This window comes from Brevibacillus sp. FSL K6-2834 (assembly GCF_038592925.1).
GTDB lineage: Bacteria > Bacillota > Bacilli > Brevibacillales > Brevibacillaceae > Brevibacillus > Brevibacillus borstelensis.
Window position 1 is genome coordinate 2,847,606 of record NZ_CP151945.1, and the last position, 57,671, is coordinate 2,905,276.

General features: G+C 48.8%; 54 protein-coding genes, 1 pseudogene and 1 riboswitch (2 of these 56 cut by a window edge). Of the genes and pseudogenes, 15 read left to right on the plus strand and 40 right to left on the minus strand.

From position 1 onward, the window contains the following. Positions 1 to 169 carry the 5' portion of an Rrf2 family transcriptional regulator gene (locus NST96_RS14085; protein ID WP_003390388.1) on the minus strand. It extends 227 nt beyond the left edge of the window, so 169 of the gene's 396 nt are visible here — the first part of the coding sequence; it begins with the start codon at positions 167 to 169; the stop codon falls past the left edge of the window. A gap of 774 nt (positions 170 to 943) precedes the next feature. Between NST96_RS14085 and NST96_RS14090 the strand changes: the two genes are divergently transcribed. The 3 genes from NST96_RS14090 to NST96_RS14100 all read left to right on the plus strand — a co-directional run bounded on the left by NST96_RS14090 (position 944) and on the right by NST96_RS14100 (position 4,314). Next, a complete protein-coding gene (locus NST96_RS14090; RefSeq protein ID WP_342404142.1) occupies positions 944 to 1,471 on the plus strand; it encodes a hypothetical protein in 528 nt (175 codons plus the stop codon). 100 nt (positions 1,472 to 1,571) lie between these two features. Then, a complete protein-coding gene (locus tag NST96_RS14095; RefSeq protein ID WP_031933607.1) occupies positions 1,572 to 1,952 on the plus strand; it encodes a hypothetical protein in 381 nt (126 codons plus the stop codon). Between the two features lie 1,747 nt (positions 1,953 to 3,699). Then, positions 3,700 to 4,314, plus strand: coding sequence for a DedA family protein (locus NST96_RS14100; protein WP_327927427.1), 615 nt, complete (start codon positions 3,700 to 3,702; stop codon positions 4,312 to 4,314). 127 nt (positions 4,315 to 4,441) lie between these two features. On the opposite strand, the gene deoD is transcribed toward NST96_RS14100, so the two are convergent. From deoD to NST96_RS14120, 4 genes are all read right to left on the minus strand, one after another. Beyond that, on the minus strand, positions 4,442 to 5,149 hold the full coding sequence (gene deoD, locus NST96_RS14105; RefSeq protein ID WP_003390400.1) for a purine-nucleoside phosphorylase: 708 nt from the start codon (positions 5,147 to 5,149) through the stop codon (positions 4,442 to 4,444). Between the two features lie 242 nt (positions 5,150 to 5,391). Next, positions 5,392 to 6,321: an NAD-dependent epimerase/dehydratase family protein gene (locus NST96_RS14110; protein ID WP_122958837.1), complete on the minus strand. Its 930-nt coding sequence runs from the start codon at positions 6,319 to 6,321 to the stop codon at positions 5,392 to 5,394. Further along, complete coding sequence (locus NST96_RS14115; RefSeq protein WP_031933093.1) at positions 6,321 to 7,304, minus strand: NAD-dependent epimerase/dehydratase family protein; 984 nt, start codon at positions 7,302 to 7,304, stop codon at positions 6,321 to 6,323. Before NST96_RS14115 ends, NST96_RS14110 begins: the two co-directional genes overlap by 1 nt. Positions 7,305 to 7,318: 14 nt before the next feature. Next, positions 7,319 to 8,596: a nucleotide sugar dehydrogenase gene (locus NST96_RS14120; protein ID WP_031933092.1), complete on the minus strand. Its 1,278-nt coding sequence runs from the start codon at positions 8,594 to 8,596 to the stop codon at positions 7,319 to 7,321. 205 nt (positions 8,597 to 8,801) lie between these two features. Here NST96_RS14120 and NST96_RS14125 point away from each other — a divergent pair, with 205 nt between their 5' ends. Beyond that, a complete protein-coding gene (locus NST96_RS14125) occupies positions 8,802 to 10,028 on the plus strand; it encodes a glycosyltransferase family 4 protein (protein ID WP_003390404.1) in 1,227 nt (408 codons plus the stop codon). 843 nt (positions 10,029 to 10,871) lie between these two features. Here the strand turns inward: NST96_RS14125 and NST96_RS14130 are convergent. From NST96_RS14130 to NST96_RS14160, 7 genes are all read right to left on the minus strand, one after another. Continuing rightward, the gene (locus tag NST96_RS14130) at positions 10,872 to 11,801 is read right to left on the minus strand and encodes a glycosyltransferase (RefSeq protein ID WP_003390406.1); all 930 of its coding nucleotides are present in this window, start codon (positions 11,799 to 11,801) and stop codon (positions 10,872 to 10,874) included. After that, the gene (locus NST96_RS14135) at positions 11,782 to 12,612 is read right to left on the minus strand and encodes a glycosyltransferase (RefSeq protein ID WP_003390407.1); all 831 of its coding nucleotides are present in this window, start codon (positions 12,610 to 12,612) and stop codon (positions 11,782 to 11,784) included. The genes NST96_RS14130 and NST96_RS14135 overlap by 20 nt, the downstream gene beginning before the upstream one ends. A 212-nt stretch (positions 12,613 to 12,824) precedes the next feature. Continuing rightward, the gene (locus NST96_RS14140) at positions 12,825 to 14,063 is read right to left on the minus strand and encodes a D-alanyl-D-alanine carboxypeptidase family protein (RefSeq protein WP_003390408.1); all 1,239 of its coding nucleotides are present in this window, start codon (positions 14,061 to 14,063) and stop codon (positions 12,825 to 12,827) included. A gap of 62 nt (positions 14,064 to 14,125) precedes the next feature. Next, the gene (locus NST96_RS14145; protein ID WP_003390409.1) at positions 14,126 to 14,941 is read right to left on the minus strand and encodes a GTP pyrophosphokinase family protein; all 816 of its coding nucleotides are present in this window, start codon (positions 14,939 to 14,941) and stop codon (positions 14,126 to 14,128) included. Between the two features lie 18 nt (positions 14,942 to 14,959). Further along, positions 14,960 to 15,832 carry a M23 family metallopeptidase gene (locus NST96_RS14150; RefSeq protein WP_024984661.1) on the minus strand — a complete coding sequence of 291 codons (873 nt, stop codon included), beginning with the start codon at positions 15,830 to 15,832 and terminating at the stop codon, positions 14,960 to 14,962. An 82-nt stretch (positions 15,833 to 15,914) separates the two neighbouring features. Further along, the gene (locus NST96_RS14155; protein ID WP_172920787.1) at positions 15,915 to 16,181 is read right to left on the minus strand and encodes a hypothetical protein; all 267 of its coding nucleotides are present in this window, start codon (positions 16,179 to 16,181) and stop codon (positions 15,915 to 15,917) included. A 194-nt stretch (positions 16,182 to 16,375) separates the two neighbouring features. Continuing rightward, complete coding sequence (locus NST96_RS14160; RefSeq protein ID WP_003390413.1) at positions 16,376 to 16,582, minus strand: alpha/beta-type small acid-soluble spore protein; 207 nt, start codon at positions 16,580 to 16,582, stop codon at positions 16,376 to 16,378. A 251-nt stretch (positions 16,583 to 16,833) separates the two neighbouring features. Here NST96_RS14160 and NST96_RS14165 point away from each other — a divergent pair, with 251 nt between their 5' ends. Both NST96_RS14165 and NST96_RS14170 read left to right on the plus strand, forming a co-directional pair. Next, positions 16,834 to 17,712 (plus strand): 5'-3' exonuclease H3TH domain-containing protein, encoded by an 879-nt coding sequence (locus NST96_RS14165; protein WP_172920254.1) that lies wholly within the window; start codon positions 16,834 to 16,836, stop codon positions 17,710 to 17,712. A gap of 10 nt (positions 17,713 to 17,722) precedes the next feature. Next, entirely contained in the window at positions 17,723 to 17,923 is a 201-nt protein-coding gene (locus NST96_RS14170) for a hypothetical protein (RefSeq protein WP_311068436.1), read from the plus strand. A 288-nt stretch (positions 17,924 to 18,211) separates the two neighbouring features. Here NST96_RS14170 and NST96_RS14175 read toward each other — a convergent pair whose 3' ends face one another. Beyond that, positions 18,212 to 19,939 (minus strand): hypothetical protein, encoded by a 1,728-nt coding sequence (locus NST96_RS14175; RefSeq protein ID WP_122958840.1) that lies wholly within the window; start codon positions 19,937 to 19,939, stop codon positions 18,212 to 18,214. Between the two features lie 17 nt (positions 19,940 to 19,956). Beyond that, positions 19,957 to 21,258, minus strand: coding sequence for an AAA family ATPase (locus NST96_RS14180; protein WP_024984658.1), 1,302 nt, complete (start codon positions 21,256 to 21,258; stop codon positions 19,957 to 19,959). A gap of 193 nt (positions 21,259 to 21,451) precedes the next feature. Here NST96_RS14180 and NST96_RS14185 point away from each other — a divergent pair, with 193 nt between their 5' ends. From NST96_RS14185 to NST96_RS14195, 3 genes are all read left to right on the plus strand, one after another. Beyond that, positions 21,452 to 21,598, plus strand: coding sequence for a hypothetical protein (locus tag NST96_RS14185; RefSeq protein ID WP_170208400.1), 147 nt, complete (start codon positions 21,452 to 21,454; stop codon positions 21,596 to 21,598). An 88-nt stretch (positions 21,599 to 21,686) separates the two neighbouring features. Continuing rightward, positions 21,687 to 23,084: a hypothetical protein gene (locus tag NST96_RS14190; RefSeq protein ID WP_342404143.1), complete on the plus strand. Its 1,398-nt coding sequence runs from the start codon at positions 21,687 to 21,689 to the stop codon at positions 23,082 to 23,084. Positions 23,085 to 23,225: 141 nt separating this feature from the next. Beyond that, positions 23,226 to 24,266, plus strand: a complete 1,041-nt coding sequence (locus NST96_RS14195; RefSeq protein ID WP_122958842.1) for a hypothetical protein — start codon at positions 23,226 to 23,228, stop codon at positions 24,264 to 24,266. 155 nt (positions 24,267 to 24,421) lie between these two features. On the opposite strand, the gene NST96_RS14200 is transcribed toward NST96_RS14195, so the two are convergent. The 6 genes from NST96_RS14200 to NST96_RS14225 all read right to left on the minus strand — a co-directional run bounded on the left by NST96_RS14200 (position 24,422) and on the right by NST96_RS14225 (position 31,260). Then, entirely contained in the window at positions 24,422 to 25,897 is a 1,476-nt protein-coding gene (locus NST96_RS14200; protein ID WP_311068434.1) for a YdiU family protein, read from the minus strand. A 203-nt stretch (positions 25,898 to 26,100) separates the two neighbouring features. Continuing rightward, positions 26,101 to 27,645: an SMI1/KNR4 family protein gene (locus NST96_RS14205; RefSeq protein ID WP_171506830.1), complete on the minus strand. Its 1,545-nt coding sequence runs from the start codon at positions 27,643 to 27,645 to the stop codon at positions 26,101 to 26,103. Positions 27,646 to 27,899: 254 nt separating this feature from the next. Further along, positions 27,900 to 28,637, minus strand: coding sequence for an MBL fold metallo-hydrolase (locus NST96_RS14210; protein ID WP_024984653.1), 738 nt, complete (start codon positions 28,635 to 28,637; stop codon positions 27,900 to 27,902). A 34-nt stretch (positions 28,638 to 28,671) separates the two neighbouring features. Then, a complete protein-coding gene (locus tag NST96_RS14215; RefSeq protein WP_003390427.1) occupies positions 28,672 to 29,403 on the minus strand; it encodes a class I SAM-dependent methyltransferase in 732 nt (243 codons plus the stop codon). A 161-nt stretch (positions 29,404 to 29,564) separates the two neighbouring features. After that, positions 29,565 to 29,840 (minus strand): CD3324 family protein, encoded by a 276-nt coding sequence (locus tag NST96_RS14220; RefSeq protein WP_024984651.1) that lies wholly within the window; start codon positions 29,838 to 29,840, stop codon positions 29,565 to 29,567. Between the two features lie 259 nt (positions 29,841 to 30,099). Then, on the minus strand, positions 30,100 to 31,260 hold the full coding sequence (locus tag NST96_RS14225; RefSeq protein WP_342406539.1) for an MFS transporter: 1,161 nt from the start codon (positions 31,258 to 31,260) through the stop codon (positions 30,100 to 30,102). Positions 31,261 to 31,559: 299 nt separating this feature from the next. Here NST96_RS14225 and NST96_RS14230 point away from each other — a divergent pair, with 299 nt between their 5' ends. Continuing rightward, positions 31,560 to 32,141: a TetR/AcrR family transcriptional regulator gene (locus NST96_RS14230; protein ID WP_122958845.1), complete on the plus strand. Its 582-nt coding sequence runs from the start codon at positions 31,560 to 31,562 to the stop codon at positions 32,139 to 32,141. A 362-nt stretch (positions 32,142 to 32,503) separates the two neighbouring features. Further along, positions 32,504 to 33,424 carry a DUF4261 domain-containing protein gene (locus NST96_RS14235; protein WP_003390431.1) on the plus strand — a complete coding sequence of 307 codons (921 nt, stop codon included), beginning with the start codon at positions 32,504 to 32,506 and terminating at the stop codon, positions 33,422 to 33,424. A gap of 178 nt (positions 33,425 to 33,602) precedes the next feature. On the opposite strand, the pseudogene NST96_RS14240 reads toward NST96_RS14235, so the two are convergent. From NST96_RS14240 to NST96_RS14265, 6 genes and pseudogenes are all read right to left on the minus strand, one after another. Further along, positions 33,603 to 34,040 (minus strand): annotated as a pseudogene (locus NST96_RS14240) (SRPBCC family protein). A 1,163-nt stretch (positions 34,041 to 35,203) separates the two neighbouring features. Continuing rightward, positions 35,204 to 36,238: an AraC family transcriptional regulator gene (locus tag NST96_RS14245; RefSeq protein ID WP_342404144.1), complete on the minus strand. Its 1,035-nt coding sequence runs from the start codon at positions 36,236 to 36,238 to the stop codon at positions 35,204 to 35,206. 471 nt (positions 36,239 to 36,709) lie between these two features. Next, positions 36,710 to 37,924: an MFS transporter gene (locus tag NST96_RS14250; RefSeq protein WP_172920249.1), complete on the minus strand. Its 1,215-nt coding sequence runs from the start codon at positions 37,922 to 37,924 to the stop codon at positions 36,710 to 36,712. Positions 37,925 to 38,167: 243 nt separating this feature from the next. After that, positions 38,168 to 38,500 (minus strand): metalloregulator ArsR/SmtB family transcription factor, encoded by a 333-nt coding sequence (locus NST96_RS14255; protein WP_003390437.1) that lies wholly within the window; start codon positions 38,498 to 38,500, stop codon positions 38,168 to 38,170. Beyond that, positions 38,500 to 38,934, minus strand: coding sequence for an SRPBCC domain-containing protein (locus NST96_RS14260; RefSeq protein ID WP_003390438.1), 435 nt, complete (start codon positions 38,932 to 38,934; stop codon positions 38,500 to 38,502). The genes NST96_RS14255 and NST96_RS14260 overlap by 1 nt, the downstream gene beginning before the upstream one ends. A 268-nt stretch (positions 38,935 to 39,202) precedes the next feature. After that, positions 39,203 to 39,445: a hypothetical protein gene (locus NST96_RS14265; protein ID WP_003390439.1), complete on the minus strand. Its 243-nt coding sequence runs from the start codon at positions 39,443 to 39,445 to the stop codon at positions 39,203 to 39,205. A 645-nt stretch (positions 39,446 to 40,090) separates the two neighbouring features. Here NST96_RS14265 and NST96_RS14270 point away from each other — a divergent pair. After that, positions 40,091 to 40,861, plus strand: a complete 771-nt coding sequence (locus tag NST96_RS14270; RefSeq protein WP_342404145.1) for a hypothetical protein — start codon at positions 40,091 to 40,093, stop codon at positions 40,859 to 40,861. A gap of 112 nt (positions 40,862 to 40,973) precedes the next feature. Next, on the plus strand, positions 40,974 to 42,419 hold the full coding sequence (locus NST96_RS14275; RefSeq protein WP_024985259.1) for an IS1182 family transposase: 1,446 nt from the start codon (positions 40,974 to 40,976) through the stop codon (positions 42,417 to 42,419). Positions 42,420 to 42,605: 186 nt separating this feature from the next. Here NST96_RS14275 and NST96_RS14280 read toward each other — a convergent pair whose 3' ends face one another. The 8 genes from NST96_RS14280 to NST96_RS14315 all read right to left on the minus strand — a co-directional run bounded on the left by NST96_RS14280 (position 42,606) and on the right by NST96_RS14315 (position 50,208). Continuing rightward, the gene (locus tag NST96_RS14280; RefSeq protein ID WP_152562248.1) at positions 42,606 to 43,508 is read right to left on the minus strand and encodes a putative RNA methyltransferase; all 903 of its coding nucleotides are present in this window, start codon (positions 43,506 to 43,508) and stop codon (positions 42,606 to 42,608) included. A gap of 221 nt (positions 43,509 to 43,729) precedes the next feature. Next, on the minus strand, positions 43,730 to 44,194 hold the full coding sequence (locus tag NST96_RS14285) for a DinB family protein (protein ID WP_024983608.1): 465 nt from the start codon (positions 44,192 to 44,194) through the stop codon (positions 43,730 to 43,732). A gap of 545 nt (positions 44,195 to 44,739) precedes the next feature. Beyond that, complete coding sequence (locus NST96_RS14290; protein ID WP_003390444.1) at positions 44,740 to 45,954, minus strand: PAS domain S-box protein; 1,215 nt, start codon at positions 45,952 to 45,954, stop codon at positions 44,740 to 44,742. 16 nt (positions 45,955 to 45,970) lie between these two features. Then, a complete protein-coding gene (locus NST96_RS14295; protein WP_171506833.1) occupies positions 45,971 to 46,663 on the minus strand; it encodes a Na-translocating system protein MpsC family protein in 693 nt (230 codons plus the stop codon). Between the two features lie 122 nt (positions 46,664 to 46,785). Next, positions 46,786 to 47,478, minus strand: coding sequence for a Na-translocating system protein MpsC family protein (locus NST96_RS14300; protein WP_003390446.1), 693 nt, complete (start codon positions 47,476 to 47,478; stop codon positions 46,786 to 46,788). Between the two features lie 207 nt (positions 47,479 to 47,685). Continuing rightward, positions 47,686 to 48,606, minus strand: coding sequence for an aminoglycoside phosphotransferase family protein (locus tag NST96_RS14305; RefSeq protein WP_003390448.1), 921 nt, complete (start codon positions 48,604 to 48,606; stop codon positions 47,686 to 47,688). A gap of 225 nt (positions 48,607 to 48,831) precedes the next feature. Further along, positions 48,832 to 49,035 (minus strand): cold-shock protein, encoded by a 204-nt coding sequence (locus tag NST96_RS14310; RefSeq protein ID WP_003390449.1) that lies wholly within the window; start codon positions 49,033 to 49,035, stop codon positions 48,832 to 48,834. Between the two features lie 357 nt (positions 49,036 to 49,392). Further along, a complete protein-coding gene (locus tag NST96_RS14315; RefSeq protein ID WP_003390450.1) occupies positions 49,393 to 50,208 on the minus strand; it encodes an inositol monophosphatase family protein in 816 nt (271 codons plus the stop codon). Positions 50,209 to 50,577: 369 nt separating this feature from the next. On the opposite strand from NST96_RS14315, the gene NST96_RS14320 reads away from it, so the two are divergent. Further along, entirely contained in the window at positions 50,578 to 50,943 is a 366-nt protein-coding gene (locus tag NST96_RS14320; protein ID WP_003390451.1) for a rhodanese-like domain-containing protein, read from the plus strand. A gap of 91 nt (positions 50,944 to 51,034) precedes the next feature. On the opposite strand, the gene NST96_RS14325 is transcribed toward NST96_RS14320, so the two are convergent. The 5 genes from NST96_RS14325 to NST96_RS14345 form a co-directional block, all read right to left on the minus strand. Next, positions 51,035 to 52,579 carry an AbgT family transporter gene (locus NST96_RS14325; RefSeq protein ID WP_122959052.1) on the minus strand — a complete coding sequence of 515 codons (1,545 nt, stop codon included), beginning with the start codon at positions 52,577 to 52,579 and terminating at the stop codon, positions 51,035 to 51,037. 26 nt (positions 52,580 to 52,605) lie between these two features. Continuing rightward, positions 52,606 to 53,259, minus strand: a complete 654-nt coding sequence (locus tag NST96_RS14330; protein ID WP_003390453.1) for a PAS domain-containing protein — start codon at positions 53,257 to 53,259, stop codon at positions 52,606 to 52,608. Positions 53,260 to 53,342: 83 nt separating this feature from the next. Next, on the minus strand, positions 53,343 to 54,530 hold the full coding sequence (locus tag NST96_RS14335; RefSeq protein WP_003390454.1) for an amidohydrolase family protein: 1,188 nt from the start codon (positions 54,528 to 54,530) through the stop codon (positions 53,343 to 53,345). A gap of 16 nt (positions 54,531 to 54,546) precedes the next feature. Continuing rightward, the gene (gene ilvA / locus NST96_RS14340; protein ID WP_024983613.1) at positions 54,547 to 55,524 is read right to left on the minus strand and encodes a threonine ammonia-lyase; all 978 of its coding nucleotides are present in this window, start codon (positions 55,522 to 55,524) and stop codon (positions 54,547 to 54,549) included. A gap of 4 nt (positions 55,525 to 55,528) precedes the next feature. Next, positions 55,529 to 56,002 (minus strand): RidA family protein, encoded by a 474-nt coding sequence (locus NST96_RS14345; RefSeq protein WP_035990159.1) that lies wholly within the window; start codon positions 56,000 to 56,002, stop codon positions 55,529 to 55,531. 275 nt (positions 56,003 to 56,277) lie between these two features. Next, positions 56,278 to 56,433: riboswitch (cyclic di-AMP (ydaO/yuaA leader) on the plus strand. 7 nt (positions 56,434 to 56,440) lie between these two features. On the opposite strand from NST96_RS14345, the gene NST96_RS14350 reads away from it, so the two are divergent. Further along, the gene (locus tag NST96_RS14350; RefSeq protein WP_003390458.1) at positions 56,441 to 57,133 is read left to right on the plus strand and encodes a CAP domain-containing protein; all 693 of its coding nucleotides are present in this window, start codon (positions 56,441 to 56,443) and stop codon (positions 57,131 to 57,133) included. A gap of 164 nt (positions 57,134 to 57,297) precedes the next feature. Here NST96_RS14350 and NST96_RS14355 read toward each other — a convergent pair whose 3' ends face one another. Further along, a protein-coding gene (locus NST96_RS14355) for a glucose 1-dehydrogenase (protein WP_003390460.1) crosses the window boundary here: on the minus strand, positions 57,298 to 57,671 show its final stretch. 376 nt of this gene lie beyond the right edge of the window; only the last 374 of its 750 coding nucleotides appear in the window; its start codon lies beyond the right edge, outside the window — the gene reads right to left on this strand; its stop codon occupies positions 57,298 to 57,300.

The following is a 57,671-nucleotide window of genomic DNA, read 5'->3' on the forward strand; positions in this document are numbered from 1 at the left end:
AGGTGATAAGCCCTGCTTTAACCAGTTTGGTCAGCATTTTTGAAAGATAGGTCTGGGAAACACCCAGTTTCTCGGCTAGAATCTGAACACTCACAGGTTTGTCTGGCGTTTCAGCCATGAGATATAACATCGCATGGAGAGCGTAGTCGGTTGCTTGTGAAAATTTCATAAGACACCTCTTATAATGGACTTCACTTATCTATGATAGAGTTTATTTGGGCATAAAGCAAGCCAAGAAGCACTTGTCCATTTACAAGACAGAAGACTATTTTCCTATCGAAGAAATGTACCATTTTGCAACCGCAAAGATCCGTGAAATTGATGAGAACATTGAACGTTTGAACAAGTTTAAAGCCATATTGGAGCTGGTGGAACATAAAACTTATTCTGGTACGACACCATCCAAAAACGAGTGTCCGATCATCAAAACACTTACGAGGACTTTGATCACGACCGTTTAACCGCGATCGTCCACCGACGGCCGATTGAGTATGCCTATTATCTTGCAATGTCTCGAAAAAGCAACAAGACCGAGATAGGGTAGGGCCAGAAAAACTCGAAATGACAAAGGGAAAGCGTTTATGACATAAAAAAGTCGGTTGTCACCAGGCTAAGGGTGCAACCGGCTTTCTTATATGTCAAAAGGAAAGAAGAAGAATGTATCGAATAACAGAGGATGACTAAGCGAGCAAAGACGAGCGGATTCCCGAGGGGAACAGCAGTGCATTCTGATCTGGTTTCGGCATCGGATGGACAAGCTCCGTTTTGATGAAAAGTGGGTGTTTCAGTTAAGGAGAACAAGGTTTTCAACCGGGAAAAAATTAGAGAGCATTTTATTAGAGTGGAAATACAAAAAGAGCCAGCAATTCCAGTATAGTGACCCTCAAACAGGTAAAACGGCAGGAGATACTATAATTTCGATGTTGATTAGGGGATGAAAGAAATGCAGGTACAATTTAAACCAGGCTATGGACTACTAGCGCATAACGAATCGATCGATGGAATTGCTGATATTTTAAAATGCTTTCTTCGCGAAGACGAACAATTATTGTTTTCCTTCTATGAAAGAAATATTGATTTCATTCATGAGTCTGATAAGGATTTTATTCTTAAAAGGCAAATATTTACCAATTCCAATTGGGCATTGCCTTGGGAAGAATCTATTCCCCATTGGGATGGTCCAAATAACACTCCCCCAAAATTAATATGGTTTTACGCCAATGAGAAACAAGACATAAAAAAAGCCATTGGAATCGATTTTCTCTTTCGATGTGTAACACTGAAAAAGGGGAATCGTTTTGAACAATATTCCAACGTTCTCTTTCAAGAAGAATATTATGTAACTGTTGATGAGACAGAGGAGTACGATCATTGTATTGGTTTCACTGAAAAAAAGGACGACTTTCTAACCAAAACATTGCCAATACTAAGAAGCAATATTTCTGCAAAAATTGATGTACTACACTCTTAAATCATTGACCTTGAGGGGAATTCCGATTAACGTAATTTAGCGAAGCCGCTTGATTCAATCAAACAGCTTTATATTTGGACCATAATCTAGGAGGATCCCTATGATCCCTTACGAAATTGTTTTTGATGATAAAGCGGATAAGCTGCGAATCCGCTTGCCTGATCACTTATTGTTGGTAGAAGAATTTTTAGAGATCGAGATTCTATCGGACCTCGCGAAGGACGTAATCTTAGACAGGATACAACGAGTGGTATCTGGGAAAGAGGAAGTATCAGATGGTACTGGAAATTTATACAGCTCCGAAATAAGAAAAGATGATACCCGAATCTATAATTCATACGTTGAGGCGCAACTGGAAGCGGGTATTGACACTGGTGAGGAGTTAGAGTCGTTCATAGAGACTAAACATTTTGCCGAACTGCTTACGATTTGGATGGACGCCCTAAACGAGCATAGAAAAAATCGCAACTCAAAGAAGTGATTTTATAAGAGCAAGAAGAGCGTCGACCCGGAACTATGTAGAGTGGGAAATCAGAATGTAGATCGAATAGCAAACACCGAGTAACCGAGTATATGAATTAATACAGATAATATACTTAATAGTCTGAAAGTACTGTTCTTATGAAAATTCAACCATAAAATATAGGGGTTTTTAATAATTTATATTCAGTTCATGAAATTGATATTTCATGAACTGAAAGCGAATGAAAACAAAAATGATAAACTTCCTCTCTATCGGGGGACGAACTTTAAGGATTCGATGCAGCCCCTTTGATCTAGTGGAATTAAGATTGAATTGCGGCTCGATAGAGATGGCAGAATTACGACAGACAGCTACCGGTTTTACAAACCATAAGGGCAGGAGGTTTTTCAATTACGGGTGAGGAATTTGAGTCAACCATCGAAACAAAGTACTTTGCCGAATTAGTTTCAATTTGGGTAAGGGCACGAGAAGAGTATAGACAGCGGCGTGATTCAAGGAAATAATTCCGAACGAACGGGGTCTGTCAACAATTTTGAGTTTTTTGGGTAGACACTTTATTGTCCCGCAGATCGATTAGATTTTTCCTTGCTGCCATTCCCTTGATCTAACTGATGGTACTTAATATGATTATCTACTTAAGAGAATCATCTACCTGGCATAATCGTTGATAATTGGTCGTCCTACGCATAAAAAACAGTCTCCTCCCAAAGCCCAGGACTGACTCCCAAAGTTAAACGTGTAATTACTTTCTGGACCATGGTATTGCTACTTCTTGCTACTCCTTATTTTACATTATCGATACGGACCATTTTGTCATTCTGGTGATATGCAGTTAGGTACAAAAGCTTTAACATACCAATGGAGTAATATTTCCTTCAACAGACATCTGAACCAAGGTCCAATAGGTATATTCAGCTTCGTTTTTATCAGTTTACATAATATATATTATCGGACTCAAAATATTTATGCGAATATACGGCCCTACCGGATAGTCATAACATCAAAATGTATCATTTATTCGTTATAAAGAGTGATCGTTATAAAAACTACTCAAACAGCACACGGTCAAAACTAAATGAGAAAAACACGTGCAATGTCCGTAGCGGCCATGAAGTTCCTTTATCAAATCGAATCTACATGAGACCCGGATTGAACCGATGGCTTTCAGTTTCATACTTGGTTCCATGCTTTAAGGTCACCAATCAGTCCGTAAAAAGCTCTCACTAAAACACAACCGCAGCCATATTCCGGATGATTTTCCTGATCATCTCCCGAGTACCGATTGCATTCAGACGAAAGATCTCATCGTATTATTAAAATAGACATCTTGGAAGTCAGCATTTCCTATAGGCAACAATAAAATCAAAAAATTCGAAAAACAGTATTTACATTTTCTGTAATTTCACTTATACTAAACTTAAAGATAACTAAATTGAATTATTCGGAGGCACATCAGATGAAACTGTTGACCAATCAACCCCAACCAACGGCTGCTCCGGCGCAACGGACATATGAAGATACCTTAAACAACCTGGCGAAGTATCTCCAGCAAAATACAAAAAAATAACCGCTCAAAGAGTGCCCGACCGCTGGCACTCTGTTTCTCCCTGTTCCCCTTCCCTGCCTCCTAAAACCCAACGGTCTAAACTTGCAACAACTTGCTGATAATAACAATTGGCCCTATGCGCTCCGCTCTACAGCCTCATTTCCGCAACCACCTATTCTTTTGATTCGAGGGTTTGCAATGGAACATCACTTGAACTGGTTCATCATACACTTTGGCTATGCCGGAATCTTTCTTGCATTGGCTCTTGGTATCGTCGGATTGCCTATCCCCGATGAAATCCTGTTAACCTATATCGGCTACAACGTCTTTCAAGGAAGCCTGCACTTCCTGCTTTCTCTGCTAAGTGCATGTGCTGGCGCTTCAACCGGCATCACGGTCAGTTACTTTATCGGCAACAAGCTGGGACTCCCTTTTTTAAGGAAAGTAGGGCCCAAATTACATATCACGGATAAAAGGATCGAACGCACAAACGGGTTGTTTCAAACATTCGGCCCTTATTTGCTGCTTGTCGGATACTTCATTCCTGGTGTCAGGCATCTGACAGCCTATATGGCGGGAATGTCGGGCATGGAATTCCGCAGATTTGCCCCATTTTCCTACTGCGGAGCCTTTATCTGGAGCACTACATTTCTCTTGTTGGGCTTTGGACTGGGAGAAAAGTGGTATCTGATCAAGGCGTACATCCATCGCTATGGACTATACGTCTTTTCCCTTTTGGCTCTGATTGTTATAACGGTGTTGGTCATTTCAAAGTGGAAACAGATCAGGCAAACCCGCGATAGAACCGATTGAGCTAAATTGATCGTCGTTCCGCAAAAAACGAAACGCCCGCAGCGAATGCATGCTGCGGGCGTGACAAACGATGATGAGCTGCACTCCGATGATCCGAAAATGTACAGGTCATCAACCGATCGTCAGCTTATTTCTGGGTAGCGGCTTCCAGAGCGACTTCGATCATGGTATTGAACGTTGTTTGGCGCTCATCCGCGGAGGTAGCCTCTCCGGTCAGGATATGGTCGCTCACGGTCAGGATCGAGAGCGCTTTGCGCTTGAATTGAGCAGCAAGCGTATAGAGAGCTGTAGTCTCCATCTCTACTGCCAGGACCTGATAACTCGCCAGTTTTTTGTACAAATCAAGGCTTTCCTGATAGAAAGTATCGCTCGTGAATACACTTCCCACTTTTACCGACAGATCGCGCCCTACCGCCGCCTGATAAGCTTTGTGCAGCAGATCGAAGTCGGCAGTCGGAGCAAAGTCGACCTGGTTGAATCGCAGACGATTCACTTGGGAATCTGTGGAAGAAGACATGGCGATGATAACATCACGTACTTTGATGTCTTCTTGAATGGCACCGCAAGTGCCGACGCGGATCAAGTTTTGTACGCCATACGACTCCATCAGTTCATGAATGTAAATGGAGATGGACGGCACACCCATGCCTGTCCCCTGCACAGATACGCGTTGTCCTTTGTACGTACCGGTAAAACCGAGCATGTTGCGTACAGTATTATAGCAGACCGCATCTTCCAGGAAGTTTTCAGCTATGTATTTGGCTCGCAGGGGATCGCCCGGCAACAAAATGGTTTCTGCAATGTCGTTTGGTTTCGCTCCAATGTGGACGCTCATGTAATCTGCCCCTTTTCTATGTACATATTTTCCTTCTAGGTTATCGTACTATAAACGGAAGGAAAAGAGAAATGAAAAACAGAGCTGCGGACCTCAGTTTCATCCCATGAAATGACAAAGCCAAGCTCTGTTTTTGCTTTTTCCAATCCAATCCGGCAAAGACAGTCTTGCCGTTACTCCTTTGCCGATTTTCCATGAACCTCCATCGTGGCAGCATGGAAAATTGACTGGCGTGTACCGCTTTATTTTCCTATTTCCTTTTCATTGGCAAAGAACGCGACCGTTTCCTCGAGTCCCTGCCGAAGCGTCGTTACAGGCTTCCAGTTCAGAGCTTCTCTTGCCTTTTCGTTGTCCAGGCAGCTGTGGCGGATGTCGCCAGACCTCTCTGCCTGATAGTCGATCTTGCCTCGTTTGCCCGTGGCGATCTGCAGTAGCTCGCAAAGCCTCTGAACCGTTGTCGTTACGCCTGTACTGATGTTGCAAATAGTCCCGGAGCCAGACGACAACGCCTGTACATTGGCCATTGCCACATCTTTGACGTAGACAAAATCACGAGTTTGCTTTCCATCTCCAAATATAACCGGTGTTTTGCCTGCCAGCAGCTGCTGTGTAAAAATCGAAACGACGCCTCCCTCCCCCTTTACGCCTTGGCGAGGACCGTAGACGTTGGAATAGCGGAGTACGCTTACGTCGATCGCGTGAAACCGGGAGTACCAGTGAAGATACCACTCGCTAAGCCATTTGGATGCGCCATAAAGGGAGATTGGCTGAATCGGATGTGTCTCCTTTATCTTTTCCTCCTGTGTCTCCCCGTAGACAGCGCAGGAAGAAGCAAACACGATCTTTTCCGCACCGCACTTGACGGCCGCATCCACGACATTCAGGGTCCCCATGACGTTGACAGTACCGTCTGAGAGCGGTTCTGACATAGACTTCGCGACGTCTACCTGTGCAGCCTGATGAATCACTGCTTCCGGACGAACAGACCGGAAAAGATCGACGAGGTCATGTTCGCGGATATCCTTCTCGACCAACAGTACATCACGGGAAAGACGGGAGCGGTCCCCTGTAGAGAGGTTATCCACTACCGTCACGTCATGCCCGCGCTCTACTAGCAATTCGACGATATGCGAGCCAATAAATCCCGCTCCGCCCGTCACTAATACCCGCATCAGGAGTCACTTCCTGTTACCTGCAGATGCTCCCGGTACCAGTCGATGGTAAGCTTCAGTCCCTCCGTCAAAGAAACCTGCGGACTGTAGTTCAATACCTCTTTGGCACGCTGCAGATCCGGCTGTCGTCTTTGCATGTCTTCATATCCGGGACCGTACGCTTCTTCATAGGAGAGGGTGATGATCGGCGAAGTCGAGTTGGCGAGCTGAACAACCAATTGGGCCGTTTCCATAATCGTCATCGGTTGATCATTGCCAATATTGATAACGCGTCCATTGGCATGTGGCTGCAATGCCTGGAAGGTTCCTTCGACAGTATCCTGGATAAAGGTAAAGCAGCGGGTCTGTTCCCCTGTCCCATAGACGTAGAGCGGTTCCCCCTTGATAGCGGCAGTAACGAATCGCGGAATCACACCGCCGTATGCAGAAGACGTCGCCCTCGGCCCGTACGTGTTGAAATACCGCAGAATCGTGACGGGCAAGCCCAGTGACGCGTAAGCCAAACAAAGATGCTCATCCAAAGCCTTGGCTGTTGAATAGCACCAGCGATGCGTAGCTGTGGAACCGAGTATCCGATCATCGTCTTCGCGGAAGGGAACCGCCGCATTCTTGCCATACACCTCGGACGTGGAGGCGAAGATCACTTTTTTTCGATCCGGGAACGCTGCTTCCAAAACGAGCTTGGTTCCATCAATATTTCCCTGGATCACCTTCAAAGGATTCTCGACAGTATTTTTTACACCTAATACCGCTGCCAGATGATAAACGGCATCCACTTTTTTCATCAACTCTTGCAACAGGTCCCGGTCCAGTACACTGCCCTGTACAAAGTGCATGTGCGGATGTGCTTGTAAGGGAGTCACAAAGGCTCGCTTGCCGGTCGACAGATCATCCAGCGCCCACACTTCGTGCTGCTCGCGTAATAAGCGCTCTACTAAATGGGAGCCAATGAAGCCGGCTCCCCCCGTCACCAGAATTTTCACGCTGAATCTCCTCCCTAGAGTAAAATGAGATTATCTTGCTGTTCGGTAAAGACTCTTCGGGTATCAAAGAGCAGTCTAGCGTGTTTCCCGATCATCTCGTAAGGCAGCCCTGTATGATCGGTCAGCAGTACGACACAATCAAAGGCTGACAGACTTTCCGGGGAGAGCTCCACACTCTTCGCTTCTCTTCCGTTGACCTTCACTTGGGGCACCAGCGGATCATGGTAGCAGACACTCAGCTCCATACTGTCCAATTTTTCATAGATGGCCAGTGCAGGCGATTCACGTGTATCGTTGACGTCCTTTTTGTAGGTCAAGCCAAGAAGCAGAATTCGCTGCTGCGTCACGGGTTTTTTGTTTCCCATGGCCTTGATGATCCTGCTGATGATGTAGTCTGGCATCTGGTCATTGATCACTTTTGAGAGGTGGATAAAACGTGTTTCCATGTCGTACTGCTTTGCTTTCCACTGCAGATAGAGCGGATCGACCGGGATGCAGTGTCCGCCGATGCCAGGACCGGGATAGTAAGCAGTAAAACCGTAGGGCTTCGTTTTTGCTGCCTCTATCACCTCCCACACGTCTATCCCCATTTCAGCGCAGATCATTGCGAACTCATTCATGAAGGAGATATTTACGAACCGTTGGCAGTTCTCCAGAAGCTTCGTCATTTCTGCTGCTTTCGGTGTGGTGACAGATATGAGATGACGAAAAGCGAGACCGTACACCTCTTTCACCTTTTGCAGGCAGTTTGGCGATATCCCGCTGATTACCTTTGGTATATCTTCTAATGAATACTGTTTGTTTCCAGGATCAATCCGCTCCGGCGAATAACCGAGATAGAAGTCTTTCCCTACCTGCAACCCGCTCCGAGAAAATATCGGCAGCAGTACTTCTTCTGTCGTTCCGGGAAATGTGGAGCTTTCTAGCACGACCAAGTGTCCATCATGCAAATGCGGAACTAGTGAGTTGGCTGCGGCCTGAACATAGCTGAGATCTGGATACGAATGATCGCGCAGCGGTGTAGGCACACACAAGATGATAGCCTCGGCGGAACGGATTTTCGAGAAATCATCGGTCGCTGAAAAACAACCTGTGTCAAACAATGCGGCAACCTCACGATCATGTATGTCGGTCAAATAGCTTTTTCCTGAATGGAGCATTTCTATTTTTTCTGTGTCTACGTCTATTCCGATGACAGACACCCGTTTGGAAGCAAACAGCATGGCAAGAGGTAACCCGACATACCCCAACCCGATAATGGCTACGACAGGTGTCGTATTTTCTTTGTCCACGGTCAACCAGGTTTCCTCCCTTCGTATACGGCTATCTTAGGTTATGTGAACGACTATACTTTCGATATGGTCGGATATACTATCTTTTGAAAGAGTAGTGGAATATCACGAAAAAATAGTTGAACATCCTCTTCCGCTTAGCCGTGGCTTGACATATATCATAGTGAGCCGGTATGCGATGATACAGAAAAGGAGAGATTCATAGGTGCGTATCCTCATCGCAACGTACTGGTATCTGCCGCACGTCGGAGGAGTCAATACCTACGTCAATGTGCTCCGAAAAGAACTGATGGCGGCAGGTCACCAGGTCGATGTACTCGCCCACCACCCGGATATGCAGAAATACTACATTGTCCACTCAGGGCGGTACTTGACGAAAGCAAAAATCAAGCAGGTCGTGTACGACAATGTACTGAAGTACTTCGAAACGTCTCAGCCGTACGTAGATGATTGGATCCGCTGGCGGGAGATTGAACGGTACTCTTTTGAATTGGCAGCCATTTCATTCAACTTGAAGCAGTACGATCTGATCCATACGCAGGACATTATCTCGACACGTGCGTTATCGAGGGTAAAACCACCGAATGTTCCACTGGTTGCCACGATTCACGGTCTTTTGGCTACCGAACATATGCTCTCAGGGGACGTGACCAGCAAACAATCGCTTCCGTGGAAGTATGTCTGCAAGGAAGAGTACTATGGAGCGACCTCCGCCACCAAAACCATGGTTCCGACTTCCTGGCTAAAGCGGAAGCTGAGCGAGCCGGACTATGGTGTACCTCCTAAACTCCTGCACACCGTTCCCTACGGCATGGACATCCAGCAATTTTTGAGAAAATACAACGCTCCCCCGTCCTCCTATGTTCCGATGGTTGAGAGTGGAAAAACCGTCTTGATCTGCCCCGCCAGACTCGTCCCTGTCAAAGGACACAGATACCTATTGGAAGCCATTTATAGGCTGAAACAAAAAAGAAATGACTTCGTCTGCTGGCTGATCGGCAACGGACCCCTGTACAGTGAAATGGTGTCTCTTGCAAGCTCCCTGGGCATAACCGACGTGGTCCATTTCTTCGGGGATCGTGACGATGTTCCTCAGCTTCTTAGGCAAAGTGACATATTGGTTCTTCCCTCTGTACAGGACAACCACCCATTTTCCATCATGGAGGCACAGGTAGCTGGAAAGCTCGTCGTAGCTTCGAATGCAGGCGGTATCCCGGAAATGGTCTCCCATAAAAAGACCGGCTTTATCTTCGCCTCGAGCAATAGCGATGACCTCGCTTCCAAGCTCAACTATGTCCTCTCGCATCCCACTCTTGCAAAGCAAGTGGCAGTTCAAGGACATCGATGGGGATTGCACCGCTGGTCTCTGTCTACTCTCTTGAAAAATACGATGGGGATTTATTTGTCAGCACTAGAGAAGGTGAGGAAGTAAGATATGGCCATAAAAAAGCTTAGGAGCTCATCTCGACCCGTCAGCCGAAAACGGAAAGCCCCCCTGGTTTATCGCGGCGCTGCAGTGAGAGGTCCGTCCACAAAAATGAACAGGGGAAGGCGCCCGCAAACGATAGCAAGATCGGTTCATAGGTCCACCCCCAGCAAAAATGATAAAGTGTATGCAGCATACCGGCAGATTCTACTAAAAAGAGGCATTCCGATATCCATGCAGCAAGCAAAGAATGTCCCGTACCGTTTGGCACTGTCCACCGTCCAGAAAGCCATGCGGGAACGAAAACCGTCTGTTTCCGGTTCAGCCGCCAAAACAAGGCAACGTCCACTTCGCCGTGCAGGAAATAAACAAGCAGGGCTCATGAGAGGTCCCCGCAGGTCGAACCGTATCATGACCAAAACACGAAAGCGTCGAACCGCATGGACAAGGCGAACACTTGCTTTTCCAGCACCCCCAACCGTTCCGGAGGTGACCCCCATCCCAACTGCGCCAATCCTTCCTGCCATCGAAGCGGATGTTATAAACGCACCTGCACCTCTATCGGAAGAAATTCACTCCCAAAGTGTCGATACACAGCGAATCGAGTCTATTTTCTATCAAAACCGGGAGCAATTGTTCGACCCTGGCTTATGGTCCATGGTAGTAAGTGATCTGCCGTCTGACTATCAGATACCTGACCCAGCATTCACAAGCAGTCTGAGCCAGGCTCACAAACAATTAAACGGGTAAGCCAAGTCTGACGGCAACGATAACGAACAACTGGCAGCCAGTTGTAAACAGAACAAAAACCGTTGTCATCTTAAAGGATGGCAACGGTTTTCTATGTTCCTAGACATCGTTTGGAAGAACGAAGTGATTCGAAGCAAGCTTTGCCGTTCTTCCTATATGTCCAAAGATGTGTCTCCTTCTTAGCTGATCGAAAAAAAACACTCTCTCTGATTTCATGGACTGCAAAAAGGAAAGAGCTTCCATATGATCGCCCAAAATCAGATCCTTCACCAGATTGTTCGTCTTCTGATTGATGATTCTCTTCCGATTCGTCCGCAAGACATCCACACTAGCTGATTGTACGACCCGCATTCCCTGCAAAATCGCCTTTGCTTGGGCCAAAGGGGGAACCATCAGGCTGTCATACCCAAGCCAGGCCGCCACAGATCGTTTCATCGCATGAGGCACTGCCGTCATCGAGGAAAAACCGAGATCAGGGCGCAGCAGCAGGCGATTCAAATATGATTTGGCCATGCTCACAGCGTCAATTCTTGCCGTATTATTAAAAAATCGGTTTACGTTATTCAGCGATATATCCGCTCCGAGGTAGCAAGCTTTGACAAATCTTTGGAGACGTTCAGCTGGAATCACGATATCTCCATCAAGAAACAACAGCACGTCTCCGCTTGCTTCCTTGGCCCCGATCGCTCGCCCAACATCGTGTCCCAATGGAAACGGATAGGAAAGGCAAGTGACATTGTATGTGGTCGCAATCTGTATCGTTCTGTCCCGACTGCCATTTGCAATCACAATAATTTCCTTTGGTCTCAAACGCACCACTTGCTTGAGCACTTTGCCGATCGTCCGCTCCTCGTCCCGAACCGGTATGATGACCGAGAGTCGTTGCATGTTTTGCCTTGTTTGCAGGCTGTCCAGCAAAGGGAGCCTTTTTCTTCGGGCCGCTTTCTTTTTAGCTGGTCTCTTCCCGGTTTTGACCATGGCTTTTCTTTTCGTTACCTGGCCTTTTCTCTTAGGTTTGTAGATGATCACGCCCTTCTCCCCCTTCTATTCGCGCCGTCTCTTTGTGCATGACCGAACGCAAATGAAGATGTCCGGGAACATTCAACAACTGGCGGTTTCGATCCAGGTCATGAAATCCCGCTCGAACTCCCCTTGCTTTTATAAAGTACGCGATCGCCTCAGCGTGGTCTCCAAGTACCAGTTCCTTTACATTTTCCGTTCGTCCGGTCCGTCGTTTATTGACCTTGGCCGTATTAATCGGACAAACACGAGTAATAGACAGTCCCTCGAGAATTGCCTTTACCTGTGCTTTCGGTGGGACAGCTAGCTCCTCCCAGCCGATCCGATTCACTGCTTTTCGGCTCATGGCATGTGGAACGGTGGTCAAAGAACTGCCGACGAGGTCCGGCCTGCCCGTAATATGGTTCAAGAGACGCTTGGCGAGCGAGGTTGGATGCATGTTTCGCTTGGTGCAGAAGCCGGAGTATGCATTTAAGGCGATATCCCAGCCAGCCTGAATGGCATTGATGTAAACGCGCAGCTTTTGAGCAGGGATGACGAAGTCAGCGTCGATAAACAGCAAGACTTCCCCTCTGGCAAAGTAAGCACCTACCGCACGTCCTACATCATATCCTAATGATTGATATCCTTCGATTACACGAGCACCTGAATGAAACGCAAGCTTTGTAGTTCCATCTGTTGTGCCGTTTGATACAACAAGAATTTCAATCGAGGGGGATACCTTTTTTACTTCCTCGATGACGCGGACGATGCGTTTGCCTTCATTGCGAGCAGGAATAATAACCGACACTTTTGGTGCGACAGATAAATCGTCGTCCATCGCGTTTCCCCCTTTCCGGTAAGATGGTTTCTTTTTACCATACGTTGGTCACGCGAGTATGGACACGGCTGTTATCCCCTGACTCCTTGACTTCCACTCTTCGTTTTCTATCAGTATTTGTTTGTGATCATTACGTATGTAATTCTTTTTCTAACCAATGCCAATAAGCCGTCCCTGTCATAGAAGGGACGGCTTTGACACCTGCAATTATTTTATTGCATGCGAGACCAATTTCTTGGGATTTGGCGCATACGCTGACGTCGACGCTTTCTCGCACGGGCTACCGTATAGGTAACCAGAAAAAGATTAAGTCCAAGCCAGGTAAACAGGATTCCGTATCGAGGACCGGTTGGCACGCTCTCCGGTTCTTCTTTGCTTGCAGCGGCTGCTACACGCGGCTCCTCTTTTCGTTTCAAGGCATAGGTACGCGAGAGTTCCCCAGCCCTGACAATTAGCTGGCCATCAGCAGTTACCTCGGTCTCGGGGGTTGTTCCCAAGGGGACAGTCGCATATAAATCGGAATCGGCCGTATAGGTCGGCGCTTCTTCCTGCGAAGTCTGCTGTATACTCTGCTTAGCGCGTGTAAAGGCCTGTCCAGCATGGGCGATTTGCTTTGTCTCAAAATGAGCGAAGCCATAGTCCAGCATGGCAGTAACATCCTTGTAGGAAAGGTTGCTCGAGCCCGCTTTCATCGTAACCGCGATAAATTCTGTGTCTCCCCGTTTGGCCGAGCCGACAAGGGTATTGCGTGCCTGGTCGGTAAACCCGTTTTTGATTCCGGTAGCTCCCTCATAATTTCGGAGCAGCTTGTTATGGTTGACCAAAACCGTTTGCCATTCCAGACCGTCCCATGGCAACCGCTCTGTTGCGACGATTTCTCGGAAAATCGGATTCTGCATGGCGTATTGGGCAATTTTTGCCATATCGGCTGCTGTCGTATAGTGATTCGGATCATGCAAGCCATGGGCATTTGTAAAGTGGGTTTCCTCAATGCCCACTTTTTCGACAAGATAGGCATTCAATCGTTCGGCAAATTGCTCTACGGTACCGCTCAAATGTTCGGCGATCGCTGTTGCCGCGTCATTACCGGAGTTCATCAACAGTCCGTACTCCAGCTTTTTTAGCGTTACTTGCTCTCCTTCTGCAAGGTAGACACGCGTGCCTTCCTCCCAGCGAGCTCTTTTCGAAACAGTCACGATGTCATCCGGATTTCCATTCTCGATTGCGTAAATTCCGGTTGCGATCTTGGTGATGCTTGCCGGATACAGCTTGGCGTGGGAATTTTTTTCGAACAAAACCTGACCGGTCTTTGCATCGATCAAGATAGCAGATTCCCCGCTAATTTGTTCCGGCGACAAGACGGCAGATCCCTCCTGGGCCTTGACCTGCTGTACCGCGGTGGTGGAAAAAACACATGCCACGGCCAGCAGGCAGATGAGTAAATAACGCATGCTATTTTTGTTCCTTTCATAGCTATTCGATCTAGTTGTCATCCAAAAGTAGCGCTTATCTGTTATCCGAGACGTTTTCCGAGCAAATCATAGATCATCTTAAACTTCGGATTGTCCTGAAAAGCCTGTTCAAATCCGCTGACGTACTCGCGATACAGGGCGGCAGCCGATTCTAAATCTTGCTTCACATACAATGAGAAGATCTCTTCCAGTTTTTCTTCCAAGGTCGGATCGACCGCTTGCGGCGTTAAAATCTCCTGCCGCAAATTGTTCATCAGCACATCCAGCTGGTGAGTGATCAATGAAGCTTCATGGAGCTGCTCCATCACATTCTGAGGGATGTTCCCTGCATATTTGTATCTGAGCTCATGTTCATTGGTTGCCCAGAAATTCATTCCGAGAGTTCTGATCTGGATTTCACAAAGCAATGTAATTTTTTCGCTGCCATGATACACCGTATAGGATGCAATCATGTGAATGCTCCGATACCCGGAGTCTTTCGGTGATGCAATATAGTCCTTCACGTCATGGATGACAATATCTTCCCGCTCCTGCAGCAGCTGCTGAACCTCGCGTACATCATCAACATAACGGCAGACCACGCGCAATCCAGCAATATCCGTAATCTCGCGTGCGAGATCCGCTTCCCAATCACTCTGCGTAAAATCAATCCCTTTTTCCTGAGCCTTTTTCACCAGGCTGTCCACTTTTTTGACGCGACCTACTACAAACTCGATCGGGGAATACCGTCCCCGCTTCATAAAGCCGTACTTAATTCCTTTTAGCTTTAATTTCAATTCATCAACCGCTTGTTCATAAGGTGCCAAAAAATGAACAAGGTTATTTAATACCCGATTTGGTACTTGTGTGCTTTTCATGCAAAAAACACCTCCATGTCACTCCCAGAGGAAAGGTGATGCATCCAGAAATGGTTGCGGATTGACATACGTATTTCCAATCAACATGCCAAAGTGAAGATGAGGCCCGGTCGAGAAACCCGTGCTTCCGATGCGGCCGATTTGTTGCCCGGCTTTCACCAGATCACCCGTCTTTACATCAATCTTGGACATGTGTGCATAGATGGAAAATACCTGGAGGCCGTGGTCAATGATTACCGTGTTACCGGTCAAATACAATGACTCCGCGAGCACGACTTTTCCGTGGTTGGTCGCCGCGATCGGCGTGCCCGTCTTGTTGGCGATATCTATGGCTGCATGTCGATTGGCCGGTACTCCGTTAACCACTCGTTGATATCCGTATGGGGTTGTAATGCGGCCTTCTGCAGGCCATTGAAATTTGTCGGCAAAATACGCTGTCTCCGCCGACTTGGAGCGGGCAGCGTTGATTTTCTTCTGATCGGCATCAATTCTTGCCGTGTCTTGTCTCATTTGGTTTAGTTGCTTGGAAACAGTCAGCTTGTCTACCGCGAACTGTTTGGGCAGGATCGTCAATTCAGCTTTATGCTTGTTATCCGCAGTTTGTATAGGATAGGTCCCGGGCTTTGCGTCAAAAGGAACCGGAATAAACCGGACATACTCGCCGTTTGAAGGCTGAAGCCGGTACGTTTTCTGAAAAAGGGTGACTGACGTAGCCTGTTTGCTTTTCACCAGTACTGCGTCACCCGGATGTGTTTGAACGGGTGCGATCGCCAGGTATGGTTGCTCGAAGACAGTCTGGGCGTTCTCTTTTATTTCTTTCCCCATGCTGCTTGTCCCCGCAGAAAAGACCAAAGCGGCTATCAGCATCAGACTGGAAATCTGCTGGATCATCGCGTATTCCCTCCCATTTTCCAGTATAACAAATCAAAGCGGGAAATGAAAAAGAAAAAGAAGGCTAAAATTCTTCAGCCTTCTACCGTTCCGACTGTTTTTTGCTATAATCCGACATCATTTCCATAATTGATTGAACGTTTGTCAGCATTTCGCTGGCCCGTTTTGTCTTCTGTGTAATGTTGTCAAAATCGATGATTCCTTTTTTTCTGTCGTTCCATCGCTTGAACAAATCGTTTGCAGCCGCCGGGTTGGCGCGAATCGCAGCCACACGTGATGGGTCCTGCATAAGCCATGCTTCAAAATCCGGGTTGGCTTTAAACAGGCGTTTCATGTCCTTCTTTTTCACGGCCCGCCGTCCCCCCTCTCTATCCCACAAAGAATAGGATGCCTCCGTTACATTACACCATATGACTAGTCCGCGAATGTGGATTGTGTATTCGCACACTCCGCAGAGAAAGGGCTCCTGTGTAGAGACAAGAAGAAAGACCCCTCTATGAGGGGCCTTCCTGCATTCACATATTTACTTGTAGCTGCACGGATTTATCCGCGGCCTGCCAGTTGTTGTTCAGCAAAGCTAACCAGACGTTTCGTGATTTCTCCTCCGACGGAACCGTTTTGGCGGGAAGTGGTATCTGCGCCCAGGTTTACACCGAATTCTGCAGCAATTTCATACTTCAGTTGGTCCAGGGCCGCATTTGCTTGAGGAACTAACAAATTGTTGGTGTTGCCAGAGTTGTTGTTCGCCATGTGTGATTCCTCCTATCGCTTTTTTCTCCCGGGACGGATTCGAACCGTCAGCGTGCTGCTCCTCTCCAACTGAGACCGAGAGACGTTGAGAAAAGAGTCTTGTTGACCTCTTGTGATACTATCTTCCCTCCAACTGTCCAGCCGCATTCGCCTTTCCTCGATGTAAAATCTGACAGGCGCAAAGAAAAGTGTTCGTCCTGTTTTGTGCTATAATGAGGCGAATAGTCTCGACGATGAGAGGAGTCGCCGTTGTGAACAATCCGCAAAAAATTTTGCTCATTGACGGAATGAGCTTTCTGTTTCGCGCATTTTACGCTTCCGCTTGGACAGGCGGATACCGACAAACGTCTCAAGGCGTTTACACCAACGCTGTGCATGGATTTACCAAAATGATGCTGGACTACATCGACTTGATCCAGCCCACACACGTCGCTGTCGGTTGGGATGTCGCAGCCAGGGAAACCCTTATCCGTAGCCAGTGGTACGATGGCTATAAATCGAACCGCAATGCTCCTCCCGATGAATTGATCCCGCAGTTTGATTTGGTAAAGGAAGTAACCGATGCTTTTTCTGTACCGAATATAGGATGCCCCGGTTATGAGGGGGACGATGTACTCGGGACACTCAGCACGATGCTGGCTGCAGACGGTAATGAGGTTGTGATCGCAACGGGTGACTACGACAGCCTTCAGCTCGTGTCAGAAAAAGTCAGCGTGAAGATATTGAAAAACGGCGGCAAGCATGAGCATTACACGCCCGCCAGTCTGCTCCACCTGCGCGGCATCACCCCAGAGCAGGTGGTCGACGTAAAGGCCCTGATGGGTGATGCCTCCGACTGTATACCCGGCTGTCCCGGTATTGGCGAGAAAACAGCCCATAAGCTGATCACAGAGCATCAAAGTCTGGACAACCTGTACAGCCGGCTGGAGGCTTGTACGCCAAAAATGAGAGCCAAGCTGGAAGAAAACCGTGACCAGGTGTATCTCAGTCAAAAATTGGCGACGATCATCTTTGATGTCCCGATCACCTTTGAGCCGGAGCAAGCAAAATGGGAATACGAAAGCACTCGTGTACGTGAAAAATTTGACGAGCTGGAATTTGGCCGCAGCCTGCTTAGCCGGATCAACTAATGGAGGAGCCATGGGAGAACTAGCCAAAAAGCTCAGGATCAAGGAAGGTCATCAAGTTTTGGTGCTTAATTCCCCCGAGGGCTATACAAACCTGCTGCTCCCGCTGCCGGATGGTGCAGCCATGCAGAGCGAGCCCCCTCAGCAACAAGAAAGACAACACCAGAGCAATTCAAAGGACTGTGTCCTGTTGTTGTTCGTTCACAGCATCTAAAACGGGGGGAAACGAGGGCGAGCAGGCTCCAAAAAACGGTTGAACGGCTTTCATCCGGGCTGAAAAACCCTTGGGTGAAGGCGTGAGCAAGAAAGGGCTGAGCAAGAGAGCCTGAACAAGAAAGCCTGAACAAGAAAGCCTGAACAAGAAAGCCTGAACAAGAAAGCCTGAACAAGAAAGCCTGAACAAGAAAGCCGTGCCTCCAAAAGTGACAGGATCGTAAAAAGACCATCTTTGGCTGCCAGTGCCAAGATGGTCTTTTTGCCGCTTATCCGTTTCAGAATGCGGCTATTGCGATGGTTGTCTCGTTGAAAATACATCCAATAAGAGCCCGGTCTGCTCCTCCCCTCGGCTCTCCCAGGTTGAAGCAAACCTCACCCGATGGGAAACCCCGAGTATGTCGTATTGTTGTACCAAATGCTGACGGGCAGAGCCGACGATCAGCGTATGCAGCCGCACCTGCTTCTTTTGGGCCAACTGCGCAAGCATGTCCCTCACGTAAGCAGACAGCCCGCCGATGCCATCTGTCGCCATGACGAGATCAGCGGATTGAAACCGGTTGTTATCCTCCAGGATGCGAATCGCGCGCTTCATGGGGGCATCAAAGTGAGTGCCCCCGCCGAAGGCTGTCTGGGCCAAAGCATAGAATCCTGGCCAATCCGGTCTTTTATGGTACAAGGCCCGCTCCAGCAGTTCACCCTTGGCTCCAAATAACAGCAGCATAAAATCTCGCTTTTCCAACAGACAAAGGGCCGCGAATGTCATCACAAACACTTGGGCTAGTCGCAGCTTTCCGCCCTTCATCGAATGAGAGGTGTCCAGCATGAAAATAACGGGGCCCTTCGGCGGCTCCTCATACCAGCCTGTCGTATCGTATGTCATCAGCTTTTGCTCCAGCCATTTCAGCAAAAAATACGTTTCATAGTCGGGATCAGCCAAAAGAACCGCTTCACTGGGGAGCATATGTCCGATATCCCCGGACTGCCTCAGGTTGTCGTATTCCTCCGGCATCCGGCGTGTCCGCTTCTCCTTCTTTTTGATCCGAAAATGGTGGACGTTGCGCCCCACCTCCTCCAAAAAAGAAAGCAGATCAGGATGCCGCTTCAGCTTGTCCACCCATTGCAGGTACTGGTCCAGCGCTTGCCTGCGGAGCTTTCCCAGATCGTTTCCCCAGCGGCGATTTGCAAAGCGCTGGCTGGCCTCAAGCAGCTCGCGAATAAACAGAGTGTCATTTTCCTCACCGGAGAGCGTCTCTTTCAACGAACGATCCAGCCATTGTCCCAGCTCCTGTTCGAACCGCTCGATAGCTTCCCGCTCCTGGCGCGTAAGGCGCTCATGCTGCTTTTCCCGTTTCGTGAGCTCCTCTTCCAGCTTTTTTACCTTCTGTTGCAGCTTGGACCGCTTCGTAAATTGCACCCGCATATCTTCGCGCAGTTCTTCTATTCGTCCCTTGAGCGACTGGATCTCGGCCTCCACCAATGGCCGGGAATCGAGCACTTCCTGTTTCTCTTCAACCAGCCGCTTTCCTTGCTGCAACGTATATCCCACCAGCTGCAGCCGCGAAATCTGTTTTTCTGTAAGAAACTCGGAAAGCTTGGCCTGCTCATTTCCCTCCCCGTGCTGCTTCTGTTTCAGCCCGGCAACCAGTGGCGTCATTTGCTGCTCGCGTTCTCGCTTCTTCACTTCTTCCGCGAAGCTCTCCGCCAGCCACATAAGAGCCTTGATCGCTGTTTTGAACGAAGCGCTCTCCTGCCCGATCGTACGCGGGTGTATAGTCTGGTAAAAGTACTGTTTGCGGAGCGTCTGGACCATCCAACGATGGAACGGCGTGGCTTCCTGTGTCTGATCGATTTCGGGCTCAGAGAGGAAAAAGCAGAGAAAAAAATCAGCCAGAAGCTCCCGGGACAACCACGGTGCCCGTTTTTTTGCTTCCTCCATCCATTCCATTGCCGTCCGTGATGAATAGCAGAGTCCGTCGAAGACATAACGGTCGACCCTGCTGGCACGAATAATCATGATCGCCGGCAGCCTCCTCAGAGGGTGTAATCATATTCGGTACCCGCAATTTCGCGATCGAACACCGTCCGATATACCCCTTGTATCATCTGTAGAATCCGTTCCCCCTCGACGCGCAGGTGGACGTATTTGACCGTATACTTATCTACTTGATGGATGAGCCTGTTTTTCTCATAGATGTAGGCATTCATATCCTTCTCCCGCCGCTGCCAGCCGAGCAAACGATTCCGAAGGTCCCTGCCCGTCTCTTCAAGCTCCAGCCGGCATTCCTCCAGCATGGAGCGGTACTCCTCCGTCCTCTGGGCTCCCATCTTATGACCGATCTCTTTTTTAAACTGGAAGGCGTGCAGCTCCGATTCTTTTTCCAGCCAACGTTGGGCAATCTGATGGTATCTCCGCAAAGGAAGCTCAGCTTCGAGCTCTGCCTTCACCTGCTCCGTAAACCTTTTTTCAAACAGCTCACGCAAGACGGGCAAATCCTCTGGAACCTCCCATAGCATGTGCGGGGTAAAGACGGTATCCCAAATCGACACATAGTCCCGGCCGTTGAGGACAGCAGAGGTTTTCCACACATGAACGATCTTGTTCCATCTCCTGTCAGAGATGACAAACTCCTTTTCCTCGAGATCCTTTTTCAAGCTGTACAAAAAGTAAATCAGGCCCTCCGAGATGGCAACCTTCTTCGAGGCGGACTGGACATCCTTTACATCGTACAATGAGAAGACCACGGGTATCTCTTTTGCAGGCGGATCGAACATCTTTTCATAGCTGGAGGCATGCTGCAGATATCCCACCTCGTAACGGATGAGAAACCGGTCGTACAAGGCCGTCAGCTGCTCTTCTTCGTCGGGCAGTTCATTGGAAGCGGCCACGAGAAAGAGCAGCGGCACTTCTTCTTTTTCTCTTCCGTTAAAGTAAATCCGTTCATGCAAAATGGACAGCAAAGAGTTCAATATCGCGCTATTGGCCTTAAAGATTTCATCGAGAAAGGCGAATTGAGCCGACGGCAAATACCCGGCTGTCTTCCGTACGTATTGGTCTTGTTTGAGCTGCTGGAGCGAAACCGGGCCAAAAATCTCATCTGGTGTCGTAAAACGGGTGAGCAGATAATCAAACCAATGCTCAGACCCGAATAGTTTGGAAATGGAGCGGGCAAGCTGCGATTTCGCTGTCCCCGGAGGACCGACGAGAAGGGCGTTCTCGCCGCTCATGATTCCGAGGATCAGCAGCCGGATCAGCTCGCTCCTCTCAAAAAACCGGCGCTCCAGTACTTCGATCGCTTGATCTATTTTTTGTTGAAGCTGCGTGGTATTCAGCATGGTCAATGGCGCAAAAGGCGCCGGTCCCCCCTCTTTTGCCCTTACTTGGTGAAAAATTGCTTCCTTATCTATCCTCGCATAAACAGCGAAGCATTTCCAGTTGTCGACCACATCAAGAACCGCTCACCGTCCGTATAACGATCAACAAAGATGGGATAAAATGGATAATAATGACAATGAGAGGAAGATTGGGATGCCCCAGGTACAGTTGACGGAAGAGGAATACGAGCAGCTCATGGAGCGTATCTACAGAATCTTGAACCGGACCGAAGAACTTGACCACGTCACCCACCACTGGATGTGGGAAGTCTGGCGAACAATCCGCTACAACAAAGTGTAAACGAAAATTCCGCCTTCACCCATGCCTGTTTCCTTGCATAGTGTGACAACAAAAGCATTCTCCTGACTCGATCAAGGAGGGGATTGGCATGGGTGTAGAATTGTTCTGGCTGCACGGCGTATATGTCCTGTTTGTCCTCATCATTATCGCGGCGATGGTGATGAGACGAGACACAAGTCTGTTGTGCATGATCGGGATCGCCGTTCTCGGACTCACTGCTACGGGCTCTGTCACAACAGCGGTTGGCGGACTGTTTGGCAGCTTTATTTATGCCATCACAGAGCTGTTGCCGACGATACTGGTCATATCCATTATCGTTGCGATGAGCCAGGTCTTATCCGAGACGGGGATTAATGAGACGATGATCAAGCCCGTCTCTTCGCTCATCCGCACACCTGCGCTGGCGTTTTGGGTGATCGGGCTTGTGATGATGGCCATTTCCTGGTTTTTCTGGCCTTCCCCTGCCGTTGCGCTGGTCGGAGCCGTCCTCCTCCCAGCAGCTATCCGCGTAGGTCTTCCCGCGATTGGTGTCGCAGTCGCGATGAACCTGTTCGGCCACGGTATTGCCTTGTCTGGCGATTTTATTATTCAGGGCGCGCCCACTCTGACAGCCAAAGCGGCCGGCCTCCCGGTTGCAGATGTCATTTCGGCGAGTGTTCCTCTCGTAATCGTCATGGGAGTGGTTACGACAGTCGCGGCATTTTGGTACTTGAGGAAAGACATGAAGAACGGACTTGCCGTCGAACCATTGAAAGAGTTTGAAGATTCTGACTCAGACGAAAAAAGCGCCTCCACACTGCTTGCTTCTGGCCTGCGTGGTTGGCTGGCTGCCGCAGTTATTCTGCTATTCCTCCTCGATGTATGTGCAATGTTCATGCTCCAACTAAAAGGCGGGGATGCCACTGCGCTCGTCGGAGGAACTGCTCTGTTTATTCTCGTTGCTGTCACACTGATCGCTCACAAACAGTCTGGTCTGGAAAAAGTCACGAGTCACCTCATCCACGGCTTTCAGTTTGGTTTTAAAGTATTTGGTCCGGTCATCCCGATTGCTGCCTTCTTTTATATGGGTGACAGCGGTTTTGTGCAGGTCTTTGGCGAAACGCTTCCTGCCGGGTCGCAGGGGATTGTAAACGACTTGGGGGTTGCCTTGGCTCATACGATTCCTTTAAGCAAGGAAGTGGCGGCGCTTGCCCTGACGGCCATCGGGGTCATTACAGGTCTGGATGGTTCGGGTTTCTCCGGAATTACCCTCGCAGGTTCGCTAGCCCAACTATTTGCCACTGCTCTGGGAACGGGAGCCGCTACTTTGACGGCACTCGGGCAAATCTCCGCTATTTGGGTCGGGGGCGGCACGATTATACCGTGGGCGCTGATTCCCGCTGCAGCCATTTGCCGCGTCGATCCGTTCGAGCTGGCCAGACGCAATCTTTATCCCGTGGTGATCGGTCTTTTGGTAACCACACTGGTCGCAATGTTCCTTATCTGAAAAGGATAGCCTCTTACAAAGAAAATCCTCCGCCCATGACCGCAAAATCATGTCGGAAGGATTTTTTTGCGTTTATTCTGATTTTGACCAAGCCTCCATAAAATGGTAGAAGCAAGCTGGAGGAAAGGTCGGGCCTCACTTATGAAACTATGGATCAAAAGTGTACAGGTGGCTGCCACCTACATCGGAACGATAGTCGGAGCTGGCTTTGCCAGCGGTCAGGAAATCGTTGCTTTTTTTACCTCTTACGGGGGGGCAGGCACCTGGGCCATCTGGGTATCGACTGGCCTGTTCATGTGGCTGGCTTACCGGATGATGCTCCTTGCCCAACAACTTGGTACACCTTCATACGAATCCTTTAATCGGTTGCTATTCGGTTCCATTCCAGGACGAATCATGAATGTATTGGTATTTCTGACTTTGCTCGGCGTGACCACTGTGATGCTCGCCGGCGCTGGTTCGGTGCTGGAACAGCAATTCAGTTTACCCTATACCTTCGGGATTATCATCACAGCCATCGCAGCTTTTCTACTCCTCCGAAAAGGGTTGGAGCGGCTGCTCGCGATCAACTCCATTGTCGTGCCCACCATGCTGCTCTTTTCCTTCCTGATCCTGATCGATGGCGACGTAGCATCACCGCTCCCCTTCCCACCGCCGGATTCCCTCGAATTTTTGTGGCAGGCAGTCCTGTACGTCTCCTTTAATCTGGCGATGGCCCAAGCCGTACTCATTCCGATCGGTTACTCCATCAGGGAGCGCGCCGTCTTAAAGCGAGCTGGCATCATAGGCGGCTGCGGTCTTGGGTTCATGATGCTAAGCTCTCATATCGCCATGCTCGCCAACTGGGAACAGATACGCCATCTGGAAGTACCGATCATCTTCATCACCGGGCAGTGGAATGACTGGCTGCAGCTGTTCTTTGTTTTCGTCCTTTACTCGGAAATATTTACGACCCTCATCTCTAACGTCTTCGGGATCGGGCAGCAAGTACGGGAGCTCGTGAACATTCCGGAAACGAGAGTCTATCTTGCTTTATTTACCGTAAGCTTTCTGCTTTGCTTTATCGGTTATTCCGATTTGCTGCTGTTTCTTTATCCGCTCTTTGGGTACCTGGGGCTGGCTACCTTTGTAAAACTGGTTTTGACAAGAGCTGCAAAAACGAAGAGACCTAGACAAAATTAGAACAAACGAACCAAAAAGGAAAATCCACGGAGTATCCTGTGGATTTTGCAATATACAGGAAAGGGCGCTTGCACCATCGACTACGGTATACATACCCGTAGTCATGCAGATGAAATGTATTGTTTTGGCATTGGGGGGTAGTCCGTTGTTTTTAATCAGGTACCGCAATAGGTTCTGTACGGGCGGTTTGATTCAGCCGGCAGTGTGCAGTATTCATCCTGCTCAGGCGAATGCTCATAGGGCTTCGAAAGAACCTCAAGCAACCGATGCATTACACTGTAGTCCCCGTCGTTGACCGCAGCTTCCAGTGCTTCTTCTACCCGGTGATTGCGTGGAATGACAGCCGGATTGCTGCTGCGCATCAACTGCTGTGCGGCTGCTTTCGATTCCTTCTGCCTGCCAAGTCTCGCCTGCCACTGCTCATGCCACTGTGCAAACTCCGGGGTGCCGTTCATCGGTGTGTCCTCCGGCTTGTCAAAAGTCAATGCACGGAAGGTATTGGTATAGTCCGCGCGATAATTTCGCATCATACGGAGGAGGTCTTCAATAAGGGCTTCATCTTGTTCTTCTGCGTTGCTTATTCCCAGCTTTGCTCTCATTCCCGTAAGCCAATTGTGGTAATACAGCTTCGAAAATGTTGAAAGTTCATTTTGGGCTAGTTCGATCGCCTGCTTTTCGTCGTCATGCAGCAGCGGCAATAGAGCTTCGGCAAATCTCGCGAGATTCCACCCGCCGATATACGGCTGATTGCCATAGGCGTAGCGGCCCTGGGTATCAATCGAGCTGAATACCGTCGCCGGGTCGTACGTATCCATAAAGGCGCAAGGGCCGTAATCGATCGTTTCCCCGCTGATGGTCATGTTGTCGGTGTTCATGACGCCGTGGATAAAGCCGACTAGCTGCCATTTTGAAATGAGCTCCGCCTGACGCCTGATCACTTCATGAAGCAGCGACAGATAGCGATTTTCACTGTTTTCAATGTCCGGATAGTGCCGCTTTATCGCATAGTCAGCCAGAGCCCGGAGCTCCTCGGCTGTCCCCCAGTTTGCTGCGTACTGAAAGGTACCGACCCGCAAATGACTGGCGGCCACGCGCGTGAGAATCGCACCGGGCAGGTCAGTCTCACGGATAACGGACTCACCGGTCGTCACTACTGCCAGACTGCGGGTCGTTGCAATCCCGAGAGCGTGCATGGCTTCGCTGATGATGTATTCGCGCAGCATCGGTCCGAGTGCCGCCCGGCCATCTCCGCCTCGGGAATACGGTGTTCTGCCTGAGCCTTTGAGCTGGATATCTACCCTTTCGCCTTCAGGAGTAATTTGCTCGCCGAGCAGCAGTGCCCGGCCGTCCCCGAGCATGTTGAAATGTCCAAATTGATGCCCCGCATAAGCTTGAGCGAGCGGGGAAGCGCCCTCGGGAATCCGGTTTCCGGCAAACGCCGAAACGCCATCTTCACTGCGCAGCGCTTGAGTGTTCAATCCCAAGGATGATGCCAGGGACTCGTTGAGAATGATGAGCTTCGGTGCCCGTACAGGAGTGGGACCTTGGCTGGAAAAAAATAATTCCGGCAGACGTGCGTAACTGTTGTCAAAGTTCCATCCTGCTTCTGTGCTTGCTGTTTCCTTTGTCATCTTGGCTCCTTTTTCTTCCTGTTTTTCTTCATTGGAATTGTATCCTATTTATCGTTATCTATGTTCCAGACATTGCAAAGTCATCCCTTTTTAGTGTCCGCTTCCGCCCTTTTATTATACCTGTTCCCCTCGTAGGTGGCCCCTTTGAACAGCGAACGAAGACGTGCTTTCACTAGCCTGTTTCGCATTGTCTGGAAGTTTGTCTAGTCTGTCAAATATTGATGCCAGATCTCTTCTTCTTCGTCTGTCATTTCCCCGATCATCGTGGAAAAGTCGATTTTTCGGTCAAAACAATCCTTTAATCGTGCGAATTGCTGGAAGGAAGCCGTTATTTTCCTCAAAGAGGCCGACCGGGCCAGCTCCTCCAGCTTCCCGATATCGGGACAACCGTTCAGCTCCAGGGACTGAAGTTTAGTAAGCCCGGCCAAGACTGAAACATCCCCAATCGTCGAATCCTTTATCACTATTTTTTGAAGCCTGCGGCAATTTCCCAGAAACGCAAGACCTGGCAAAGAAACCCCTTCCAGCTGAAGCGTTTGCAAGTTTACCAGTTGTCCGATCGCGTTCAAATCGCTCTCGCTTACTTGACCGAGTCCAGCAAGGGTCAGCTCTGTAAGCTGAGTGAGCGCCGACAGACTTCGAAGCTGCTCCGCATCCGGCTCGCTAACTTCCAACATACGCAAACCCTTGATCGATGATAACGGTGAAAAATCACGAATAGGTGTATGCTGAATATCCAGGTTTGTCAATTTTGGCAAGCAGCCAAGAGGGGTTACATCCGTGACGGCCGTACCGGAAAGATTCAGTTCCTGCAAATACTCCAAACCTCGCAATGGCCGCAGATCCGATACCGGATTTTTCACCAAATACAATCTTTTCAGATGCTTGCAGCCGCTCAATGGCTCAATCGAACGAATTTCGTTTCCGCTAAGAATCAGTTCGCGCACTTCACTGCAAGAACCAAGCGGAGCGATATCAGTAAGTCCCTGCTGTATAAAAAGCAGCTTTTTCCTGCGAAGAAAAGCCTCTGGTGAACTGCTTGACTCGAGTATCCTTTTCTTCCATTCGTCGTCGAGGCCTTCAAACCACACGTCTGCGTCTGGTACTTCTGAAGCTGCGCGGAATGGTTCGAGAACGGGCAAATTCATCCCGCGAATGGCATCGAGAAAGTGTACCTCTCCCTCCCGGCCAAAGCTCCAGGAGGTGTAGTCTTCCTCTTGATCGACACTGTAATTTCCCTCGCGTGCCGTATCTCGGATACATTGCAGGAAATCGGTGAGACGACGAGCTACCACATACTTGACCTCTTCGTCGCGGCCGAAATTGATTACTTGGCCGCTTACACCTTTCTCGTCCGGATCCAGATCGATCCCTAAATGATTGCCGCCCCAGTCTTTGCTGATCGGCAGCCAATAGCGGTTTATGTATCTTTCTTTGATCCAAGCGGCGGGAACGGAATAATGCCCGCCTTCCATGGCGTACTCTTCCTCCAATTCCGCCCATACTCTCCATTCTGCGAGCATGTCTTCCAGCGAAAGAAACGGAAGGCCAAAAAAGAAGCCGGGGCCATCCTCGCTTTGCCCATTGTGTATCTGGTAAAGCTCCCGCAGTTCAGCAGGAAGGGAAAAACCCAGTTCCTCCTCGGCCTTGCGAAGCTCCTCCTCTGTTGCAGGGGGATTAAAGGATGCGGCTAGACCAGGCAAATCGAATCGCAGCTGCTCTATGATTTCCTCTAGCAATTGTCGCATGTGCAAACGTCTCCTTCGCGCCATTTTAGCGATTCTCATTCTTTTTGTAGCTCCAAACAGATCATCTGGCACCGAGGTAAAATCTCAACCTCTGCTTTTCTTTACCATTATAGTAGATTCACGCGGCCATTCCACCTGTTGGATGTTAATTTATGCCAAATCCATCTACTGTTCGCCTGGAAACGGGAGGTCTTTGATGATCCTGTTATGAGAAAAGTATCAATACGCTGCTCAGGGCAAGTCTCCGGTACGATTTACCTCTCGTACTTACGAGCGAGTTCCAGCAAGGCTTTCTTGGCATCACCAGGAAACAAGCCTCCATGATAGCAGATGAGCCGCTCAATGTCGCAGGAAAGCAATCGATGCACGGACCGAACAGCCTCGTCCAGGTCCAAAGCATACTGCGGATTTGCGATATTCAGCTTGCCTTCTTCCATTACGACTGCATCTCCCGCGATCAGCGTTTTGCTGGAAGAAAGGTACAACGAAATATGGCCTGGCATATGCCCTGGTGTGTGGACGATGTCAATGCCGCCGCACCAAGGCAGCCTCTCATCATTGGAAACGGCTCTTTCTACTGAAACGGTTTCAATAGAAGCAAGGAACTGAATAAACTGTTCAGCTTGCGGCTTTGCTTCATCCGGCAACGCATCGTAGGTCGATTCCGCCTGTTCAAGCCGCAACGATTTTTTCGTACCCTCGATGTAGGGAACCTCCCGTTCGTGGGCAATGACTTCGATCTGGGGGTACTTCCGTTTCAGCTCTGCCAGCGAACCGATATGATCCATATCGTGATGTGTCACGATGACTTTGGTGAGCAAATCGAATGCGATGCCATTCTGGAGAGCCGCTTTTTCAAGAAGCGGGATAAAATTCGGATAGCCGCAATCGACGAGAATAAGATCCTGCTCATCTTGAAGAAGAACAGGCGTGATGCTCTGTTTATGTCCATCGTACTCGAACTCGATGTGGAGCAAATGACAGTGATTCATTATCCACATCTCCTTTCTCTTGGCTATAAGATGATTAGGATCTTCGAGCCGAAATCAGCAAAAACATAGGGCGATGAAGCTCCTCTTCCCACTCAGGATGGGAGGCAACTTGTTCACTGGAGGGTCCCCACTCTACTACACGGGTTATTGTAAAACCAAGCCCAATCAGCATGTTCAAATATGTGCCTATCGTCCGATGCTGCTTGACCACTCCTTCGACCAGCCAATTGGTTTTCCGTACACCCTCATATTGATAGTTGTCGACTGGCCACGTCTTGTAACCGTCAGGATGCTTGATCCACCCAGGCCCGCTAGAAGCCGTATAAATCGGATGTTCTACTGAACATACCAGACTCCCCCCTGGTTTGAGAGATGCGTACGCTTCCTTTAACAAGCCCTGCACGTTTTCGATATAGTGAAATGCCAGCGAACTGTACACCAGATCATATGAGTCTCGCTTTAATTCAAGGCTCTCCATGTCTGCCCGCAGATAGGCAATCTGGGAATCCTGCGTTTCCCGTTTCGCTCTGGTCAGCATGTTCTCAGAAATGTCGATCCCGACTACACTTGAGGCGCCATTTTCTTTGGCCCAGCGGCAGAACCAGCCGAACCCGCATCCCAAATCAAGAACATGGGCACCGTGCAAATCCGGGAGCATGGACTGCAGTGTCGGCCATTCCGGTGCACCATCCAGCCCGCTTATGGAACGTCTCAATTGACTGTACCCTTTGAAAAATTCCTCATTGTCATAGATGTTTTGAGTCATGACTCTCGCTCCTCTGTTTGCAGCATCATTTGTCTCCCACCCTACCATCTCTATTCATGCTTCTCAAGCGCATGCATGCACCCGAATCAAACAGAATCATTTCAATAAGAAAAAGCGATATTTGAAGTATCTCGATGGATCACATCAAATATCGCTCCCTTTTACACGCGCTTCTTTTCTTCCCGGATAATTCTGCGGATCGATTGCTCCGTCAGATAATGTCGCTGAGATAACTCCGCAATGGAATCGCCTTGCAAGAAGCTTTTATAGATGTTTTGATTTCGGATTTTGAGCTGAGCACGAACTCCGGTCAGCTCGCCCCACGCCTTGCGTTTTTCAGCTTTTCTGGGAATATACACATACGCGCCGTCAATGTATTGTTGAATGCATTCGATCACGTGCTTTGGCAAAATATTTTTTGCTTTTTCGTGCTTCATTCTCGCCGCTCCTATCTACAGATTTGTGTAAATAGTGAGCAAAGCCTGCACAAGATATATCAGCCTATATGGTTTGGAAGGCGGCTCCGAACAAAAGCATTGTTATATCTCCGTGCTGGTTTGCCCGGAGCCCGACGCATCCACTTAAACGGTTGTACTTCTTTCAAGTGACATGTGTGTTCACCTCGCCTCAAAAACTTGTAAACCATCTACAACCATTATAGCGAATTATCGCTCCAGAACCAGACATCATCTTCCTCTAACATGAAATCCGACGCCGGGTGAATGTCCATAACAGTAGAGCCATTATGCTGACTGTTGCCCCAAGCAGGCATACGCCACTCCAGCCCGCATAGGCGTACATGCTGGTCGAAGCAATCGAACCGGACGCGCTTCCGATGGAATAAAAAACCATGTAGCCGGCGGTCAGGCGGCTGCGCGCTTCGGGGCGTACGGTAAAGAGAATGCTCTGATTGGTCACATGGACGGCCTGCACCGCCAAATCCAGGATAACCACGCCAACAATCAAAACAGGCAGCGAGTTTTCAGCATAGGAGATCGGGAGCCAGGACACGATCAGCAATGTGAGCGCGATACCGGTGGACCACTCTCCGAAGCCTCGATCCGCGAGCCGGCCTGCTCTGGCTGCTGCCAATGCTCCAGCAACGCCGGCAAAGCCGAAGGCCCCGATGGCGGTATGGGATAGCGAAAGCGGCGGCGAGCTAAGCGGCAAGACGAGTGAAGTCCATAATATGCTGAATGCAGCAAAAATCAACAAGGCAAATGCAGCGCGAATCCGCAGAATTCTTTCCTGGACGAATAGGTCAATAACGGAGCCCAGCAGCTGCGAGTATGTCATCGACGTTTTTTCGCGTTCTTCGCGAGGCAGCACTATGACCAAAGCGGCGACCATGAGCAGCATCATTGCTGCAGAGACGAGATAAACTGAGCGCCAGCCGGCAATGTCGGTCAAAATGCCTGCAAATGTTCTCGCCAGCAATATGCCAATGACCACCCCGCTCGTCACCAGGCCGACAATTCGCCCCCGTTCGGATGGGGCAGCCAAAATTGAAGCATATGCGACAAGCGTCTGGGTCACAACGGCCAAAAAGCCGATTACAGCCATGCCTGCCAACAGGATCGAAGCTGCAGGAGCAGTACCTACTACGGTTAGCGCAAGTACGGACAAAAGCATGTGGCACAGAATCAGTCGGCGTCTGTTCAACAAGTCTCCAAGCGGCACCAGTAAAAAAAGCCCCAATGCATAACAAAGTTGGGTAACGGTAATCACAATGCCAATCGATGAATGACGAAGTCCGAACTCCCGAGCCAAAGAGTCGAGCAGCGGTTGAGCGAAATAGATACTGGCTACAGCCATCCCGCAGGCGGCCGCGAACAGCAGTGCAACAGAGCGAGACATCGATCTGACCGGTATACAAGAGGCAGTAGCGGACTCCGGTTGCCCCCTGTCCGCAATGGCTCCGTCCTTTTGATCGACAACGACTTCTGTTTTTTGGGAAAGCCCCTCTCCACTCAAGCTACAACCCTCCAGTTTCATAGCGAAGCAAAATTTTATACTGATCGGTACATAATTACCCTTTCCCATTTATACAGCTCGCGAACTTCATATGTCAACAAAATTCCCTTCTCGATTTGACACAATGCTGGCAGAAATATAAAATCATATCATACCGTTCGATATAAAAAGGGGTTGTTGTGATGGCTCGCTCACGAGAATTCGATGTGGAAAAAGCATTGGACGCAGCCATGCATGTATTTTGGAAAAAGGGATACGAAGCGACTTCACTCAGCGATTTGACGGCTGAAATGGGCATCCAACGGCCAAGCATCTATTCAGCTTTCGGGGACAAAAAAGAGTTGTTCGAAGCAGCGCTGAGGAAATATACACGATTCCACGCTTCCCGTGTCCGGGCGGCACTCCAAAAACATCCGTCTGTGAAAGACGCGTTTCGGTCTTTTTTTGAAAGCTTGACCGCTGAGGACTATGACCAAAATCCGGCCCGGGGATGCTTCTGCATCAACACAATGGTCGAGCTTGCACCACACGATGAGAAGTTTGAAGTTCTTACGAGGGAGCATCAGATGTATCTTTCGGCGATTTTTCAGGAAACGCTTGAACGAGGGATACAAACGGGAGAACTGAAGACAGTCAAGAATGCAAAAGCTCTTGCGCAAACGCTTGTCGTGTCGGTCATCGGGCTCACCGTCATGATGAAATCTCGCCCGGACCGCTCCTTTATCAATCATGCCGTAGAGGTTACCCTCTCATTGATCAAATAGCCTGTTTGGAGACGAGCGTTACTTAAACCTCCTCGTTTCGCAAAAAAGCTCCTTCCGCTATTAATATGGCGTTACTCTCATAGTGGAATGATCCCTCCTGAACGATGTGGAATCTCGCAATACTTAGCTGGATTCCAGTCTATGTTTGGTGTGCATCCGGTTTCAGGTGAAAAATATGATGGAAGCAGATGGAAGCACCTTATATAATAGGACTATTACGGCGAGCGAGCTCTCATTTTTTATCCGGAGCAGGATTTGCTGAAAGGACGCTTCGACCGTACATACTCCCTGTATGCAAGCTGAGGGCAAAAGAAACAACGCGGAACCGGGTTACAATCAACGCTTCGGCCAAGGAGGAAAAAATGGAAAAGAAGGATATTCTGGATCAGGAGAAAGACTTTGGGTTTGCACGGGTTTATGGGGTTGAACTGAAATACAGGCAGCAGCCAAAACTGGATCGGGCGCTCCTCTATGAAAAAATGAATCTCTACACGGGCAAAATCGAACAGCCGGACCGGGAAAAAACAGATGACCCTGCCCTTGCTGTTTGGGAAGCCAACGAAGCCGATAAGGAGCTGCTGATGCACTTCTTCCATTTAAACTACATGGTACAGTACGCGGAAGGAGAAATGCCCGCTCAGACCAGCTTACTGAATTTCGAGAGCCGGCCTGCGGCAGAATACGAGACCGCGATTCAGCAGTCCTGGCATTGGCAAGAAGCAGCTCAAACGCTAAACGAATGCAACTATTCACTCCTTTTGGTCGATATGATGGCATCCGGGCTGGAGCCTCAAGCAAGATTGCAGCTTTTCACCGGCGCCCTTCGAGCGGTACTGGAAGCAGCTCCTTGCGATGCGATCTACTTTCGGGCGAGCGACAAGCTTGTAGAGCCCCAGGCTTATTTGGCTGCCATCGAAGAAGGTGCCATCTTATATGGAGCTATGAATATACGCTTTTATAACGTGCAAGGGACGGGAAGCGGTCGGGCGGAAGGCCTGATGGACTCGATCGGTCTCGCTGCACTTGGCATTCCCGATGTTCAGTGCCATTTTTATGATCTCGACCCTTCTGAGGTTGCCGATCATTTAATGAATATTGGCTATTATTTGTTTCACCAGGGAGACGTGATCGCTGACGGGGAAACTGTCGGTTTCAGCGAAGATATGCGTTGGCGCTGCGAGCACCAATATGCGCTCGCGGCCCCACATCGCGTCGTTATCGATATCGATCCGGGAGAACCTTATTATGCTGGAAGGCAGGGGTACACCGAAGCAGATCGTTAATCACGGCTGATTGAGGACATAAGGATTGTCCTGTGAAAGCGGCATGACAAGCGTTTTGGCAGAAGCGGAAGCTTGCCGGAAACTGGTGGTTTGAAAACAGGGCAGCAATGGCTCCAGAAAAATGGAGTGAAAACCCGCAATCCATGGGGTTTCACTCCGCCTGTCGCCGACTCATTTTCTATTCCTTTACTAATCCTCCTCTCAAATTGCGAACACCAAACTCCAAATACCCTTTCAGACAGGTCAGCATAAATACCCACCCTTCTTTGTTGTCCACCAATTTGCTTATCAGCTCTTCATCATTCTCATTAAAGCCTTCTTCGTTTACTTCAATAATCGTACTGGAATGATCCAACTCTGTCAGGGTAATGGCAACCACGTGTTCCTCTTCGGGGGGCCCCTATTTGAACACGATTTTTTTATCGACCTCCACTTCGATTACGTGAATCTCCGCTGTTGCATCATAAAGATCGTATTTCAGTGTGATCGTCTTGCCTTGTTCCCATCTTTCAGAGCTTGACGAAAACCAGAAATTCCCGATTTTCAAAGGGTCTACGAATGCCTCAAACACTTCTTTAGCCGGTTTTTCTATCTTGAATTTTGTCAGGTTGTTCATACCTCGCATCAGCTCTCTTTTCTGGTTAAGTGGACCTTCCTAGCGAAAAATCGACAGAGAATGTCTGTTCACCTATGCGTGCACTACTATTATGTACATGTTTATCCTAAAAACCCGTTCATAGATCCGGATCGTAAAGCCGCGTTTCTGACATATGCAGCGATAGTAGTTGATGAGTTCTACCTTGAGAATATAAACGCTTTGCCATCCGCGTTGCATATTTGCGTCCCATTCGGCAGCTCAGCATAAGGCTGTTCCCAGTGCACATGCCCGCAGAACACCAGCGTGCTCTCTCCAGCCTCCAATACCGTCCGTATACCGGCATGTCCCAACTGGCCGGAGTTCACTCCTTCGGGCCCCTGGTGAAGCAACAGCACATCGGGCTTTTTCCGTAAAATCTGGTTCAGCGCAAGCAAATACCCTGGTTCCCCGGCATTGCCGTTACATAAGGAATCCGGTCAGCAGGTTCCCATTCGATTTGTTTGATTCTCATGCTTGCATCACCACATCTCTCAGTTTGATCTCTATCGTACCTGAAGACATCGTGAAACGCACTCCCCCACAGGTTGGGATTCATAATTACGCCTTCTTGGAATATAGCAATGGCAGAGTCAGCGTGACAGATATCGCACCGGAATTCCTTTCGCCGACCGCAAATGGCTCCCATCGCTCACCTGCCCCCGGATTCGCAAATTTCAGGTACAGGAAGGCGAAGTAGTTCACTCTATCCTCACACATATCGATGAGACCAAAAAACAGGAGCTTCTGAAGCAGATTGCCCTTTATATTGAAACCAGGCCCGAATCGGGAGCGTGGCCTACCGAGCCTTTGATATCTTGACATACGCAGCGGCCCTTATAGAACACTCTTGTGCACTTATACCGAGCGATATTGCCCGTCTTGGCGTGTTGGCACGTACTTGGCCTTCATCAGTCAATAGCACAGTTACGTATTTCCTCCATTGCCTCTTTCACATTTCTCTCCGGATTCAGTGTGCGGATCATTTCTTCAGTGAGGGGAGCACCGCATTCCCGTTTTCTTGTTCGAAGAAACAATCTTTTTGAGCGTTCACTGTTTTTCGGAAATACTAGCTCTTTGTTTCATACACGATGCTTGCCAGAAAAGCGGAAGGCAGCACTTCCCCGCCAGCGTCGTATGCAGACTCAACGAACACCTCCAGCTTTTCCTCCGAGGAGATCTCTGCCTCCCCTATCGTGACGTTGTGTTTCATCCTTGGCCCGACTCCTTTGCCTTGCGATTTCGCTTGGGTTATAACCGAACGTTTTGCGGAACAGGGAAGCAAAATGGCTTATATTGTGATAACCGACCATCATAGCTGCCTCGCTGACATTGGCCTTTCCTTGCTCCAGCAATTTACGGGCTTCACTCATTCGCAGGCCTCGGACATAGCCGAAGACCGTTGTGCCGAACAATTGCTTAAAGCCGAGCTTGAGCTTGTAGTCGTTAAGGCCGACGAGTCTGGCCAGCTCAAGCAAACCGGGAGGCTCTCTCCACGTGCGTGACAAAATCTCTCTCGCATAATGAAGGCACTGGATATCACCTGTATTCAGCTTGGATTCCGCACGAACCCGTTTTTCCACTTTTTCCGCCGCATCCAAATGATGGACCAGGAGCTCATACGCTTTTCCTTCGAGGAACATCCTTTGGAGCTTGCCGGAATAAGGGCACTGTTTGATTTGCTCGGCGATAAGCGAAAGATGGGGCGAGCCGGCGGTTTGCCTGCAAAAGGATGGTTTCTCCGATATCCGGGAAAGTTCGGGCAGCAGTTCGCGGAAATACCGAACGTCGACCCGAAGTTCCAGATGCACGGACCTCTCCACGGGAAGCAGTTCGAAACGCAGCTTCGAATCTTGAATATAGATGAGATGGGAAACGCCAGGTGCCAAACAATACCCCCGGGATGAGCCAGCCGTTTCCCAGAAACCTTGACCTGAAAGCGTATAACCGATTTCCAGGTGAGGATAACGGACCCCGACGTCCAACGTCACAGGCTCGTGAATGCTTCCCTCATACAAATTGATCTCCATGCCTGTTCGGAGCAAAATCCGCTGCAATTGAGCAGCCCCTCCCAATATCGGAATGGATTGAAAGTGCTGTTCAGGCTGAGGAGAGACGGTGACATCGCTTAGCTCCTCGATCATGCACCCCAAGTCATGGGTATCCAGTTGAAGCTTCAAACCAGCTCCCTCCCTCCCCTGTTTGATAAAATGACCATACGAGCGGTTCCCCCTTGGAGGAGAAGAAGTTTCCACGGGAAACAAGCAAACTTATTATTCACAGTTTAAATAATAATGAAAATCATTGTCAACAAAGATTGTAAAAAGCGGCTGCAGCGACCTTTGCAGTGTATCGTACCTTCCAAATATTTATGGCAAGAATCCAACCATTATCTTCGCCAAACTTATGCCTATGCGCCGTTAGAAGATTTGAAGATGGGAATCTATCAATCGGGTGCAATCATTCGGGTACTGGCAAAACATCGATACAAAGTGTTTCTCCTGTATTTTTGGTTCAATCCTAGAGGACCTATTACCAATTATTGGGTATTCACCGAACACAAAAAAGCCACCAAAAGGAAACATGGTGGCTGAGTATCGATTTTTGCTGTCAGGATGTCCGCTCAAACCGCAAAGCAAAAAGACTCGATGCTATTTGCTTACGTCCTGATGGGCAGCAGTAGTCTCGATTGCCGCCCCTGTCTGCGTTCGGACAGCAAGCAGCGTAACAGCCATAATGATGACGAATAGGGCCACAAAGACGAAAGGCAGATGTTTGTCTAGCTGGTAAAGGCTCGTGCTGAGAATAGGGGCGATCACAGCAGATATACCCTGAACTGCTCCCACAAGCCCTGCTACTCCCCCCTGCTGCTCGTGGGAAACTGCAAGCGATGCTCCCGTCATAAATCCCGGCATCATCAGCCCGGCCCCAATCCCGAACAGGAAAAACGCTGCGTAATAACCTGCCATGCTGATGACGAACAAAAAAAGCGCCATGCTGCTCACCAGAAGCAGCGAGCCAGCCAGGATCAGCGGCTTGGGCTGCCATTTCGGGTTTTTCATTTGTAAGCCTTGCGTAACAATCATCGCAACACCGCTGAGCATCAGTCCCATGGAGATCATTCGTGCGGTTTCCCGGGTAGACAGGGATAATTGATCCTGGAAATAAAAGCCGCCGACGACTTGCAAGGTGATAATGCTGAGCATCGTAGCCAATCCGGCAAACAAATACAGGCGGACGCCTTTTTGAAACGGTTTCACCTTCTTCGGCTTTTCCCGAATCACTGGTTTTTGAGCCGGGATCATCAGCAGGACTACGCCAAATGCCACCAAAGGCAACAGCGAACCGATATAGAGCGGCCAGATCAGATCGATGAGTGCAAAAGCACCGGCAATCGCCGGACCAAGTACCAGTCCCATTCCATTAGCTGCCCCGATTACAGCCATTCCCGCCGAACGGCCTTTTTCATCCGTGATATCAGCCATATACGCTTGCGCCGACGACGGAACAGCAGGAATAAACATCCCGACCAGACCTCGTGCCACGATCAGCATCACAACCAAAAAACCGCCGCTGACGAGCCCGGCCAGACCGACATACATCGTCGCTGTGAACAGTACATAGCTTGCCAGCATCCCGAGAAAGCCGATTAATATAACGGGCTTTCTGCCTTTTACATCGCTCCAGTTTCCCCATACCGGAGCCATTGCCGCCATCGCGATAGATCCCAGCGAAATGATCAAGCCTGAGTGAGTCTCGCTCAACCCCAGCCCGCGTATCAACGGAGGCATGACGGGGGCGATGATCATCAAGCCGACCATCGCGACAAAAACGCTAAAGAAAATGCCGAATCGAATTCGCAACATTTGAACATCCTTCTCCTTCCGCAAACAGCCTCTACTCAGCATGTTTGTTTCGATGGTAAGAGAAAAACAGAACAGCTGCTACCTCGATAAGGATTCATTTATGCGGTAAAACGGATTTTTTTAATTTTTTCCGGTAGCCGCCTTGGACCGTCAATTGACAAAACCATTCTCTGAAAGGCATGGCCGATTCACGTTTTCGAACATCCAGCGAAAAAAAGACACCAGCGCTACGCTGGCGTCCATTCAGTCTCCGCTCTCCGGCTGAGACTCGACCACATGTGTAAGGATCGACAATTTGTTCGTCCAAAACTGTTCGTAATAAGAGAGCCACTCTTTCAATTCGCTTAACGGTCCGGGATGAAGGCGGAAACGCTTTTCCCTCCCTACCTTGCGTCCGCAAACCAATTCGGCCTCCGAGAGTATTTGCAGGTGTTTCGCAACTGCTGTTCGACTCATCGGAAAGTGGGAGGTGATTTCAGAAATAGGCAGTTCTTTTTCTGAAAGCAATTTTAAGATCTCTCTGCGAGTCGGGTCAGCAATCGCCTGAAATACGTCATGTTTTTGTACGGCTGACATTAACCCTCAACCGCTTGGCGCAATCTGTCATGAACAATGGACTCCCATCCGTTGTTCATGCGGTCGCGAATGACTGCCGCTTCCTCGTTGGCCTTCGGCACAGTTGCGTCCGGCTGCTTCCATCCGCTGTGAACCAGGGTAAATTCCGTCTTGTTGCCCAACTCTTTTAACGTAAAAGAAACGACCCAACCATCTTTATCCCATGAAAAAGAAAGGCGGTGAGGCTCGTCGATTTCCAGGACTTTGCACGGCGAGGGACCAAAAGGTGATTGCAGGTGGAACTCGTGCCCCACGACTGGCTGAAAGTCATTGGGCATAAACCAGGCTGCAATGCCTTCTGCAGTGGATACTGTATTCCATACTTTTTGAATCGGGGCATTAAGCACAACCGTCTTGTTGATATCCGGTACGGTGTTTTTTTGATTCGAGTCCATTATGTGTTCTCCTTTGTTCTGCCGGTTTATGAAACCAATTGGTTTCGCTTTTGATTATATAAAACCTTTTGGTTTCGTGTCAACAATGCCCTATCGTGAAAATGGCCGGGATTTATCCCAACTATCGTCCAATTCCAACGGTTCCGTCGTTTTTTATATGGCAGCACTCTTGTATGTAAGTTTGTCGACCTTTGATCTTGTTTATGTATCCTCCCTTTTATTTTCCAGTAGCAGTGAGAAATTCTCCCCGCTTCGGTCGCCTGCGCGTTTATGAGCCGTATTGTTTTAACCGCTGATTCATTTGCTCCTGCTCTTGTTCTTGCTTCTGCTCTTGTTCTTGCTTCTGTTCGGTTTCTTTCTTCCGAAGCTCATTTCGAACTTCGGCTAAAAGCTTCTCAAGTTTAGCTACTTTCGTTGACTCATCAATTCCATTTCTTACGGCTGTTTTAATGAGCAAATAGGCGATATAGAGTACAACCACACACAATCCCAAGAAGATTAACAAATCCAAAACGTCTCTCCTCCCTCTCTGACCGTCCGCCTCAAGACATTGACCACTTCCGCAAAAGCAAGTTCCATTACTTGGACTTTGCTTTCTCCCAGGTTGAAATCTTTTTCCAGGCTTTAGCAGACTGTGCTTTTACAACCAGGCAATAACATGGATAGTATTGGTTTTCTGTGAAATATATCCAAAATATGTTACCATTTTTCTCCCCCAAAAAAATACACCTGAAAACGAAAAAAGGTGGTCCGCATGATTGAAACAAACAGACTGGTTTAACAACTGTATGAACTATCTGCCATTCCGCCCCTGCATAGAATCCTATCCGACTCCGTCACCATGCGTTTCACAGAAGGGGTTGCCGCCTGCAAAGCGTTTGCATTCAATGACCCCCAGTTGCCAAGACTTTGCACAAATATGGCGACCGTCCATACCGCTTCTGCTCATGTTGCCGAGAAGATCGGGATGAAATGAGTAAAGGAATTTATAAACAATGGCAAACAAAATAAACTAACCGATTTGTATTCCGTAGCAAGCGACACCAGACACGCTATGACATTGGTAAGATAACGGAACATACAAGCTTGCTGAAAAAATACATGTCCGTGTTCTCTCCTTCATTGGCAAAACTATGCTTGAGGTGAGCCAATGTCGATGAAAAGCAGATGTACTTGTCTTCTGTTTTGCCTGTCCCTGGCAAGCATATCTTTTGCCACTGCATCCAGCGCCAATGAATCCGGCGAAGGGTACATCAAGATGTTTGACAAAAAGCTCGAAGAAGCTCAACGAGCGAATGCATGCAAAGAGCGCCTAAGACGGCTGGAGCCACCCGAACCGGTAAAACTCCAAGACCCTCCCTTTTTGCCTGAAGGAGCTTTTCCGTCAGTCGTTCTGCCCATCAATGAGATCGTGCAAACAGGAAAAAAACTCCCTTATCGAACGATCGTAAGCCTTCCCTCCTATCAGCGCCCTGCATACGAGGAACATTGGCACAGCACTGTCGGGCGCTGGAGTTATATGCCGAACCGAATCCACTATGCCCTCCATCGGTTGTTTACCGCATACGATATCGGACTTTCCAGCTGGTACGATTTTGAGCACAATATAGGTCTTTCCATCCCCATGTTCCAGAATGAAAAATCACTGGACTTGTACATCGTTGCCTTTCAAACAGAAGTGACCCAAGTTTATACAAAAGGAAATCAAGTCGTTGTGGTAGGAAAACCGAAAAGGACGGGAGCAGTCGCGATCACCATCAAAACGGGGGATCTAGAGCCTGCAAACAAAGCGGAGCCACTGCTCGTCCAGTTGGCGACCACAAGCGGGGACGAAATAGATTATTCGCTCATTGAATTTGTGCCGCCAGATTTTTGGAACAAGCAAAATGAACAGCTGAAAAAACAAGAACGAAAAAAAGACGCTTGAAAAAAGCGTCTCAGCCTGTAGACAAAGTTCCGTAAGGAACAGGGTCTGCAGGCTTTTTTGTTGAATATAGAACATGTTACGTTTTCAAAAGTTATTTTTTAGAGGTGGCATTATGCTTAATAAGCAAGAGGCCGAAGGGCGTTATCAGATATCTGCATTCTCGCTAGATGAGTTGGTGCCAGAAGATCATCTCGTAAGAAAAATTGAAAATGCAATCGACTTTTCGTTCATCTATGACTTGGTGGAAAGCCTTTACTGTCATGACAATGGCAGACCCAGTGTTGACCCTGTAGTCTTAGTTAAAATTGCTTTCATCCAATATATTTTTGGAATTCGTTCCATGCGACAAACGATTAAAGAGATCGAAACCAATGTTGCCTATCGGTGGTTTATTGGCTATGATTTCAGTCAGCCCATTCCCCATTTCACGACCCTAGGCAAGAACTATGTTCGCCGTTTTCGGGATACTCAACTCTTCGAGTCGATCTTCCTTCGAATATTGGAGGAGGCGGTTCATCATGGATTCGTGAAGCCTGATGTGCTTTTCATTGATGCTACGCATGTAAAAGCCAGTGCGAATAAGCATAAATACGTGAAAGAAATCGTTGAAGAACAAGCGAAGAAATATCAAGAGCTGCTGGACGAAGAAATCAATCAGGATCGTATTGCACATGGAAAGAAGCCCCTTGAAAAAAAGACAGAAACTTCGAAGAAGGAGGTGAAAGTCAGCACAACTGACCCGGATTGCGGATTGTTTGTAAAAGGGGAAAAGGAACGTGTATTTGCTTATAGTTTTCATACAGCATGTGATCGAAATGGATTTGTGCTTGGTGCCAAGGTAACGCCAGGCAATGTGCATGACAGTCAGGTTTTTGAGGATGTTTTGAATCAAGTGCGAAAGACGTTTGCACAGCCTCAAGCTGTGGCAGTGGACTCGGGATACAAGACGCCTTACATCAGTAAAACACTCCTTGATGACCAGATTCGCCCCGTTATGCCCTACACAAGACCACGCACCAAAGAAGGTTTTTTTAAAAAGCACGAATATGTGTATGATGAATATTTCGACTGCTACATCTGCCCGAACGAGCAAATCTTAACATATGAGACAACAAACAAGGATGGGTACCGTATCTATCGATCAAATTCTCAAGTTTGCCGAAGTTGTCCGTTCTTGAAACAATGCACGGAAAGTAAAGACTACACAAAGAGAGTGAGTCGCCACATCTGGGCTGATTACCTCGAAGAGGTAGACCACCTCCGGCATACCGAGGAAAACAAACAAATCTATAGCAAACGGAAAGAAACGATTGAACGTGTATTCGCTGATATGAAGGAAAAGCATGGCATGCGTTGGACGACCTTACGAGGACTGGAGAAGGTCACGATGCAGGCGATGCTTGTTTTCGCTGCCATGAACTTGAAAAAAATGGCGACCTGGCTATGGAAATCAGGTCGCCAAAAGGTGAACGATCAAAACACCTTCGGTATTTTCATCAAATTATTAAACAAACTCCCTCTGCTGTTCGTTCAGCGAGGGAGTTTGTCTGCAACCTGAGACGCTTGAAAAAAGCGTCTTTACGTGTATTGGCACCTTGCCAAACGTATTGCTTACCGACAAAGACAGTACTGTCGGGAATGCTTGTAATGTTTGGATATACGAATGGCAACAAGGTCACTTCCCGCACACGGGTCGCATGAACCAACCTTTTCAGGCGTCAATCCGCGGTCCGCGGGATCAAAACTATTTTTTCTTCCCATACAATATCCGCAGATCAATCGTGATCTCGGAAATATCCATATCTTTTGCCTTCTGCAAGTCCTCTTCCGTGCATCCCCACGATAACGGTGTCATCCGAATCAAAGGTTCGACCAGCGCTTTTTCAAGCTTCCAACTATATTTCAGCCGCTCACTTTCTACAAGCTCAAACGCTTCTGTAAATCTCGCGACCGTATTGTCGTTTGCGTACAACTGCTTGTCGCTTTGCTCATAGAAAATTGCCCGCAGCTCCTGGAGATATCCGCTTTCCGGGATTACCTTGATCACCATTCCATCGTCTTTGAGCATACGTTGGCACTCTGCGTAATTCGAAGGCGACAAGATCGCCAGAATGAAATGAAATTGCTGGCTGGCAAATGGGCAATTGGCAATATCGGCGACACACCAGATCATATCCGGATAGTCTCTGGAGGCGAGATAGATCCCCTCCTTGGCAATATCAGCCCCCACTGCCAACAACTCGTGAGGCGAGCTTTGCACGATCTTTTCTCGGATAGCAAATAAATGCGAGCCTTCTCCACATCCTGCATCCAATATCCTCAGCGGCTCGCGTGTCGACTCGTGCTCACGGATGATCCTGCCGCCAATCTGATCGACCAGCGGCTGAAACACTCCGCTCTTGTAAAGACTCCTTCTCGATTCGAACATTTGTTTATCGTATTTCGTTTTGAGGCCGTGGGACAGAACATTCACGTACCCCTGTCTGGAAAGGTCAAAGGTATGATGATTCGTACATTGCAGGCTTTTCTCAAGAATCAGCTCCATGGCCCCTGAACAAAGCGGACAACGAAACAAGCCATTATTCGCTGAAATAAGACCCGCAGACTTGATCTTCTTGCTGTTATTGGACACAAAAAAGCACCCCATTCATTCGTATTTCGGTGAATGAAAAAGGCACAGATAAATAAACCCAGCCATTTTGACTGAGATTACATAATCTGTACCTTACATTACCGTAAACGAATGAATTGGATGATCATGTTGGTAACCTCTCCCGTAACAAATCTGGCGAAGGGGATATTTCCCTTGCGACATTAAGTATAGCACTTTTCGTTATGGGAAAAAAGGTTATGGAAAACAGAGTGCTTTTACAATAATCCTCTGCCGATAAAATTGGCGGATACCGGCTGCAGACCAAGCTCTCTCGCCCAGATGGACAGCTGTCCCATATGGTGGATCTCGTGCGCGATCACATGCCTTACTATTTCTCCTTGTGTGTACGCTGTTTCGGACCAGGAAACGGTCACTTTCTCTCGTTCATTTTCACCAGACCACGATTCCAGAAAGGATGCGATTTCACTGCGGCATGAATCGGAAAAATCTTTCACCCGATCAAGTGACTGGTAGTCGCCAAAATTCGGCTCAGTGTCCGGTTTGCCTTGGATCCCGAAGATGATCCAGCTATACTCCACATCCACGATGTGAAACAGCGTGTACAGAATGCTGCCGGCTCCGCCCACACGGCTGCGCAGCAATTCTTCGCGGGGCAGTTGCTTCAACAGCTCCAGCCATTCATCTCTGACCATCCAATTATAGTGGAACAATGCTTGCATGTTTTCCAGCTCCTTTTCCGCCAAAAGATTGGATTCGAATTTGCCCCCGTAAACGGAAGAAATCGTTTTGGGCGTTCACTTTGCCATCTTTCTTGGTCAATGCCGAGAAGCTCGTACTTTTTCCATTTGACTCAACACTCTTTGAAATTGAGGGTGTATATTGTTTGTCGTACAATTCTGAAATCTCTCTCCATCTCGAACAACTATTGCTATATTATGCTTTATGTAACAAACATTATCAATAACCGCTACATGATAGACATTCCTTCTAGGATGATTTCTCATTACAGAACAGTTGCAGCGAGTTACTGGAAAATTGGTGTTGTCTAAATCCATCCCATGCCGATCGACTTGAAGGTTGAACTGCTGTCCTTTTCGTTGATTTGATTCAGCCATACATTTCAATGATTGGCATCATAAGAAAGAGGCCGACCTATCCGTAGATATTTCTAGGGAAGGGCAGCCTCTACGTTAAATAGCTCTGTGCTATAGGCAAAAAAGGGCGGGAGTTTCAAGAAGCGCCGAAAAGGCAAACAGAGTCGAGTTTAATGGAACGCAGGATGGAGCCGCGACGGCGTATAGATAGGAAGACTGACGGTGAACGTCGATCCTACCCCGATCTCGCTTTCAATATGGATTTTCCCGTGGTGGTTTTCGATAATGTTATAGCTGACCATCAGGCCGAGTCCGTTTCCGTCCTCTTTGGTGGAATAAAACGGAGAACCGATTTGCTTCAGCTTTTCTTTAGGAATCCCGCACCCTTGGTCGATAAAGCGGATAACGGCAAGCTCCTGTTTTTTCTTGACCTGGATCAGGAGCTTCCCGCCGCCCGGCATTGCTTCAATCGCATTTTTCATCAGATTGATGAACACTTGCTTCATCTGATTTTCATCGCAGTAAATGGTGACGCCGGGGGTAAACGCGGTCAGTATCTGTACATTATGGATAAGAGCCTGCGTTTCCAATAATGTAATGACGTTTTGCAGCATTGATTTAACATCTTTCTCCTCAAACTTTCGATCTGTTGGCTTGGCCAGCAGCAAAAGCTCGTTGACAATGACTTCGATCCGGTCCAGCTCCGCTTCCATAATGTCCAGATACTCTGTTTTATAGTCTGGTCCCTTTTTGATGAGCTGTAAAAATCCTTTCAGCGATGTCAATGGATTGCGGATTTCATGTGCAATGCCCGCCGCTAGCTGGCCGGCTATCGTCAGCTTTTCCGAATTTCGCAAAAGCTCCTCGGTCAATTTTCGCTCGTTTTCAAGCAAAAGACCCTCCGATCTTTTCAAAGCGGTAATATCCTGCACTTGTGTGAGAAAATAGAGCGGGCGCCCGCAGTCGTCCCGGACCATGGAGACGTTCAGCAGCACCCAAACCACGCGACCCTGTTTCAAAACGTAGCGCTTTCTCATCTGATAGGATTCGATCTTCCCTTCCAGCAGCTGTTGCATGTAATCAAGGTCTGCCGCGAGATCGTCGGGATGGGTAATATCCTGGAAGGTTCGGGACAAGAGCTCTTCCTCTGTATAGCCGATCAGGTCGCAGAAGGATTGATTTACTTTCATCCATTGCCCATCCAAGGAGACCAAAGCCATTCCAATCGAAGAATATGTAAATGTCTGTAAAAACAGTGATTTGTTCTCCACATCAGCACCAAACTTCAACGAATATCGCTCCTTCCAAATCTCGATTGTGACAAGCAATTTGCGAGAACCTTCCTCTGATTTGCCCGGAGTTTTCATGATGGCCAGCCGCTGCATCTTCCTCTCTTTCGCTTTACGGAGCACTCAGCATAAACACGATAATACTCTTGTCCATCCTTGCATTGGATGCAACGAACAATTCGATGACCCTTCTGTTCAGAACACTTTCAATATGGCTGTTTTTGCCTAGAAACTGCTTCTCCACATTTTTCTTCGCCAAAAGGACAATGTCTTCGTGTCCAAGCCGGATCAATTCTTTTTCGATCTGGACAAATACACCCTGCTGTATAAGCAGAATCAATCTCGCATGCAATTGGTAGGAAACGAGGTTCTCCGGTTTTCTCTGCACTTGCTCATGGTGCAGGTATATCTCGCGATGCAAAGCTTCCTTTCCTTCATAAAGCTCTGAAAAGGAAGGATTGTATGAAAAAGGCGTGGAAGCAATCCCCAAAAAAAGCCCCGACTTTCGATGGAAATTCCAGTCGTAATAAAACTCGGTAATCTCTCTTTCTGTTATTTTATTTATGTACGTTTTGATTTCCGGCAACAGCTTTTGCATGAGTGAGTCTCTGATACTGTTAACTGTGGTTTCCTGGCCTTGTTCCAACAACACCTGTTCGATAGGAGACAAGAAGTTTTTGATATAGACGGTAATAAAAGTATGTCCGATCGATACAAAAATGGATTCCGGTCCCTTCCCAAAGTTGTCCCGAAGGATTTTCCCAATATAGCTGCTGATCTCTGTTTGCTGAACTACGCTTTCCATCGTTTCATTCCTTTTAAAAGGGTAGTTTTCAATTAAAAAAAGAGCCGGAACAGTCAGCCTGGGCAGCTGCCATTCCGGCTCATGTCTAGCTCATTTGTCATGTCTAGTTCATTTCCACCGAATTATGAGGTTGGATTGACGATAAATACGATGACACTTTTATCTCTTCCGAAATCCCAGTCTACAAATAAATCGACAACCTTGGTCCCAAGTATCGACTCAAAATGGAGATCATTGTGAAGCATACCTTTTTCCAATTGCCTTTTGGCGATCCGCAGCGATTCCGAAAAGCCGAGCCGGATGAACTCTTTTTCAATGGCCACCAAAATACCGTTGCGGACTACGAGGATGGTCCTCATATTCAGTTTGTATGAGAACATCTCTTCCGGGATTTTTTCCACTTGAATGCTTATCTTTTCGATTTCCTCATGCAACTGCTCCTTACCCGTAAACGCTTCCGCAATTTCGCCTGCGTGCGGCAGCGGCTCCGAAGTAAGCGCGACAATGATACCCGATCTGTTATGTAAGCCCCAATCGTAATAAACTTCCCGAATCTCCACGCCCGTGGCTATTTTCAAGTACGCCGTGATCTCCGGAAGCAAATTTTTCATGAGCAAATCTCTCGTCTGCAGAATGGTGACGATCTGGTCCTGTTCGAGCAGGACGCGCTCCATTGGCGAGAGGAAATTCCGCAAATAGCAGGTAATAAAGGTATGTCCCAAGGTGACAAAGACAGATTCGGGGCCTTTTCCAAAGTGATCGCGTAGAACCCGTCCGATATAACTGCTCAGGTCTCTTTGTACGTTAGTCTCCACATGATCAATCCTCTTGTAAGGAAAAGGCGTTCTTTCCTTTCCCCCATTTTACTATAACATAGACAAGGTAAATTTTCGGCATAAACCGTGAAACTTATACGTCCTTTTTATCCTATAGTAAGCTTTACCTCTTTTTGGGAGAGTTGAAACATGGACCTAAACATTTTTTCAATGCCGAACCCCAAACCAAATCCAGCCAAGACGAGATTATTCCTTAAACCAATCAGGCTTGCAGGTCTCGAAATAGCGATGATCCTCGCACAGGCTATGCAGTCGTTCGACCATTTCGTCTACTTTTTCGGGGGTTACGCGGACCGTCCAGACTATCGCGGAAAAGATTGACATGGCGGCATAGACTGCATACAGTGTCCAAAAGTCAGCCGGTATTCCCCTTTCATAAAAATACCCCTCTATTTGTCCGACCGAAAAGGGAATGCTGCATTCCTTGCTAAAGAGTGCCAATTTATAGAAGTCGTGAATCGGATCGCCCCAATCGAAACGGTTGAAGTCAATTACTCCGGCATACCGCTTTTCATGGACAATCATGTTGCCAACATGAAAATCGTCGTGTTGAAACTTGTTGGGCCGGGCTTTCAGGAGCTTCTGGTGTTCATCAATAAAGCGGATTATCCGGGCGTCGTTTTCCATTTTCACTCCACAGGTCTTATACGCCTTCACATAGTTATGGTGCTTTCTCGTCGCTCGTTCATACCAAGAGGAAATCGAATGGGGGGCGGGATGCTGATGCAATTTGGCAAGGTCCTGCCCGGCGTCCCAGCCGATCCGGTATTGCTTCTCCGGTGGGCAATCGGGAATGGCACCTCTTGCATCTTCTCCGTCGATATAGCTGAGCAAGTAGTAGCACAACTCTGATTGCTCAAGCCTGCCGATGTCTATAGGCTGGGGGCTTTTCGCTCCGTACATTTGGATCGCTTCCATGATCCCGTATTCCGCGTATTTTCGCTCGTACTGCTTCAAGTCGGCCGTTCTCAACAGCAATTTGGTTCCGTCGTCATAGCTGACCACGTATTTTTGATCAGGTGAAAACCCTTCGGCAATTCGGCGGATGTCACTCGCATGAGCGAGTGCGGGAATGTTCTCCCGAAAGGCTTGCAGAATATCGTTCATCTCAGTGCCAGTACCCCCTCTTCAAACATTGTGGAAGAGAATTTTACCATAACGTGTATCCAATTGTTCCGTTTTTTCGGAATTATTTTCAGATTCCTCTCACCATCGTCATCACATCCGACTAAACAGCTACAGTTCTTGCCCTGGATGCAGAGGAACCAAAGAACGAAAAAAGACGCAAAAAAGCAACTGCCTCAAAGACAGTTGCTTTTTTGGGTGGGGCTTTTATATTTTCACTACATTTTCAGCTTGAGGTCCGCGATTCCCTTGGGTAATAGTGAACTGGACACGCTGGCCTTCATCCAGGGATTTGAAGCCCTCTCCCTGGATCGCACTGTAATGTACGAAAACGTCTTCCCCGCCTTCTACTTGAATAAACCCGAAACCTTTTTCTGCATTAAACCATTTTACTGTTCCAATCGTTTGCATTGTTGTAACCAACCTCCAACAGTAGTATATGCCAATCCAAGCTCCTTCATGTACATGAAAATCACACGCACACAAAGCAATGAAGAAATAATTATCCAAAAGGTGAATTACAGCCTTCATTACTATATTTGGTCCAAAAAGGTTTCGTCTATTGTTCAAACATCCAAAACGACGAAAGCCCTACCTCTCTTCCATCCTTGCGGCTCCGTAGACCGCGCCAGTGTGAATCAGAAATTCAAAAGAGGCTCATTCAAGTCTCTTCATAGTAACTGAATTGGAATGAAAAAGCAAATCGCAAGGATTCCGGCTCTCCTTTGAAACAAACTCTGGTCTCATCTCTTTGATCAATCTGTTCTGCTACACATCCAACCTTATCGGATGCAAATGCGTCAACAGCTCTCGGTGAATCTGGCCATTGCTTCCTACAACATGAGGCGTGCTGACCTTGTAGGAATTTCCTGCCATGTCGGTTACCTGTCCCCCTGCCTCCGTGATCAGCAGTGTTCCTGCCGCCACATCCCAAGCATTCAATCCATATTCCCAGAAAGCGGTCAAGCGCCCCGCTGCGACATAAGCGAGATGGAGAGCGGCGGACCCCAGCACCCTCATTGTTTGGCAGCGCGGTCCCAGCTCTCCTATCCCCTTCAACACCGCTTCACGCATCAGCGGTGTTGAGGGAAAGCCCGTCGCAATCACGCTTCTGGCTACATCCTCGGTGCCGGCGACCTTCAGCTCTTTCCCGTTGACAAACGCTCCCTTTCCTTTTTCCGCCCAGAACAATTCATCCTGGCTCGGGTCGTAAACGACGCCGACAATCACTTCTCCTTTGCTGGTCAGGGCGATGGAAACGGTGAAGCCCGGAATTCTTTGCACATAGTTGCTGGTTCCGTCAATCGGGTCGACGATCCAAAGAAAAGGAGTCTCGTCTGCCTTTGCTAGCGATTTTACAAAAGAATGGTGGTTTGCAAAGGACTCTTCTTCCCCTAAAAATGCATGGTCAGGGTACGCTTCCAAAATCCGTTTGCGAATGAGGCTTTCTGATGCTTTGTCAAGCTCTGTGACCACATCGAAGGCATTGCCTTTTTCTTCTATCGTAAATCGGGATTCGCGCCTGTTTTTGATCATCGTACCCGCTTCTTTCGCCACTTGCTTGGCAAGCTCTACATAGCTCACGCTTGTTTCCTCCTGTCTGGAAAACAGTCTTCAATGCCTTTGGCGATTGTAGGATGGAGGCACGTCAGCAGCAACTTCAGGATTCCCCTGTTTTTCCGTTTCCCTTTCATACCTACGGCAGATCATTCCCGAAACATTCATGATTTCTTTTGGATCATTCCGCTTCTGTGCCAGTGAGCTATATAGTCATGTTCTATCTAAACCCTTTCCACTGTAAACAAACGAATTTTTGCTTCCAACCTAATAGACACGATATGTTCATGCACCCCCATTATGGGTTAAGTCACAAATAAAGCCGTCCGCATGGTAAAATGGAATGGCCTGAAGGATTTGCCAAAAGACTTCAAACAAAGAACAGGAGATTGATACATGGAACAAAAAATCCTGGTCCGCGACTTGCTTGTCCGCCTTGCAAACAAAGAGAGGCTATACTTGCTCGATGTGCGTGATGAAGACAAATATCGTGCAGAAAGCTTGAACGATTACGGCGTGCCGACGGAGAACCTCCCGTATCTGAAGATGGTCGAACCGGACGAAGACATTCAGGAAAGAATGAAAGAACTGCCAACGGATAGACAGATCATCACGATCTGTACGAGCGGAAACAAGGCGCGAAAAGCGGCTGAGCTCTTGCGCGAAAAAGGCTACGATGCCACCTCGCTCGAAGGCGGGCTGACTGCCTGGAAACAATATCACGAGAATGGCGGAAACGAACCAAAGCAACCAGCGGACTAGACTGTCTCGCTGGTTGTTTTTCTTGACGGCGGCTGCCAATCTGTTTGGTTCGGAGGCATCTTGCTCAGAGAGGACCTTTCCTCCCAAACTCTTATCCCTTGATAAAGTGGCCCGGACCAAGCGGCATGCCTAACAGGTACCATAGCGCAAACAGGAGCAGCCAAAAAATCCCGAAGAATAACGAATACGGCAGAAGGATTGAGATCAAGGTTCCCATTTGCAGATTTTTCTGATATTTGTTGGCAAAAGTAAGCAAGATCGCAAAATACGGCAGCATAGGTGTGATCGGATTGGTGATCGAATCACCGATGCGGTAGGCAGCCTGGGTGAAAGCGGGACTGTACCCCAGCAGCAGAAACATGGGGACAAAGACCGGCGCGAGAATTGCCCATTTCGCTGTCGCGCTTGCAATGAGGAGATTGATAAGAGCGACGAACAGAATAAACAGGATCAGCAGCGGAAGGCCTGTCAAGCCGATGTTTTGCAGAAAAGCAGCTCCCTCGATCGCAATAATCGGACCGAGATTGCTCCAGTTGAAATACGCGATCATTTGCGAGGCGACAAATGCCAGAACGATGTAATAGCCCATTCCGGACATCGTCTTTCCCAAATGTTCGGCCACATCTCTGTCCGAGCGAATCACACCGGCTCCAATACCGTAGGCGACAGCGGGAATCCCGAACAAAAAGAGCAAAATGGGAACGAGCGACTTCATAAATGGAGAGACAATCAGCGAGTCGGTATCAGGGTCGCGAAGCAGCGAACCGCTCGGTATGGTGACGGCTGACAGGATGACCACGCAGACGAACAAAGCAATACCGGCCCAGCGCAATCCTCGTTTTTCCTCCGGTGTCACCTGTGCTTCCACAGCATTTTGTTGAGCTTGTGGTGTATAGCTTCCCAGCCTTGGCTCCACAATCCTGACAGTGATCCATACGGTCAAAGGAACGAGCATCAAAGTGGAAGCCACCATAAAATAGAAGTTCATCGCAGGGCTGGACATATAGCTCGCATCGATCATTTGAGCCCCTGTCTGCGTAAAGCTTGCCAACGTCACATCCAATACGGAAACAACCAGATTGGCACTGAAGCCGCCGGCTACAGCAGCGTATGCGGCAGCAAGCCCTGCGATCGGATGCCGGCCGAGCATGGTGAAAATCATCGCAGCGATCGGTGGCATAACGATGAAGGCCGCGTCTCCGGCGGCGTGTCCCAACATGCTGACAAGGACGATAATCGGCAAAATCAACGAACGCGGGGAGGCCAGTACAGTCCTTCTCATCGCTGCGCCGATCAAGCCGGTTGATTCTGCCAATCCGACGCCAAGCATGACCGACAGAACCAAGCCGAGCGGCGGGAATGAGGTGAAGTTGTTGACCATCTCGGTCAGAATGCGGACGATCCCCTCTTTGCTAAGCAGGTTGACTGCGGCGATCCGCTCATGATTGGTGGGATTCACCGTCGACCATCCGAGTGCGGCAGCGATAGCGGAAAGGATCAAAATGGCGGCGATTATGACGAGAAACAGTGTGACTACATCCGGCAATTTATTGCCAAGCACTTCCACACGGTCAAGGAATTTCAAAAAGAATCCTTTTTTACTTGCATTCGTCTGTTGCGTAACAGGTGCCGCCATCATATTCCCCGCCCTTCCCTTTCAATTTACGAAGGCTGCTTACCCGTTTTCTCCACGTAGTTGTAGATCGTGTACTTGGAAACATCCAGCAGGTCGGCTACGTGCTGCACAGCGCCTTTGATCAAAAACAGCCCCATTTCATCGAGCAGACCGATAAAGGCAATTTTCTCCTCCTTCTGCATAAAGGGGACGGGTTTGCCGATTTTGCGGATGCATTCCTCAATGATTTGGTCCATCAACTCGGAGATAGTGGGAGCAAAGCGTTCTTCCGTTTTTTCTTCACTTGGCTCCTGCTGAAAAGAAGCCATTCCTTTGAGAATAGACTCGGCCATCACAAGGCTGGTCACGTCCAGATTGATACAGATACAACCGATAATGGCTTGATGCTCGTCCCTGATAAAAATCGTGCTGGATTTGATGATTTTGTCTTTAATCCCTTCGTGCTTGTAGTTGAGAATGAAGTCATGCCCTTGCTCGCCCTGACGGAGCAGCTTCAGACCGAGATTGGTCACCGGGCTTCCCGGGCTTCTGCCGCTTACATGGCTGTTGTGAATGGCAATGATCGAAGCCTCGGGGTTGGTCATGTCGTGCAGGGCGACTTCACAGTGGTCGCCAATCGTTCGAGCCAGGCCCTCAACTACAGGAATATAACTGGCCAAAATGGGATGCAATGAACTCATGTGTGAAACCTCATTTCCTAGCGTGTTTATGTGGGAGAATGCGGCTGCGTCTCCTGGGCAAATCGTCAACGAGGCCTGCTTGTTTACCGGTGGTGTACGCAAAGCTTACCCCCTTTATACACCTGCCTTACTCGCTTGAGAGAAAGCAGGTTTTCCACCGGATTTCCCTCCACAAGCAGCAGGTCTGCCCATTTTCCTGCCTCAATGGAACCCGTTCTGTCCTCCAGCTTCATGCATGCAGCTGCCTGCAGCGTCGCGGCCCGAATCGTCTCAATCGCTGGCATTCCTTCCTCGTGCATGAGCTGCAATTCATCCGCCAAATACCCTGGGATGTTAAAAGGGGTACCGGCGTCTGTGCCTGCAGCAATCTTCACTCCGTGCCGAAGCGCTTTGCGGAAGCTTTCCCGATGGATCTGGACAAACGGCTCTGCCTTGCGGACAAACTCCTCAGGCACTCCGCTCTCAGACGGCTGGCGCAGGATCAGCGTCGCAGCAATCAGGGTCGGAACCAGAAACGTTCCGTTTTCGATCATCAATTGGACGGCCTCGTCATCGAGTACCGTTCCGTGTTCGACCGTCGTAACGCCTGCACGAATGGCGTTTTTGATTCCTTCCAAACCAATCGCATGAGCTGCAGTTGTTTTTCCGGCATGAGAAGCTTCCTCGCAAGCGCAGCGCAGCTCTGCCTCTGAAAGCTGCGGGGAGCCCGGCTCTGTTCCTTTTGTTAGGACACCGCCCGTGGCCATCAGCTTCAAGAGATCTGCTCCCGCTTTCAACTGGCTTCGGGCGGCCTTTCTCACCTCGTCAACCCCATCAGCCTCAATCGCCATTGGATGGCAGTGCCCGCCAGTCATGACGATGGGCTGGCCGGATGCGTAGACGCGCGGCCCCTCGACAAAGCCTCGCTCAACCGCATTTCGATAGGAAATATCTACATTGTATCGTGTACCCACATTCCGTACTGTCGTGATGCCAGCCTCGAGAAACTGTTTTCCTTGCTGATGAGCCCGAAACGCCGTGTCCGCTGCGGAATCCAGTCTGATTTGCCTGAAGGGATCAGGTGAAGCGTCCATGCCCAAATGCACATGGCAGTCGATCAAGCCGGGCAAAAGCGTCATTCCCGTTCCGTCGAACTCCCAGTCTGCCACTTCCGCATTGCCTGCCTCAGAGACATGCAATATTCCGGATTCGTCAAAGACAACCGTTCCTCTTTCAATCTGCCGCAAATGTACAACGTCGATTATTCTTACATTGTATATTTTTCGCCTCACGTCAGCACCACCCTGTTTATACTGGGATTTGTTGCGTGTACTTTTCGACCAGCTCAGCGAGCAGCTTCATGTTTACATTGCCGCCTGAAGCCAGCACGACTACCTTTTTTCCCTTGAGTGCAGTCCGATGGTGAATCATTGCTGCCAAAGCGGCCGCACCGGACGGCTCTACTACCATCTTGGCCCGTTCCGCAAGGCTCACCACCGTCCTTGCAATCTCTTCCTCGGAGACCAATACCATCTCGTCGACGTATCTTTTCGTGTGTGCATACGTGATCTCTCCCGGCTTTTTGGCCATCAATCCATCCGCGATCGTATCCACCTTTTCCACTTCAAACGGGCAGCCGTGCCGAAGCGATTCATACATCGCCATGGCCCCCTCGCTATTCACGCCGATCACGCGCACGGCCGGCTTTGTCTCCTTCAAAGCAGCCGCCACGCCCGATATCAACCCTCCCCCGCTGACCGGAACGATGACCACGTCAACGTCGGGAAGCTCTTCCAAAATCTCCAGGCCGATCGTGCCTTGCCCTGCGATAATATGCATGTCTTCAAACGGATGGATCAAGACAAGACCTTCGCTTTGGTGAAGCTCCAGCGCTTTTTCATACATGGTAATGGAGGTGCTCCCTCCATCTACTACTTTGGCGCCGTAATGAAGGATCGCATTTTGCTTGCTCGGTACAGGATTGGTCGGCATGACCACTGTAGCTGCAATCCCTTGGATCTGGGCAGCGTAGGCAGTGCCTGCGCCGTGATTGCCTGCAGAAAAGGCCACGACACCCCGTCTTTTTTCCTCGTCTGTCAGGCTCACGATCTTGTTGTACGCGCCGCGGATTTTGAACGCCCCTGTCTTTTGCAGATTCTCGCATTTTACGTAGATGGTATTGCCTGACCATTCGCTGAAAGTGCGCGAATACTGCATAGGTGTCGGCAAGATGACACCCGCGAGATTGGCCCTGGCTTGCCTGATTTGCTCCAATGTAACGAACATGCGTTTATCTCTCCTCTTCCCTGATTTCTACGACCATTTCAATCTCCACAGGCAGATTCATGGGCAGAACGGATGTGCCCAAGGCAGAACGGGCATGCTTCCCCTTGTCGCCAAAAACGTTCACCAGCAGATCGGAAGCCCCGTTCATAACCTGGGGCTGGTCGTAAAAATCGTCTGCGCTGCTCACCAGTCCGAGTACTTTCACAATCCGCTCAATCTTATCAAGATTGCCAATCTCCGCTTTGATCATGCTGAGCAGGTTGAGGACAGTAATCTGTGCGGCCTCATATCCTTGTTCTACAGTAAGGTCCCTGCCCAGCCTGCCCGTATAGAGCGGTTTCCCATCGACAAAGCAGCCGGCTCCTGAGGTAAAAACCAGGCAGCCCGAACGCACGCAGGATACGTAGGTTGCCAAAGGCGGTTGGTTCGGGGGCAGACTTACCCCCAGCTCTTCAAGTCTCTTTTCCACAAATGACAAAAGTACCACCACGCTTTTCTGAAAATTCTAATCAACACTCGATATTCTCATTCTATCACGATCCCGGAATAAAATGATACAATTTTTTTGATATCGACAAATTTTTTAGAAAAAAATCAACAACATGCACCCGTCCGCTGAATCCTCCAGCCGCCTGTCATGGAAATCATGCCACAAATACACGGCGGTATTTCCTTTTCTGAACAAGCGTCAACAAGGTCTGCCATTATTTACAGGTTCCATTCTCTCAAGTCTATTTGTTATCCTAGTTAAGCCAAACAAACAAGCCGAAACTTCCAAAGAAGTGGAAGTGCGGGGGACTTCTTTTTGTAGAGTTAGCCACTCTGCATTGGGGTGAATCACGCTTGTGAAGGGTTGTATCCTCAGCCCGAACCCGACAACTAACCTCGTAGGCGAAGAAAAGGAGACGATGAGAACATGAAACCATTCGGCAAGTCTATCATCGCTATTGCTTTGGGATTGGCTGTTACTTCGATGTCCACTTCAGCATTTGCTGCCACATGCCCGGTAAAAAATGTTGTTAATCAAGGGCAATGGCTCCCATATTTCATGAATTCCCAACCTTCGCAACAATCCCAACCATCGAACCAATGGAACCAATGGAACTGGGCATTTCCATCCAACTCTATGCAATGGGTAGAGCTTCCGATGCAACAGCCGGTACAAAAACCGGTTCAGCAGCCGGTACAAAAGCCAGTTCAACAACCGGCTAAAGCTCCGGCAAGCAACACTGTCAACGCTTCCTCCCAGTTTGCTCGCGAAGTGGCAAATCTGGTAAACCAAGAGCGTGCAAAAGCCGGTCTGGCTCCGCTTGCTTACGATGCTGCATTGGAAAAGGTAGCATTGGCAAAAGCGGCTGACATGGATCAAAACAACTACTTTGATCACAACAGCCCTACCTACGGTTCTCCATTTGACATGATGAAGCGCTTTGGCGTATCGTACATGACTGCAGGCGAAAACATCGCCATGGGTCAGCGCAGCGCTGAAGAAGTGATGCAGCAATGGATGAACAGTGACGGTCACCGCAAAAACATCATGAACCCGAATTTCACGAAAATCGGCGTAGGCTACCAAAATGGTTACTGGGTACAAGAATTTACCGGATAACCTTGATGGCTGCAGAGAAGAACCGAGTTGCTCAACAGAGTGACTCGGTTTTTTCGGTTTTTTCCCTGCTTGCAAAAAAAGCCCACCTGAAGCTGGTGGGCATGGTATCGATCTAGGCTTTTGTGATCAAAGGAGAAAATGGCGACACCCGGATCAGAGGCTCATTAACGAGCGCACCAGCCGCCGTCGATGACCATTTCAAGGCCGCTCACAAACGAAGACTCGTCCGAAGCGAGATAAAGTGCACCATAAGCGATATCCTCGGGTTTGCCGAGACGAGGCAGCGGCGTTTGCGCCTGAAAAATGCCCCGAACCTCTGGAGCCGTGATCATTTGCGTCATTGGTGTTTCGATAATGCCCGGGTGAATGGAGTTCACGCGGACGGAATCCTTCGCGCATTCGACAGCTGCTGCTTTCGTAAGAGCTCTCAACGCCCCTTTGGAAGCGGTGTAACCATTCGTAAAGTTCAGAGCAACTAGTCCTGCGATAGACGAAATGTTGATGATGGAACCGCTTCCAGCCTTTTTCATCTCAGGGT

Excerpts from the sequence above, each read along its gene's own strand:
- NST96_RS14090 (WP_342404142.1), top strand. The coding sequence starts at position 944 with ATGCAGGTACAATTTAAACCAGGCTATGGACTACTAGCGCATAACGAA.
- NST96_RS14095 (WP_031933607.1), top strand. The coding sequence starts at position 1,572 with ATGATCCCTTACGAAATTGTTTTTGATGATAAAGCGGATAAGCTGCGA.
- NST96_RS14100 (WP_327927427.1), top strand. The coding sequence starts at position 3,700 with ATGGAACATCACTTGAACTGGTTCATCATACACTTTGGCTATGCCGGA.
- deoD (WP_003390400.1), bottom strand. The coding sequence starts at position 5,149 with ATGAGCGTCCACATTGGAGCGAAACCAAACGACATTGCAGAAACCATT.
- NST96_RS14110 (WP_122958837.1), bottom strand. The coding sequence starts at position 6,321 with ATGCGGGTATTAGTGACGGGCGGAGCGGGATTTATTGGCTCGCATATC.
- NST96_RS14135 (WP_003390407.1), bottom strand. The coding sequence starts at position 12,612 with ATGGACGACGATTTATCTGTCGCACCAAAAGTGTCGGTTATTATTCCT.
- NST96_RS14140 (WP_003390408.1), bottom strand. The coding sequence starts at position 14,063 with ATGCGTTATTTACTCATCTGCCTGCTGGCCGTGGCATGTGTTTTTTCC.
- NST96_RS14145 (WP_003390409.1), bottom strand. The coding sequence starts at position 14,941 with ATGAAAAGCACACAAGTACCAAATCGGGTATTAAATAACCTTGTTCAT.
- NST96_RS14150 (WP_024984661.1), bottom strand. The coding sequence starts at position 15,832 with ATGATCCAGCAGATTTCCAGTCTGATGCTGATAGCCGCTTTGGTCTTT.
- NST96_RS14160 (WP_003390413.1), bottom strand. The coding sequence starts at position 16,582 with ATGGCGAACAACAACTCTGGCAACACCAACAATTTGTTAGTTCCTCAA.
- NST96_RS14170 (WP_311068436.1), top strand. The coding sequence starts at position 17,723 with ATGGGAGAACTAGCCAAAAAGCTCAGGATCAAGGAAGGTCATCAAGTT.
- NST96_RS14175 (WP_122958840.1), bottom strand. The coding sequence starts at position 19,939 with ATGATTATTCGTGCCAGCAGGGTCGACCGTTATGTCTTCGACGGACTC.
- NST96_RS14180 (WP_024984658.1), bottom strand. The coding sequence starts at position 21,258 with ATGCTGAATACCACGCAGCTTCAACAAAAAATAGATCAAGCGATCGAA.
- NST96_RS14185 (WP_170208400.1), top strand. The coding sequence starts at position 21,452 with ATGCCCCAGGTACAGTTGACGGAAGAGGAATACGAGCAGCTCATGGAG.
- NST96_RS14190 (WP_342404143.1), top strand. The coding sequence starts at position 21,687 with ATGGGTGTAGAATTGTTCTGGCTGCACGGCGTATATGTCCTGTTTGTC.
- NST96_RS14195 (WP_122958842.1), top strand. The coding sequence starts at position 23,226 with ATGAAACTATGGATCAAAAGTGTACAGGTGGCTGCCACCTACATCGGA.
- NST96_RS14200 (WP_311068434.1), bottom strand. The coding sequence starts at position 25,897 with ATGACAAAGGAAACAGCAAGCACAGAAGCAGGATGGAACTTTGACAAC.
- NST96_RS14205 (WP_171506830.1), bottom strand. The coding sequence starts at position 27,645 with ATGCGACAATTGCTAGAGGAAATCATAGAGCAGCTGCGATTCGATTTG.
- NST96_RS14210 (WP_024984653.1), bottom strand. The coding sequence starts at position 28,637 with ATGAATCACTGTCATTTGCTCCACATCGAGTTCGAGTACGATGGACAT.
- NST96_RS14215 (WP_003390427.1), bottom strand. The coding sequence starts at position 29,403 with ATGACTCAAAACATCTATGACAATGAGGAATTTTTCAAAGGGTACAGT.
- NST96_RS14220 (WP_024984651.1), bottom strand. The coding sequence starts at position 29,840 with ATGAAGCACGAAAAAGCAAAAAATATTTTGCCAAAGCACGTGATCGAA.
- NST96_RS14225 (WP_342406539.1), bottom strand. The coding sequence starts at position 31,260 with ATGTCTCGCTCTGTTGCACTGCTGTTCGCGGCCGCCTGCGGGATGGCT.
- NST96_RS14230 (WP_122958845.1), top strand. The coding sequence starts at position 31,560 with ATGGCTCGCTCACGAGAATTCGATGTGGAAAAAGCATTGGACGCAGCC.
- NST96_RS14235 (WP_003390431.1), top strand. The coding sequence starts at position 32,504 with ATGGAAAAGAAGGATATTCTGGATCAGGAGAAAGACTTTGGGTTTGCA.
- NST96_RS14250 (WP_172920249.1), bottom strand. The coding sequence starts at position 37,924 with ATGTTGCGAATTCGATTCGGCATTTTCTTTAGCGTTTTTGTCGCGATG.
- NST96_RS14255 (WP_003390437.1), bottom strand. The coding sequence starts at position 38,500 with ATGTCAGCCGTACAAAAACATGACGTATTTCAGGCGATTGCTGACCCG.
- NST96_RS14260 (WP_003390438.1), bottom strand. The coding sequence starts at position 38,934 with ATGGACTCGAATCAAAAAAACACCGTACCGGATATCAACAAGACGGTT.
- NST96_RS14270 (WP_342404145.1), top strand. The coding sequence starts at position 40,091 with ATGAAAAGCAGATGTACTTGTCTTCTGTTTTGCCTGTCCCTGGCAAGC.
- NST96_RS14275 (WP_024985259.1), top strand. The coding sequence starts at position 40,974 with ATGCTTAATAAGCAAGAGGCCGAAGGGCGTTATCAGATATCTGCATTC.
- NST96_RS14280 (WP_152562248.1), bottom strand. The coding sequence starts at position 43,508 with ATGGGGTGCTTTTTTGTGTCCAATAACAGCAAGAAGATCAAGTCTGCG.
- NST96_RS14285 (WP_024983608.1), bottom strand. The coding sequence starts at position 44,194 with ATGCAAGCATTGTTCCACTATAATTGGATGGTCAGAGATGAATGGCTG.
- NST96_RS14290 (WP_003390444.1), bottom strand. The coding sequence starts at position 45,954 with ATGCAGCGGCTGGCCATCATGAAAACTCCGGGCAAATCAGAGGAAGGT.
- NST96_RS14295 (WP_171506833.1), bottom strand. The coding sequence starts at position 46,663 with ATGGAAAGCGTAGTTCAGCAAACAGAGATCAGCAGCTATATTGGGAAA.
- NST96_RS14305 (WP_003390448.1), bottom strand. The coding sequence starts at position 48,606 with ATGAACGATATTCTGCAAGCCTTTCGGGAGAACATTCCCGCACTCGCT.
- NST96_RS14310 (WP_003390449.1), bottom strand. The coding sequence starts at position 49,035 with ATGCAAACGATTGGAACAGTAAAATGGTTTAATGCAGAAAAAGGTTTC.
- NST96_RS14320 (WP_003390451.1), top strand. The coding sequence starts at position 50,578 with ATGGAACAAAAAATCCTGGTCCGCGACTTGCTTGTCCGCCTTGCAAAC.
- NST96_RS14325 (WP_122959052.1), bottom strand. The coding sequence starts at position 52,579 with ATGGCGGCACCTGTTACGCAACAGACGAATGCAAGTAAAAAAGGATTC.
- NST96_RS14330 (WP_003390453.1), bottom strand. The coding sequence starts at position 53,259 with ATGAGTTCATTGCATCCCATTTTGGCCAGTTATATTCCTGTAGTTGAG.
- ilvA (WP_024983613.1), bottom strand. The coding sequence starts at position 55,524 with ATGTTCGTTACATTGGAGCAAATCAGGCAAGCCAGGGCCAATCTCGCG.
- NST96_RS14350 (WP_003390458.1), top strand. The coding sequence starts at position 56,441 with ATGAAACCATTCGGCAAGTCTATCATCGCTATTGCTTTGGGATTGGCT.